Source organism: Nonomuraea longispora (assembly GCF_004348345.1).
Taxonomy (GTDB): domain Bacteria; phylum Actinomycetota; class Actinomycetes; order Streptosporangiales; family Streptosporangiaceae; genus Nonomuraea; species Nonomuraea longispora.
The window spans coordinates 1-48082 of the sequence record NZ_SMJZ01000042.1 but is presented as its reverse complement, the minus strand read 5'-3'; the positions used below and the strand labels follow the sequence as shown (position 1 = coordinate 48082).

Sequence of the window (48082 nt, the reverse complement as noted above, 5' to 3'; positions counted from 1 at the left end):
AGGCCACGTCGTACGGGGGCGGGCCGGGCAGCGGCGGTGTGCCCAGCGCGAACGCCTCGGCGACCGGCACGCCCGCGGGCTGGGACTCGGGGATGTCGCGCTGCTGAAGCGCCTCGATCAGCTCGTTCTGGCCGCGCCCGCGCATGAGCAGCAGCACGAACGGGTCGGCGTCCAGCAGCCACGAGGCTTGGTAGCACAGGGCGGCGGCGTGCTCGCACGGGTGGCCCCAGTCAGGGCAGGAACAGTGGGGCTCCAGGTCGCCGACGGCTGGCAGCAGCGGCACGGCGGCGTCCTGGGCGGCCTCGACGAGGTCGTGCGGCATGTCGCGGTCGAGGAGCGCGGCGATGTGGCCGGCCTTGGCGGCCACCTGGTCGAGGAACCGTTCCCATGCGGCGTCGGTGAGCTGCTCGACGCGTACGACGGTGTCGTAGTCGTTCTCCGCGACGGCGGCGATGCGGCCGGGGCTGACGGTGATGGGGCCGAGCTGCCCGGTCTTGGCGTACGCGCGACCCCTGCGCAGCAGGACCTGGTCGAGGGAGGTGTCCTCCATGGCCTTGACCCAGGCGCGCCCCCACCAGGAGGTGGCGAAGCGGGCGCCGGCGCGCTGGGGGCCGAAGGCGGGGAACCCGCGGGCGGCGGTCACCGCAGCTCCACGAGGGCGGCGAGGTCGGCGTCGGTCAGCTCGGTGAAGGCGGCCTCGCCGGAGGCGAGCACGGCCTCGGCGAGCGAACGTTTGGCGGCGAGCATGCCGGCGATGCGGTCCTCGATCGTGCCCTCGGTGATCAGGCGGTGCACCTGGACGGGTCGGATCTGGCCGATGCGGTAGGCGCGGTCGGTGGCCTGGTCCTCGACGGCGGGGTTCCACCAGCGGTCGTAGTGGATGACGTGGTCGGCGCGGGTGAGGTTGAGCCCGGTGCCGGCCGCCTTGAGCGAGAGCAGGAACACCGGCGCCCGGCCGTCCTGGAAGCGGCGAACCATCTCCTCGCGGCGGGCGACGGGGGTGCCGCCGTGCAGCAGCTGCGTGCTCACGCCGCGCGAGGTCAGGTGGCGTTCCAGCAGGCGGGCCATGGCGACGTACTGGGTGAAGACGAGCGCGGCGCCGTCCTCGGCCGTGATGGTGTCGACGAGCTCGTCCAGCAGTTCCAGCTTGCCGGAGCGGCCGGGCAGGCGGGGGTCGCTCTCGTGCAGGTAGTGGGCGGGGTGATTGCAGATCTGCTTGAGCCCGGTGAGCAGCTTGACGATGAGGCCGCGCCTGGCCATGCCGTGGGCGTCCCTGATCTGGGTCATGATCTCGCGTACGGCGGCTTCGTACAGGCCGGCCTGCTCGGAGGTGAGCGGGACAGGCCGGTCGGTCTCGGTCTTGGGCGGCAGCTCGGGCGCGATGCCGGGGTCGCTCTTGCGGCGGCGCAGCAGGAACGGGCCGACCAGCCGCGCCAGGCGGTCGGCCGCCTCACGGTCGCCGGACTCGACGGGTTTGGCCCATCGCGCCCTGAATCTGCTCAACGGGCCGAGCAGCCCTGGGGTGGTCCAGTCGAGGATGGCCCACAACTCCGACAGGTTGTTCTCCACGGGTGTGCCGGTCAGCGCGACGCGGGCGCCGGCGGGGATCTCGCGCAGGGCCTGGGCGGTGCCGGACGCTGGATTCTTGACGTGCTGGGCCTCGTCGGCCACCAGCAGCCCCCACGGGTGGGCGGCCAGGCGGGCCGCGTCCAGGCGCATGGTGGCGTACGTGGTCAGCACGAACCCCTCGTCGGCCGGAGTGCGGGCGGCGCCGTGGTAGCGGCGCACGGGCACGCCGGGAGCGAACCTGGTGATCTCGCGCTCCCAGTTGCCCAGCAGGGAGGCCGGGCAGACCACGAGGGTCGGGCCGGTGCCGGTTCTGTGCAGGTGCAGGGCGATCAGAGTGATCGTCTTGCCCAGGCCCATGTCGTCGGCCAGGCACCCGCCGAGGCCGAGCGAGGTCATCCTGGCCAGCCAGCGCAGCCCGGCCAACTGGTAGTCGCGCAAGGTGGCGGCCAGCCCGGGCGGCGGGCCGGCGTCGGCGGGTTCGGTGAGGCGTTCGCGCAGCTCGCGCAGCCAGGCGGTGGGCTCGGCCTCGATCTGCTCGCCGTCGACCTCGGCCGTCCCGGTCAGCGCGGCGCTGAGCGCTTCGAGCCCGGTCAGGGCTTTGAGGTCGCGCCGGCGGGCCTTGCGGGCCAGGTCGGGGTCGATGAGCACCCACTGGTCGCGCAGCCGTACGACGGGGCGGTGGGCCTCGGCGAGCCGGTCCATCTCGGCCGCGGTCAGGGGCTCACCGCCGAGGGCGAGCTGCCAGTCGAAGCTGGTCAGCTGCCGGCCGCCAAGGAACGAGGGCAGGTCGGAGGGCGGGCCGTCGCGCTCGCCGATGACGGCGCGGGCGCTCAGGCCGCGTACGAGGGACTTGGGCCAGTGCACCTCGACGCCGGCGGCGGCCAGGCGGTCGGCGGCTCCCGCCAGCAGGTCGTCGACGTCGCCGTCGGAGAGGGTGAGCTGGTCGGGGACGGCGTTGCCGAGCAGGTGCTCCAGGCAGGGCCAGACGCGGGCGGCGCGGCGTACGGCCAGGGTGGTCTCGATTCTGGCGCGGGGACCGAGACCGTGCCCGCCGCTGTGCCCACCGCTGTGCCCACCGCTGTGCCTTCCATTGTGCCCGCCGCCCTGCCACAGGGCTGCGGCGTCGACGACGAGCGAGGGGCCGGCCAGGCTGTGCACCTGCACGACGGCGCGGAACTCCGCGGCGAGGCCCCCCGCCGAGTTCCCGCCCAGGTGGTCGACCTCCAGCCGCAGCGACAGGCGCACGCCGGCGTCGAGTCCCGCCGACACCTCCTCGGCCCATCCGCGCAGGTGCGGCACCTTGACGGGTTTCATGGCGGCGTAGGCGGCGGTGCCGGTGGCCCTGACCGCGCCGGGGGAGCGGGGCATGGTGTCGGCGACGGCGTCCAGGAAGGCGCGCACGAGCGGCTCGGCGTCGGGCAGCCTGATCCCGTCGTCCTGCGAGGCCGGGTTTGCCAGGGGCACGGCGCGGGCAGTGGCGGGCATGGCATCGGCCAGATCGCGTACGCGCTGGACGTCGGCGGTGTCGAGCGGCCCCGCGCGCCAGGAGTCGTGCTCGCCCGCCGTCACCCCGGGCAGCACGCGCCCCCGGGTGACGAGCTGGAGCGCCACGAGGGCCACCGCGCCCCAGAATCGTGTGGCAGGGTGGACGCCGGGGCCGGTGCGGGCCCGGGCCAGCGCGGCTACCGCTTCGTTCACCGGCACGACGGTCGCCGCGACCTGCTGGGTGCGCACCTTGCCGCCGTTCTGCTCGGCCACCGTCATGGTGGACTCACCGTCCGGATCGAGAAAGGCGACCACTCCCGACCTGGGGGGATCGCCGGGTTGGAAGACTGCCGCGTGTCGTACCAGATCCGTCAAGGAGCTCACGGCCGTACAGTGTACGGTACACCGGAGGTGTGGTTTACCACAGTCCGGGACGGCCACCTGCCGCATTACCGTCGTGCCCGATCGTCCCTAGCGTGGCTCCCATGACTGACTGGGTCGTTGGACTGATGGAGAGCCTCGGGGCCCCCGGGGCCGGGCTCGCGATCGCGCTGGAGAACATTTTCCCGCCGCTGCCGAGCGAAGTGATCCTGCCGCTGTCAGGGTTCACCGCCAGCAAGGGCGAGCTGGGGCTGTTCGAGGTGCTGCTGTGCACGACGCTCGGCTCGGTGCTGGGGGCGCTGGCGCTCTACTGGGTGGGCGCGGCGCTGGGCCGCGAACGCACCCTCGCGCTGGCCGCCAGGCTTCCCCTGGTCAAGACCTCCGACATCGAGAAGACCGAAGCCTGGTTCGATCGCCACGGCCGCAAGACCGTCTTCTTCGGCCGGATGATCCCCGTCTTCCGCAGCCTCATCTCCATCCCCGCGGGCGTGGAGCGTATGCCGTTGCCGACGTTCACGCTGCTGACCACGGCCGGCAGCCTCATCTGGAACACGATCTTCGTGATGGCCGGCTATCTCCTGGGCCGGCACTACGCGGTGGTGGAGACGTACGTGGGCGCCGGCAGCTACGTGGTGATCGGCCTGGTCGTGCTGGCGATCGTGGTCTTCGTCGGGGTCCGGCTGGCCGAACGCCGCAAGGGCAGGCATGCGTCTGGCCGTTGAGGGGCTGCGGCTGCTCGGCGCGGTGACGCTCGGTGCGCTGACGGCGCTGTGCGAGCTGGTGTTCCTGCTGGTGACGCTGCCGTTCCAGGCCAACCCCAACGTCGTGGCCTCCGCGCGGCGCCTGGCCCGGCTGGAGGCGCGCCGGCTGCGCCTGGACGCCGCCGGCCTCACCGCGCTCACGGGCGGCGATCTGCGGGCCTCTCTCTACCTCGCCGCGCGCGTCCCCCTCGGGCTGCTGGGCGGGATGGTGATCACCCTGCTGGCGTACGGCGCGGGCGCGGCGGTGCTCATCGTCGTGCTGTGGGGGCAGGGCCTGCCGTTCGACGGCATGCTTCCCTCGCTGCCCCTGGCGGCCTACGCGTTCGTGGCCGGGTGCGTGCTGCTGTTCCTCGACCTGTCGGGCGTGGTGGGGGTGCACGCGCTGGAGCGCATGCTGATCGTGCGGATGCTGGGCCCCGACCGTACCCGGGCGCTGGAGCGCAGGATCGCCGAGCTGGCCGAGAGCCGGGCGGGCATCGTGGCCGCCGTCGACTCCGAGCGGCGCAGGATCGAGCGTGACCTGCACGACGGCCTGCAGCAGCGGCTGGTGGCATTGTCCATGCTGATCGGGCGTTCGAAGCGGAACCGGCCCGAGCTGCTGGAGCAGGCGCACCAGGAGGCGCAGGAGGCGCTGGCGGAGCTGCGCGAGGTGGCCTGGCGCGTCTATCCCAGCGGCCTGGACTCCCTCGGCCTGGACGAGGCGCTGGCGGGCGTGGCCGAACGGTCCGACGTACCGGTCAAGGTGACGTGCCAGCTGCGGCGGCGCCCGCCCATGGCGGTGGAGACGGCGGCCTACTTCGTGGTCAGCGAGGCGGTGACCAACGCCGCCAAGCACGCCGCCGCCTCGCTCATCACGGTCGAGGTGCACGAGGAGGACGATCAGGTGGTCGTGCGGGTGCGCGACGACGGCTGCGGCGGCGCCAGGGCGGCGGGCGGCGGCCTGTCCGGGCTGGCCCGGCGGGTGGCGGCGCTGGACGGCACGTTCGAGCTGACCAGCCCGCCGGGCGGGCCGACGTCGATCACGGCGGTGCTGCCGTGCGGGTGATCCTCGCCGAGGACTCCACGCTGCTGCGCGAGGGCCTGGTCCGGCTGCTGGTGGAGGAGGGCCACGAGGTACCGGCGGCGGTGGCCGACGCCGAGTCGCTGGTGTCGGCGGTGGCGGCGTACGAGCCGGACATCGCCGTGGTGGACGTGCGCATGCCGCCGACCCACACCGACGAGGGGCTGCGGGCCGCGCTGGAGATCAGGGCGCGCTGGCCGGCGGTCAGGGTGCTGGTGTTGTCGCAGTACGTCGAGAAGCGGTACGCCGCCGAGCTGATGAGCGCGGACGTCGAAGGTGTCGGCTATCTGCTGAAGGACCGGGTGGCGCAGGTCGGCGACTTCCTGGACGCACTGGAGCGGGTGGGGGCGGGGGGAGCGGCGTTCGACCCGGAGGTGGTGCGCCAGCTGCTGGCCCGCACGACCCAGGTGGACCCCCTGGCCCGGCTCACCGCGCGCGAGCGTGAGGTGCTGGATCGGATGGCGCAGGGGCTGACCAACGCCTCGATCGCGCAGGCACTGCACGTGTCGCAGAGCGCCGTGGAGAAGCACGTGAACTCGCTGTTCGACAAGCTGGGCCTGTCGCACACCACCGGCTACAGCCGCCGGGTGCTGGCGGTGCTGCACTTCCTGGAGTCGTGACAACACGGCCGGCGTTGCGCAGGAGGCCGCTCTACTGGGGCAGGTGCGTCCTGACCTCGCCGACCAGCTCGATCTGGCCCAGGAAGTCGCGCCCGTCGAGCGCGAACCCGATTTCGTCCACTCCGGCTTCGGCGAAGGCCGACACCCGTTCGGCCGCCTCGGACGGTGAGCCGGAGATGCAGGCCTGGCGTACCTCGTCGGCGGAGAGCTGGAAGAATTCCGCCAGCTGCGCCTCCATGGCCTGCCGCGCCTCGCGGTCCGCGCCAAGAACGGTGTGCACGCCCAGCAGCACGCGCGGCATCGGCCTGCCGTACTCCTCGGCGAGTTCGCGCAACCTCGCCAGGGCCGTCCGGATTCCCGCCGGTGTCAGCGCCGAGGCCAGCCATCCGTCGGCGAGGCGTGCCACCCGCCGCAACGCCGTTCCGCTCGTGCCTGAGCCGACGAACAGGGGTGGCACCGGAGCGGCGGGGGCCAGGGTGAGGCTCACCCCGTTGGCGACGGTGGTGTCTCTGCCCGCGATCAGGCCGGGCAACGCCCGCAGCGCCTCATCGGTCATGCGGCCCCGTCCGGTGCGCGGCGCGCCGAGCGCGGCCCAGAACGGCGAGCCGGGGAATCCGCCGATTCCCACTCCCAGCCGCACCCTGCCCCGCGAAAGGTGCTGCAGCGTCTGCACCTGGGCCGCCATCATGGCCACCGGCCGCGTGGGAACGGACAGCACGCCGAAGTCGAGGCTCACCCGCTCCGTCACGGCGGCGGCAGTGGCCAGGGCGACGACGCTTTCCAGCGCCGTCGTCCCGTCTCCGACGAGCACGTCCGGGGCACTGACCGCATCGGCTCCGACGGTCTCGGCCAGCCGCGCCGCCCGCGCCACGCCCCCCGGCCCCAACGTCTCGATCTCCTGCATGGTCGGTAGCCCGACCCCGAACTTCACCATGACACCACGATTCATCAACCGTGGCCGAGGTCAAGCGCCGCCCTCACGAGTTGATCGTGAAACGGCATAGCACTACGGTTACACCTGTAACGAAGTGTTTACAGGATGGGATGTCATGACGGCGGCCGAGCCGACCGGCGACGAACTGGTGGAGATGCTGGCCGCGCTGGCCAACCCGCTGCGGCTGCGTATCGTCGCCACCCTGGCCGGCGGACGCGACTACGTCAGCCATCTCGCCCGCGAGATCGGCGTGAGCCGCCCGCTGCTGCACATGCACCTGCGCCGGCTGGAGGCGGCCGGCCTGGTCACCGGCACTCTCGAGCTGTCGGACGACGGCAAGGCCATGAAGTACTACGAGGTCACCGGGTTCGACCTGCGCCTGACGGCGCCCGCGCTGGCCGAGGCGGCCAAGACACTCACCAGGCCGGACCCGGAGCAGGGTCCAGGATCCAAGGAGCACTCCTGATGGACATGTCGTGGCCCGTGGCGATCCTGCTCATCGCCGTACTGCTCGTGGCCGGTTTCCTCATCGCCGTGGTCGTCGTGGGCCTGTTCGACGCGCGCAAGATAAGGGCCGCCGCCGACCAGGCCGACGACCTGCGCCGGCTCGTGCGCCGCTTCGAGCAGCTGGCCGAGACCACGCTGGACGCCCAGCAGCGAACGGCCGCCGACCTGGCAGAGCTACGGGCCCGTACGGCGTCGATCGAGCAGATCTTACGGACCGTCGAGTAGGCGGCGTCGAGTAAGCGGGGATCAGCCCGTACGGCGCAGCAGTGCGCCCAGCCGGCGCAGGGAGTGACGGGCGAGCGCGTGGACGAGGGGGCGGGCCAGCGGCCACAGAGCCCGGCCCAGCGGCCCGAACGGCAGGCGCAGTTCCTCGGCCCAGACGACCCGGCTGCCGCAGTCGTGCGGCCGTACCCGGATCGCGCCGCGGCCGCGCACCACGCGCCCGGTGTGGTCCATGACCACCAGTGCGGGCGGGTCCCAGCGGGTGATCGTCATCGTGTCCAGGAAGCCGAACGGCCACATGCCCGTGTAGGCCTCGACGGCGTGCTCGCCTGCCCGGCGGGCGGTGGTCATGAACATCCACTCCCGGTGCCTGGGCCAGTCGGTGATCAGCGCGAACACCCGTTCCGGCGGTGCGGGCACATGGACGGCGACGGCCGCGTACACGGGTTTCATCCGGTTCCTGCCCTCCGGGCGTGTGTTCTTCCCGTTCGGACCCTACCCACCCCTGCCCGCGGCTCGCGGGCCGGAGGGCGTCGTCGCCGGTCACGACCGGCGTTCAGCTCCCCTTGTCAGGCAGGGAGTCCAGCCAGGCGCTGAGCCGCCGGCCTTCGCGGACCATGACGTCGGGCTCGCGCAGCGCGTTGGCCAGCAGTGACATGCCCTGGTAGGCGCCGACCAGCGTCAGGGCGTGATCGTCGGGGGCGGGCAGCCCGAGCTCGCGGAACTGGCGTTCTGCCCAGTCGAGCAGCAGCCGGATGACCTTGCCGGTCTCCTCGCCGAGGCCGCCCTCGCCGCGCTTGCCGAGTTCGGCGGCGAGGGTGCCGGTGGGGCAGCCGCAGCGGGCGGCGAGATCACGCTCGCCCACCCACGCCTCGACCAGGCCCTTGAGCCGCTGCCTGGGGTCGGGGAGGAGGTCGAGCCGGGCGGTGAGGGTCTCCAGCCCGTGGGCGTGCTCGCTCAGGGCGGCCGCGACAAGATCGTCCTTGGTCTTGAAGTAATAGTAGACGTTGCCCACGGGGACGTCGGCGGCGCGGGCGATGTCGGCGATGGTGGTGCGCTCGACGCCCTGCTCGTGCACGATCCGGGCGGCGGCGGCCGTCAGCCGCTGCCGTTTGGCGGTCGCCGTCCTGGCCCGCATGCCCTTCGAGTGAGCCACCTCACTCACTATAGGGGGAACCGAATGCGCAAAAAGAGGCCGCGGTCAGGCGTAATCGCTGGTCGTGGCAGGGTCTGTATCCGTCGTTCTGCCATACCTACGGCCGCAGCAAAGATCAGCATCTGATGATCACGAGCCGGCCGTACTCGACATGGCGAGGAGCGGTGCGGCGGCGGTGCAAAACCGAGACTGGGGCGTGCTGAAAATATGACCGCAGCCAGATCGCCGCTGAAACGACAGTCAGTGAACTGCGAGTCGGCGAACGGTAATCCTTGATCACTACGCCGAGAAATGAGCAGCGCAGGAAGCTTGCCCTACCCGCACCTCCACCTTCGATGGACATACGGTCGAAGGTGCACTCCACGTAGGTCGTCGGCTCCGCCCCGCTGCCGAACGTGGGTGGACCTGCGGGCCGGATCCCACTGAAATCGCAACGCGTTAGTGTACTTCCTACACCGATATCGAGATAGCGAGGACGCACTCCAGAGAATCAGCCCCTTCAAGATTTACGGCATGCAAGATCAGCTCATCGTTCACAAGCATAGTTGATCACTATCAATGTGTCGGGGCGACCGTCAGTCGGGGTTGGCTGAGCGGGCTCGCAGGGCAAGGTCGAGGGTGTCTAGTGCCCAGGCCCAGGAGGCGTCGGTGTCGCGCGGGGTGTGGCTGAAGGAGCCGGCCGCTTCAAGGCTGACGTATCCGTGGATGGCTCCGCCGAGGAAGCGTACGGCGTCGGTCTGGCAGGGTTCGGGCAGGTCGTAGCCGCGCAGCAGGGCGCGCAGCATCTCGGCGTGGCGGGGGCCGGCACTGTCGGCGGCGGTTTCGGGATCGAGTTCGTGGCGGGAGGCGGCGTAGCGGCCGGGGTGGGTTCTGGCGTAGTCGCGGTAGACGCCGGCCAAGGCGGTCAGGGCGTCCTTGCCGGCGCGGCCGGCGATCGCGGCGGCGGTCTGGTCGGCCATCTCCTGCAGGGCCAGCAGCGCCACCCGAACCTTCAGCTCGCGGGCGTTGCGGATGTGGGCGTACAGGCTGGGCTCCTTCACGCCGAGGCGGCGTGCCACCGCGGAGCCGGTCACGTGGTCGAAGCCGAGCTCGTCGGCCACCTCGGCCGCCGCGCGGGCGAGCCGATCGGCGGTGATGCCCGCGCGTGCCATGACGACCTCCGCTAAGAGAATTAATGTTTTGCCTAATTATATTAGGCTGACTAGCGTACGGGACATGAGACCGGTGACAGAAGGCGACATCCGCAGCTCGTTCGTGAACTGTTCAAAGGGCGAGGCCAAGCGGCTGAGCCTGCCGGCGGACCTCGCCGAGCAACCATGGCAGGACCTCGACTTCCTCGGCTGGCGCGATCCCGGGGCGCCCGACCGCGGCTACATGGTGGCCGAGCGCGAGGACGGCCGCCTGGTGGGGATCGCGTTGCGGGCGGTTCGGGGAACGGCGCGGGGCTTCGCCTCGCGCAGCATGTGCTCGTTGTGCCTGACCATCCGCACCGGGGGCGGGGTGGCACTGATGAGCGCGCGGCGCACCGGGGAGGCGGGGCGGCTGGGCAACACCGTGGGCCGGTATCTCTGCTCCGACCTGGACTGTTCCCTCTATGCACGGGGCCAGAAGCAGACGGCGGGGGGCGACTTCGAGGAGACCCTGACGGTGCAGGAGCGGGTGGCTCGCACGCGGGACAACCTGACCGCCTTCATCGCGAAGGTGGTCGCGTAGGCCAGGCGGCCGCCGTCAGCGGTCCCTTCCGGCTTCCGTGCGAGGGCGGCGGTCCACACGCGCTGGAACTTCTGCGGTGGTTGAACGGTCACTACACGTCAGTTCGTGAGTGCGGGCGTCCAGGGGGTCCGGCGCGGAGACCAGCCTGCAGATGCCGGATCGATCAGCACGACTCGATATCGATTTTGGGGAGCGGTCGTCCCCACCATGCACGGCCGCGGGATGACGATCTGGTGGTGCCGGCCGCCCAGAGAGTCCGCGCGGCGGCCGGGGCCCCCGCTGGCGGCTGGCGGCCACGACGACGGGCCTGGGACGCGACCAAGAAGGAGCCCGGCCGAAAAAGGCCTGGCAGTGGACGTGTTCGGCCCGGTCATCGCGGTGATTACGCTGGCCCGCCTCGGCACGACAACGCGGCGGGGATGGCCCTGCTGGACCGGGTCGCCGCGCAGACCTCCGGAACGGTGGCCAAAGCCCTGGTCGACCAGGGCTTCAAGAACAGCGTCGCCGACCATGGCGCCACCCTCGGGATCGACGTCGAGATCGTCCAGCGCAACCTTGCCGACCAGGAATTGGTTCCCCAGCCGAAACGATGGATCGTCGAGCGGACCAACGGCACCCTGATGACCTTAGCCCTCATTGAGCAGGCGAGTGGGCGTCGTCCTGCCGAGGTGCAGGATCGCGTCGAAGCCGCCGCCCATCGAGTCGATCCGCATCATGTAGTCGGCGTCCTTCTTCGCGTCGTAGGCCGAGCCGATGATACGCATCGTGGCGGGGGCGGCCAGCCATTTACGCACCTGTGCGGGCGCTTTCGCCCGCAGGTCGAGCAGGTAGTTGGGATGCTTGGCCGTCCCAAGGATGTGGTCGATCATCGCGCGGCCGGGCGGCGGGACGGTGAAGACCGAGGGCGGTCCCAGCTCCCAGCCGCCGAGAATCTTCCCGCGGTGGGAGACAGTCCCGATCGAGATGTACGAGCGGCCGTACCGCTTGCGGAGATGACCGCCGGCCATGACCTTGTTCCGCAGAGCGCTGGGGTCGGGCGGGAACTGCCAGGTGACCCGGGGAGCTGCGGTGGTGTGGACGTTGGCCGCGTTGTAGACGATCCGGTGACCGGTGCGACGCTGCCACCCCTCGATGAGGTCGGCGATGTACTGGTCGCGTACCGGTTCTGGGACCTCGGCGATCTGTTCGGCGTAGGACTCGTAGAATCCCAGGATCGTGGTGGCGTGCTGGACGGCGTCGTCAAGGTCGATCCGCGACATGCCCGCCGGTAGACCGTCCACGAGTTTCTTGACCGCGCGGGCGTGCCGCACCAGCTCCCGCTGCTGTTTGGGGGACTGCTTGAAATACCAGCCGAAGTGAGCCTCCAGCGTGCCGCGGTAGCGGATCGGGCGCAGGTCGCGGTCCAGCTCCTTCAGGCGGCCGGGCGCGACGTCCTTGACGTATCGCCGTACCTCTTCGAAGGGGATGGCCCGCACTTCCATGACGTCGGCGCCGAGGAAACGGACCTTGTCGTCGTCGGCGCGGTCCCGGTTGAACTCGCGCATCCAGCGCACCAGGCCGAGCATGGCCTCGCTTCGCCACTGGAACCCCATCTGGGAGACGACCTCGCGCGCGTCGCCCTTGCCGGTGACGACGTAGCGGTCGATGGCCACGCCACTGCCCCAACTCTCCTCCCAGGCCACTGTCCGGAATCCCAGCTCCTCCACCAGGTACCGGATGGCCCTGTGCCGGACGGTGAGCTGCTCATGCGTGCCGTGCGACGGCTCGCCCAGGGCGACGACCTTCGCGTCCTTGACGATCGGTCGCAGCGAGGCCAGATCGGCGACCGATCCGCTGGCGTCGGTTCGCTTCAAGCGTTTGGCGTTGTCGCCGATCCAGGTCGTCATGGGATTGGCCTGGGCGGACTGGCTGGCCTGGGCGCCGGCACAGCCACTCGCCAGGGTCACGGCCAGGACGGCGGCGGACAGAGCGGCGGAATGACGGGGCACGCGAGGTGCGAGCATGGCAGAACTCCTAGTGACAGGTGAGTGGTGCTGCCCTCTGAGGTCGGCCGACCTCGAGCTGTTGACCCCGATCCTGCCCCCGCCGGCTCATCGCCGAATCCACCCGGTAGCGTCCCTCGCCGTACTCCTCCTGTCGTATACCGCCCGCTATCCGAGGGCCGAGGTCGCCGCACGCGTGGCCGACCGGCACTGGCACCGCTATCGCTTCGGCCCGGTTGCCAAGGGCATTGGGTGTGGATCCGCTCCAGGGAGCCTCTGAGCTGGTGGTCTGAGGTCTGGTGGGGATGTCTCGTGTCCGGCTCACCTTGGTGATCGTCAAGCGCAGCGACGATGTCAGCGGCTTCGTGGTCCTGCCCCGCAGGTGGGTGGTGGAGCGCGTGCGCCGTGACGCGCTGATTGATCGAGTGGAGGTGAGAGACCGCCACCTTCGCCCTGTCGCAGCAGGGTGATGAAGCTGGGGGCAGCCTGACCCGGGAAGTGCCGGGAAGGGTGGCAAGCGGCCCCGACAACGCCGGGACGTGTGACCAGTACTGCCAGATGGCGCGGTCCGGCAAGCGAGACGGAAAGGTATACGCGAGGAACCGGTGCATGAAGCCTCCTAACAATCCCTACCAGCTCCAACCTGGCGGATACGGGCTGGGTGCGGTGCGCACCTGCTCCCTCATCACGGGGCGGGGAACTTCCGGGCCGCTCACGTTCGGCGGCAGGGAGGCCACGGTGAAGTGCTGCGGGGTAGCCGTGGCGACGCCGCGGGGGTATAGCCGGGTGCCTATTTCGTCGAGCGATCAGTCAGTGAACACGGGAACCTTCCCGGCTCTGCCTTCTGCAGCCGCACTGCCGGTGCGGCGCGGCGGGCTGGGTCCACCGTCGGCCGATCGGGCCGGGAGGGGACGGAGCCGCCGTAGTACTCCGAGGCGGGGAGAGCCCGTCACATGGGGAAGGGCGGCAGCGAGATCGCAAGGGAGGTGCTGCAATGCCCGAAGACACAGCGGTGGATGCCGCTGTCGCGTGGCCGTCGGCCGATGAGGCATGGCTGCGGGTACGGGGGATGCAGACCAAGCTGCACCGTTGGGCGGTAGCCGATCACGGCTTCCGGTTTGACGATGTGTTCAACTTCGTCTGCGACCCGGCCACGCTGGTGATGACGCTGGAACGGGTCGCGGGCAATGCCGGAGCCCGGACCGCCGGAGTGGATGGCGTCACCATCATCCACGTCCGGATGGCCGGGGCGCAGGCGCTGCTGAACCATGTTCGCTCCCTGCTCAAGGCCAGTTCCGGCCGTTACCGGTGCGGGAGAAGATGATCCCCAAGACCGGCGGCAAGCTTCGCCGGCTGGGAATCCCGACCCTCACGGATCGGGTGGTGCAGGCGGCGCTGAAACTGGTCCTGGAACCGATTTTCGAGGCGGATTTCCGTCCGTGCTCCTACGGTTTCCGGCCGAACCGGCGTGCGCACGACGCGATCGCCGAAATCCATCATCTGGCCACCGCCGGTTACCGGTGGGTGTTGGATGCGGATATCGAGGCGTGCTTCGATCGGATCGACCACACGGCCCTGATGGACCGGGTGCGCCGACGGGTCAAGGACAAGCGCATCGTCTGCCGGTCCTCGCTGCTCGACGGGCTGTACGGCCGAGGAGACCTCACGCGCCGACGCGGCGATCTCCACGGGAACCGGGGGGATCGTTGTCCGCTTCCTCTGCCCAGAAGCGGGCGAAACATGGTCGGCCGTGCGGCGGAGGACCGGGCGGCGGCCCGGGAGACCGTCCGGGCGGGGTGGTCACCCGGGCCGGTAGGGGGTCAGGCGTGCCAGGCGCTCACGCCGCCCGGCACGGGCGCTTTCGGGTCGTAGGGGTCGCGGGTGAAGATGAAGGTGTTGAGGTCGAGATGGTCGGGCGCGACCCGCAGGGTCTCCCCGGCGTAGTAGCCGTCCAGGCCCAGCCAGGTCCCGTCGTCCTGCGGCACGAACCTGGAGGCGCGCCCGCCGCCGCCGACCGGTTCGAGCGACAGGCCGCGCTCGGGCAGCAGCCGCAGCGCGTACGGTTTCGGCCCCCAGTGCCACAGCCCGGTCAGTGCCAGCAGGTGCGGGTCGGCGGCGACCGGGCGCCATTCGTCGGGCAGGCGCGGTTCGTACTCCTCCAAGATGTCCAGCAGGTCGGTCGCCAGCCTGCCGCTGAGCCCGGAGGTGGTGTTGGCCATGAACAGCACCCCCGCGCCTTCGGCGGGGTCGGCCCACACGGTGGCCAGGAAGCCGGGCATCGACCCGGTGTGGCCGGCCAGACGGCGGCCGCCTGGCCTGGCCAGTTGCAGGCCGAGCCCGAACCCGGCGGTCCATGTGTCGCCGTCGTCGACGCCGGCCGGCTCGCGCATCTCGGTGAGGGTGTCCTGGCACAGGACGCCGCCGGTCTCGCCGGTGAGAAAGGCCGCCCAGCGGGCCAGGTCGTGCGGGGTCGACCACAGTTGCCCGGCGGGGCCCATGGCGTCGGCGTCGTGCTCGGGTTCGGCCAGCACCACGTCGGCCCACGGGTGCACGGCGTAGCCGGTGGCGTGGGGGAGGCGGGGCCGGGCGGTGGTGTCGTGCATGCCGAGCGGGTCGAGCACCTCGGCGCGTACCGCCTTGAGCCACGTGGTGCCGCGCAGGCGCGCGACGAGCTCGCCGAGCAGTGCGAAGCCGACGTTGGAGTAGTGGAAGCGCCGGCCTGGCCGGTGCTTGAGCTCTGCGGGACCGAGCCGGGCCAGCAGTTCGGCGGCGGGAACGCCGGGGGTGCGCTCCCACCAGTCGGTGGGCGGTTCGGCGGTCAGCCCGGCGGTGTGGGACAGCAGCTGGGCGATGGTCAGGTGCCCGAGCGGCGCGCCGGGCAGATGCTCCCGCAGCGGGTCGGTCAGAGCGAGCACGCCCTCGTCGCGCAGGCGCATGACGACGACGGCGACCATGCTCTTGGTGATCGATCCGAGCCGGTACTGGGTGGCGGGGGTCGGCGCCGCGCCGTCGACGCGGCCGCGCCCGCCGAACCACGCCGTCGCGCCGTCGCGCACGATCGCGGCCGTCAGCGACGGCACCCTGCATTCGGCCTGTTCGACGGCGAGCCTGCGCAGCAGCGCACGTGCCGTCCTGTGTCCCACCTGCGTCATGGGCGACAAGATTAGCCGCCGCGCGGGCCGGGTCGGGCCCTTTCCGCCGGTCGCTGGTCAGCCCCCAGGCGGCGGCCGCGGTTGCTGCGCGTGGACGCGAGCGGCCTCGGGTTGGGCCCGGAGGTCGGGGTGGACGCGACGGGGCCAGGTCGCTGGCGCGGCGTCTGCTGGACCCGCTGGACCCGCCGCGAGACGGCGACGTGCGCGCCGGCTCGATCGAGAGGTTGTCGGACGGCCTGCTGCCCGGCTGGTACGACGAGTGGGTGCTGCGCTTCGGACGAGTGGCACCAGTTGCGTGGCCGCCGTGTACGGCAGGCCGGTCCAGCCGCCCTTCGACGCGGACATCGAAGCGAAGAAGGCGAGCTGGCCGGGAAGGATGCGTGGCGCGAGCGGATGGGTGTCCCGCACCTGGAGTGCCTGGGCAACGCGCGGATCGCATCACCGTGGATCGGCGGTCCTCATGGCTGATGTGTCTGGGACCCCGGATCGGCTGCTCGTCAAGGTCACTGAGGGGGCGATGTGGTGGAGCCTCGACGACCGCGCCCGCGAACTCATCGGCGATGACGACATGGTGGCCTGGACTCAGGAAGGCGGCTACCGCAAGGTCCGATCGGGCTGCGTGCGGCGGCTGCTTTCGGAATTCGAGCCGCTCGACCGGCCGGAGTTCCGGCGCTTGCCGGACCGGTCAGCGTGGAAGGGTGTGGGCCGTGCCGGCATGGATCAGTCGCTCAGCGCATATGTGGGCTCCGTAATGGTAGGGCGGTAGCGGAGATGGCGAGGATGGGCCGGGGAACTCTCATGTGGCTTCCTTCCTGATGCGAACATCTTGCACCTAGAGTAGTCGAACAATTGCACTCGGCGAGGGTGGGGTTTCAGCAGGTGTTTCCGTTGCTGGCACGCAAAGGCCGCCACCCTCGCGCGGTGGCGCGTACGCGATCCGCAGCGACAAGGGCCTCACCCTCGTGGACGCCGGGATCGGTCCGGCGGACAGCCCTTCCGCCTCGTGGGCGCCCGTGCTGTATCCCTCTGCCAACGGGCGGCCGAGCATGCCGTCACTCACCGTTCTGCCGTGGCCCGTGCCGTATGCCTTGCAGAATGCCGGCGAGACGCACGCCCGAGCCTAACCGGCTGGGGCCCCTCTCAGCCTCGCGCTCGAGGACCTGGCCGAACTTTCGTGCCGCGAGCTGCTCCAATCCCGTCGCGGCCTGGTCAATCTTCATGAAAATGCAGCTCATACCGGGAGTCATCAGAAGCTCACGGGGCACTGTCGCGGGGCACCCACATCATGTCCGAGGAGCACCATGTCGCTGTCACGCTTCATCGCCTCATCGGGACTGGCGCTCGTGCTGGTGACGGGCTGCGCCGGCACCACGACGATGCAGGCCGCACCTGCCGGCACCGCCTCCCCGACGGCGGCGGCTCAGCCGGCCTTCGGCCAACCGCCGGAGCTGAGAAGCAGTAACGGCCTACTGCGCGTGCGGCTGGTGGTGGAGCAACGCACCGTACGACTGGCCGGCCAGGACGTACGGGTGATGACCTACAACGGCCACTACATGCCGCCGACCATCCGCCTGCTTCCCGGCGACCGGCTCGACCTGACCCTCGTCAACCGTCTGGGGGACCACACCAACCTGCACACCCACGGCTGGCACGTCTCGCCGAGCGGCAACTCCGACAACGTCTACCTGCACATCATGCCGGGGCAGAGTTATCACTACAGCTATCGGCTGTCGAAGGATTTCGCCCCCGGCACCTACTGGTACCACTCGCACGCACATCCGCACGCGGAGGCGCAGGTCTTCGCCGGGCTGTCCGGTGCAATCGTGGTCGACGGCCTGAAGCGCTACCTTCCACCCGGCCTGCGCAACATCACCGAACGCCTGATCGCACTCAAGGATTTCCAGGTCAAGAATGGCGCCATCCCCACCTCCAACATCGACAGCGGCGCCCCGACCACGCGGACCGTAAACGGGCTCGTCAACCCCGTCATCAGTATCCGCCCCGGTGAAACCCAGCTGTGGCGCCTGGCCAACATCGGCGCCGACATCGCTTACAACGTGCAACTCCAGGGTTCCCGTTTCACCGTTCTGGCGCAGGACGCCAACCCCGTTGATCGCACCTGGAGCGAGGAAGCTCTGCTCATGCCACCGGGCAGCCGGTTCGACGTACTCGTGCAGGGTCCTCCCGAGGGCCGGACCCAGATGATCACCACGGCGTACAGCACCGGCCCGGACGGCGACTCCTACCCGGAGACGACGCTCGCCACTCTGGTCTCCTCCGGCAGCCCTATCCGGCAGGCAGCCATCCCCGCCGACTTCGCCGAGATCGACGATCTGAGCCACGATCCCGTCGCCCGGCGACGCACCATCACCTTCTCCGAGAACGACCAGACCAACCAGTTCTTCATCAACGGCAAACAGTGGGCTGCCGACCGCATCGACGTACGGGCCAAGCTCAACACCACCGAAGAATGGGTCATCCGCAACGTCTCCGACGAACAACACACCTTCCACGTGCACGTCAACGACTTCCAGCTGATGAGCGTCAACGGCAAGCCGTACCACTTCCGCGGCTGGCAGGACACCGTCCAGCTACCCGTCCGCGGCGAAGTCGTCATACGTATGAGGTTCCGCAACTTCACCGGCAAGTATCCCTATCATTGCCACATCCTCAACCACGAAGACAACGGCATGATGGCCAATGTCGAGGTCGTCCCCTGACCGATGACACGCCGCGTGACCGTACAGTCTTAGGTGTAACTCCTAGTAAAGGAGTTGCACCACTTGGTTAGTGTGATCCAGGGCATCGACGGAGATGGACCTGGAGGACGCCGAGGGCATCGAGTTGGTCGGCGAGAACGGGCTGCTCGGGCGGCTGGCCTAGCTGGTGCTGGAGTCCGCGCTGGAAGGCGAGATTACCGACCATCTCGGCTATGCGCTCAAGGACCTCGGTGTGACCAGGTCAGGCGCGGCTCAGTCGCAGGGTGACGATCTGAAAGGGACGTAGAGACAGCCGCAGAACGCGCCGGTCGGCGCACTCGATCGTTGTCCGGGGTCGTTCCAGCAGGTCGGTCACGTGGGCGGAGGAGAGGCCGATGGCGCTGGTCAGCGTCGCTCGGGCGACGCCGCCTCTCGACTCGTAGAGCCGCACCACCACGTCCCCCGAGCGGTCGTCGGCGAGCTTGACCGTTTCCACGATCACCGCCGGGTCGTCGACCGTGATCAGGGGAGTGGCGGCGATCTTGCCCGGGCGGGCGCGTAGTGGCAGGTTGAGCGCGTAGCCGCCGGCGATGGCCGCGCCCACGTCCGCGTCGGCCTCCAAAGCGTATGTGAACGTGTGCCGGCCCCGGTCGGCCTGCGGGGCGGGGCTGTGCGGCGCCCGAAGCAGGGTCAGGCGCAGCGTCGTGGTGGTGCCCGCGTCCTGCCTGGTGTGTCGGCGCACGTCGTGGCCGTAGGTGGAGTCGTTCAGCACGGCGGCGCCGAACCCGTACTCGCCGACGTGCACCCAGCGGTGGTGCCACAGTTCGAAGCGGGCCGCCTCCCAGCTCGTGTTCTCGTGCGTGGGCCGCCGCACGTGCCCGAACTGGATCTCCGCGCTCTCGTGCTCGGCGTGCACGTCGAGCGGCCAGGCCGCCTTGAGCACTGCGTCGCGCTCCTGCCAGTCGATGTCGTTGCGCACCACGAGCCGGCGGCTTCCGGCCGCGAGCTCAAGCTCCTGCACGATGAGTGAGCTGCCGAACGCCCGCGTGACGCGCACCGACGACAGCAGCGGGCCCTGCTCGGCCACCTCCACCGAGACGGCCTCGGTCAGGTCGCGCACGGTGTTGCGGTAGTGGTGGTCGAGGTTCCAGGCGCTCCACAGGCTGGGGTCGTCGTGGTGGAGCTGCAGCAAATTCCCCGGATGGTCGGGGGCCAGGACCTCGCGGTCGGCCGTACGGTCGAACACCGACCGCACGAGGCCCGCGCCGTCAATGCGGACCCGAAGCAGTCCGTTGTCCAGGGCAAATCCGTCGCCAGAGGCCGTGGCCGTGACGCTCGCGGGCGCCTCGGGATCGAGGGCGCCGACGCCGAGCGCGGGGGCGGAGACGGCCACCGCGTGCCGCCCGTCCGCCAGCTTCTGGGTGCCGGGCGGCACGGAGGCGTCCGCGGGCAGCGCCATGATCTCGCGCCGTGCGATAGGGGCCGCGTTGAACACAGCCCAGTGATCGCTCTCGCCAGTGACGGTCAGAGCCGACTGGGCGCGCTCGATGATCCGTTTGAGGTTGCGGTGGATGCGCAGGTAGGTCTCTTCGGCCTGCTGGTGCACCCAGGCGATGGAGGTACCGGGCAGGATGTCATGGAACTGGTGCAATAGCACCTTCTGCCAGAGCGTCTCCAACTCCTCGTACGGATAGGCGGCCCCGGCGTGCACGGCAGCCGTCGCGGACCACAGTTCGGCCTCGTGCAGCAGGTGCTCGGCCCGGCGATTGCCCCGCTTCGTGCGCGCCTGACTGGTGAACGCGCCGCGGTGCGTCTCCAGGTAGAGTTCGCCCCGCCACACCGGGCGCTGCGGGTATTCGGCACGGGCGGCATCGAAGAACGCCGATGGGTGCGTGATCCGCACCTTTGGCGAGCCTTCGAGATCGCGCAGGCGACGCGCCTTCTCCAGCATCTCCCGCGTGGGACCGCCTCCTCCGTCGCCATGGCCGAACGGGGCCAGCGAGAGCCCTGCCACCCCCTTCTCGGCGAACGTCCGCTCAGCGTGGGCCAGCTCGCGCCCGGTCAGCTCCGCGTTGTAGCTGTCGATCGGCGGGAAGTGGGTCAGGACGCGGGTGCCGTCGATGCCCTCCCAGTCGAAGGTGTTGTGCGGCATCCGGTTGGTCTGGTTCCACGAGAGCTTCTGGGTCAGGAACCAGCGCGCCCCAGCCAGCACGGCGAGCTGAGGATAGGCCGCGGTGTAGCCGAAGGAATCGGGCAACCACACTCCATCCTGCTCGATGCCGAACTCGGCCGAGAAGAACCGCCGCCCGTAGATCAGCTGGCGGGCCAGCGCCTCCCCGCCGGGCAGGTTGCCGTCAGCCTCCACCCACATCCCGCCGACGGGCACGAACGTGCCCCGGTCCACGGCCTTCCTGATACGCTCGAAGATCTCCGGGCGGCGCTGCTTCATCCACGCGTACTGCTGCGCCGACGAGCACGCGAAGACCAGCTCCGGATACTCCTCGGCCAGAGTGACGACGTTCGTGAACGTACGGGCGCACTTGCGGACCGTCTCGCGCAGCGGCCACAACCACGCGGTGTCGATGTGGGCGTGGCCGACGGCCGCGATGGTGTGCGCAGAGGAGTGGGCGGGCCTGGTCAGCGCGTCCGCGAGCCGCTCGCGCCCGGCGGCGGCGGTCGCCGGGATGTCCCACGGGTCCACGGCGTCGACAGCGCGCTCGAGGGCGCGCAGGATCTCGTGGCGGCGCGGCGAGTCGGCAGGCAGCTCCCGCATCAGCTCGTCCAGCACCTCCATGTCGAGCAGGAGATGCCAGACGTCCTCCTCGCGCACCGCGAGGTCGGCGACCTTGAGCCGGTAGAGATCGTCCGTGCCGGCGGTCTCCTTCGTGCCGTAGTGGGTGCCGTCTCCGTTGCTACCGCGGATGAGCGGGTTCGCCGCCAGCTCGATCAGCAGGTCAACCTTCTCTCCGCCGGACGCCCGCTCCGTGACCAGGACCGAGCGGTTGTACGGGTGCAGGCCCTGGATCGGCGTGCCGGCCGCGTCGTGCACGAACCCCTCCGCCTGGCCCCCGGGCCCGATCGTCAGGTCGAAGTCCAGGTCGAAGACCGCTTCGACGCGGCACCCCGCCCATCCGGCCGGGATGGCTGCGCGGGCGCGCAGCCAGGTGGTCGCCCATGGCGCGCCCCACCCCTCCCCAACGGAGAAGGGCTCGTAGGAGGCCGCCAGGGCGTCGGAGACCGGGACCGGTTCGCCGGGAACACGCCACGCGGACAATTCGAGCGGCAGCGGTGCGCCGTACAGTGCAGGTCGCAGGCGCGCGGCAATGAACCTGGCGATGCGTTGCTCGGTGAGCCGGCGATCGTCATGCATCAGGTGGCTCGTCCCTCTCGTTCGGGTGCGGGCAGGAGGACGACGTCGTGTTCGCCGTCCGGCCACAGGACCTCGGCTTCGATGGCCGCGACGTCCAGGTCACGGAATCGCACGCGCGGCAGGTCATCGGCGTACAGGGGTGCGCCTGCGAGATACACGGCCGCGGCGTACGGCCGCGCGAAGCTCACCCTGCCGACGGAGGCAAGCACGGGGGTGGCGGACGCCACGGCCAGCGCGTTACTGTTGGCGCCGTGATGGAGGGCGGCGCGGCCGAACCCGTGTAACCCCACGACCGTGCTGCACAGCCCGCCACCGCGCACGGTGGCCGTCGGGGAATCGAAAAAGCCGGGTGGATCGCCGTCTCGTTCGGTAAGGCCCGGTGCGTCGCCGTCGTACGGCACCGCCCAGCCGCCCAGCCGCAGCCGCCACGGCCCCGGGTGCACGTCGGCGCCGGAGTCGGCCTCGTCCACGCGGGCCAGCCGGATCTCCAGCGCCCCGCGCAGTATGGACGCCACGGTTATCCACGGGCCCAGTTCGTACCGGGTGTCCGGCCCGCCGAAGCAGTCCCAGCGCTCGTCCTGCGGCCAGTGCGCGCGGCTGCGCGAGACGCCGATGCGACCCGCTACGCTCAGCCGCTCCAAGGGGCGCCGGTGGCAGGCCCGGCCCTCGCCGTCCACCAGGACAACCGCAGAGTCCACGGGCCCGCCGCGCGGATCCGCCGGGGTCTCCGGCGCCGCGTGTGTCGAGTACGCCAGGTGCGCGTACAGCGGATCGTCGGAGTGTGACCTGGCCGGGTCGGTGTGGTCGCTGCCGTGGTTGGCGACACGCACCACGCCGTCGGCCCGCGTACCCGACACCAGCCACCCCGGCGCCCGAAGCGTCAGGGCGAAGTCACCTTCCTCGACGGGCAGCGGGCCCTCCTCCTCGCTCCACACCGGGTGGTCCGCGGGGAGGAGCAGTCCCGCGAAGCCCTTGCTCGCCCAATACGGCGACGCCGGCCCCGAGTACGCCTGCAGCACCTGCCGGAATGGCCGGTGCCAGCCGAGCGTCAGCAGTCCCCGCTCGTCGATTGCACCGTGGCCGATGAAGTGCCCGAGCATGAGATTCGCCAACCGCCGGGTCTCACCGGGCGGCAGCGGAGTGGCATCGAATAGGACGCCCGTCCACACGGGCGCGAGAGCGGCGAAGCGGTAGGTCAGTGAACGGCCCTGAATCAGCGGGGAGCCGTTGCCGCCGACGAGATGGCGGAAGTCGTCCAGGAAGCGCCGTAGCCGTTCCCGGTAGCGTTCCCGCAGCCCGTCGGGCGCCTGGTCACCGAGGATGCGGCAGAACCACAGCGGGTAGAAGTGCATGGCCCACCCGTTGTAGTGGTCGTAGTTGCGGTGCATGCCGCCGGCCAGCCCGTCGGAATACCAGCCGTCGCCCGCGTACCACGTGTCGGTGAGCTGGATGGTCCTGGCCAGGTCGGCCTCGCTCCAGGAGCCGCCGGCCGTGCGGGCGAACGCCTCGGTGACGGCCTGGAACCAGATCCAGTTGTTGCCTGGCATCGCGTCGCCGACCATGTCGCCGAGCCAGGCCAGGACGTGGCCGCGGGTGCGGTCGGGCAGCCGGTCCCAGATCCAGGGCCTGGTCTGGTGCAGGGCCAGGGCGATCGAGGCTGCTTCCACCTTCGCCTGTTTGCACTCGGCGAAGGTGGGCCAGCGTTCCTCGCTCGACGGGTCTGCGCCGGCGGCCAGCCCGGCGGAGTACCAGTCGGCCAGGCCGTGCGGGTCCTCGCCGCGCGCTCCCGCCAGCCTGAACGCGGCGAGCAGGAATGTGCGGGCGAAACCCTCCAGGCCGTCGCTCCATCGGCCGCTGATGCTCAGCGGGCCGGGCAGGTCGATCAGGGCGTGACGCGGGGAGGCGTACGGCCGGCAGGCGAGCAGGAGCCGGTCGGCGAGGTCTTCCCAGTCTTTTCGGGTGGTCACCGGTTGATGCTCTCCCAATACCGTTCGTATTCGGACCGGATGCGGTCACCGGACTCCCGCCGCCACGACCGCATGGTGTGCGTCCACGACGACACGGATTTGCGTCCTTGCATGATGGCTTTCAGTTCGTTGCGCATCGTCTCCATGAGAGGTCCGCCCACGGTGACATCGGTTTCGGAGTACAACCCCTCGGAGGGATCGCGGACCAGGACCTCGGCCGCGCGTTTCTGGAAGGCGTGCTGCGCGGGCACCACGTCCGGATTCTCTGGGAAATAGAGCGACATGGGGGAGTCGGTGATGAAGATCGTCGGCACCGTCGTCTCTACACCGCCGGTGGGTGTCAGGATCGGGTCGGCGCCGTTGAGCTCGTGGTCGACGCCTTCCACCCCATACTTTCGCAGCTTGTACGCATCCGTGCCGAAGGGGGCGGCCAGGGCGTTGCAGGCACGCAACAACTGGCGGATCCGCTCCCGCGGCGCCTTCTTGAATGCCAGCATCGCGAAGCTCGACGCCCCCGTCCAGTGGGTGCCGGGCCCTCCGTCGAACCCGGGAGCGAGCATGCCGTCAATGGCGAAACCCGGGGTGTCCTGCGCGTACCGGCGGTAGAAGTCGTTCCAGGCGGCGTTGCCGTCGTAGTGGATGGCGATCTGGCCGCTGCCGAACCAGTCCTTGAACTTGCCCGCGACCGAGAAGGCGTCCGGGTGCAGCAGCCCCGCCTGTGCCAGTTGCCGCACCGCGTCCAGCCCTTGCGGCAGCCGCTCGTCCTCCAGCCAGGACGTGAAGCGGCCCTGCGTCTCCCGCCATTGGTTGGGCACGCCGAGCATCTCCAGCACGAAATAGAGCGTGGTGAGCGGGTCGCCGAGCGCGTAGCGGCTTCTGCGGGGATCGTTCAGTTCCGTGCACAGTTGCCGGAATTCGCGGAAGTCTCGCACGTTCGGATCGAGTGATTTCTCCCGCATCCGGTCGGCTCGGTAGAACATCACCGACCCCACGCTCGCCCTGGGCATCGGCAGCCCGTAGATGCCGCCGTTGTAGACGGTGGTCCGCCAGGACGCGGTAGGGAGGTTCGCCAGGTACGGGTACTCGTGGATCGCCGAGCCCGACAGGTGTTCCGACAGGTCCTGGAAGAGGGCGTTGAGCATGGCGGGGCGCTGGGGGATTTCCTGCCGCACCGCCATGGCGTCGGGCAGGTCGCCGCCCGCGATGATGACAGGGAACTTGCTGGGGTAGTCGGCGATCGGGGCGATCTCCAGCCGCAACTTTGTGCCGAGGCTGCGGTTGAGCGCCTGCCAGTACGTGTTGCGTTCGATCGGGGGCGGCACCGGGCTGAAGGTCATTGTCATGATCGAGATGGCCGGGCCCTTGGCGGGCGGTCCGCCGGGGAACGCGGTGACCGGTTCCGCCGGGTAGTGCAGGTGTCCGTCGAGCACCTCGAGGGTTCCAGGAAGGTCCGGCGTGATCCCCTGGTAGGGGATGTACTCCGGCAGCCGGACCTTCGCGTTGTCGGCGAGCGGGATGGCCGGGCCGCCGTCGCCGCAGGCCGTCAGGGCCAGACCTGCGGCGGCGCCGAGCGAAGTTCGCAACAGGTCTCTCCGCGTAACATGCGCGCCCATCTGGGGCATCTCCTTCGTCGAGCGTGCTGGGGGTGGTCATCCCTTGACGGCGCCGATCATCACGCCTTTCCGCAGGTGGCGTTGCAGGAAGGGGTAGACGATCAGGATGGGGACGATGGACAGCACGAGGATCGCGGCCTGGAGCGCCTGCGAGGGCGGCAGCGTCGCTCCCGCCACGGCGGCCTCCCCGGGACCGATCGCCGAGTTGTTGACCACGTAGGTCCGCAGTACCAGTTGCATGGGCCATTTCGCGGACTCGTTCATGTAGAGCATGGCGTTGAAGAACGCGTTCCAGTACGACACCGCGTAGAACAGCCCCACGACCGCGATGGCCGCCCTGGACAGGGGGACGACCACGCTGCGCAGGATCTGGCCGGCGCTCGCGCCGTCGATCCTGGCGGCGTCGATGAGGTCGCGGGGGATGCTCAGGAAGAATGAGCGCAGCACGATGACGTTGAACGCGTTGACCATGGTGGGCAGGATCAGTGACCAGTAGCTGTTGATCAGGCCCAGTTGCTTGATCAGCAGGTAGCTGGGGATCACGCCCGGGGTGAAGAGCAACGAGAACAGCAGGATCATCAGCGTCGGCCGGTGCCCGAACGTGCCGGGCCGGCTCAGCCCGTAGGCGAGCGTGACGCTGGACAGCAGAGCCAGTGCCGTGCCGACCGCGGTGACGCCGACGCTCACGGTCAGGGCCTGCGAGACCAGCCCGCCCGCGAGGATGGCCTGGTAGGCGTCGAGGGTCGGGCGGTCCGGCCACAACACGAAACCGCCCGCCTCGGTGACCTGTCGGGTGTCCGCCAGGGAGGTCGCGATGATCGAGAAGAACGGGACAGCCACCAGCAGGCAGCAGATCAGCAGAATGACCGACTTGGCGGCCCGCCACGGTGCGGAGGAGGGGGTCTGCCCCGGGATGTCGATGTGGGTCGCGGTGCTCATCTGCGGTAGATCCCTTCCTCGCCGAAGACGTGCGCGACACGGTTCGCGCCCAGCACGAGGACCACCCCGACGATCCCCTTGACCAGGCCGACCGCGGCGGACACGCCCCACTGGCCGGCCAGCAAGCCGTGGTTGTAGACGTAGGTGTCCAGCACCTCGCTCACCTCCAGGCCGACGCTGGTCTGTTGCAGAATGATCTGCTCGAAGCCGACGCTGAGCGCGTCGCCCAGGCGGAGGATGAGCAGCAGCACGATCAGGCCACGCAGGGCCGGCAGGGTGACGTGCCAGGTCTGGCGCCAGCGGCCGGCGCCGTCCACGGCCGCCGCCTCGTACAGGTGGCTATCGACACGAGAGAGCGCGGCCAGGAAGAGGATCGCGGCCCAGCCGGTGTCCTTCCAGATCACCTGGGAGGTGAGCAGGGCCTTGAACAGGTCCGGGTCGCCGATGATGTTCCAGGTGCCAAGCTCCTGGGCACGCAGGAGCACGTTGACCAGGCCGCCGTTGCTGAGCATCTGCTGGAAGATCGCGACGACGACCACCCAGGACAGGAAGTGCGGCAGGTACAGAACGTTCTGCACCAGCCGTTTGACGCGCTCGCTGATGAGGCTGTTCAGCGTCAGGGCGAGCAGGATCGGCGCCGGGAAGACGAACACGACCTGGATCAGCAGCAGTTGCAGCGTGTTGATCAGGGCGTGCAGGAACTTCTGGTCGCCGTTGAAAAGCACGGCGAAGTTGTCCAGCCCGGCCCATGTGCTGTGCCAGATGCCGATGAAGGGCTGGTAGTTCTGAAATGCGATGACGTTACCGAGTAAGGGCACGTAGTGGAACAGCAGGACGGCGAGGATGCCGGGGACCGTGAACCAGAACAGTGCGCGATCCCGGCGCATGCCACGTTTGCCGGTGCTTGGGGCGGGGGCTTCGGGATCGCTCCGTGAATCCTCACGGGTCAGCAGGGACATGGGGATGCCCATCTAAACGGTGACGAGGGCGGTCGGTGTACACCGGTCTAGCGACCAACATGTAAATCCATTGGATTGTCTAAAGTCAAGGCTCTGGTCTGCGGGAAATCCGCGGTCCCGTCCTCGGGATCGCCGTCTCGCGGGGGCGTTCGCGACGGCCGCACGTTGAAGACGGCGAGGTGAAAGGTGTTGGATTAGCTCATGCGAGAGATCATGAGGACGCTCGGCACCAGCACGCGAGGTGGCCCCAGGCAATCAAACCGTTTGGCCGACAGGCCGGACGCCCGCGCCGGACGGGGCGCTGACCGGGAGCGCGCCGCGGCGTGAGCACCACGCGCAGACAGTCCACCGCTCCGAGCACGTCGAGAACGCGCGTGGACGAGGGCGAGGTCATGGCCGTCACGCTGGCAGGACCGCCCGCGCCCGCCCGTACGTGGTCGGCGCGCGCGCTCGCCGGTCACTTCGGCATCCCGCACGCCACCGTCTCCGGAGTGTGGCGCCGCTGGGGGTACGGGCCGGGGGAGAACGGCCCCGCCACCGTGCCGGCCGATCCGCCCTGCCCTGGCGAGCGAGCCGAACTGCTCGGCGTGTGGGCGAAGGGAGGCGAAGCGGTGTTGATCCTGGGCCAGGCCGCCCGCCCGGCGAGAGGATCGCGTGGCCGGGCGGCCGACGCCGATGAACGCCGCTCGATCCACGCGTCCCTCGCCGCCGAGCTGGAGCGTGTCCAGGACACGCTCGCCTCCCATGCGGAGATCCAGCCCGGGAAAGACGGCGGGGACGGCCCGGCAGCCTTCATCGCGGCCATGGCCGACCGTCATCCCGACGCCGAGCTGCACGTGATCACCTGGGGAGAGCCAGCCGAGCCCGCCGACGCCGGACCGCGCCAGGTCGTCTGGCATCGAGCCCTCCCCGCGATGAGCTGGCACGGCACCGCGTGCGCCGTCGCGCTGGCCGAGCTGGCCGAGTTCCCCGGCCGGATGAGGCCGGTCCTGAGCGCTTTCAGCGGGGCCGCGCAGGAGTATGCCGAATCGTCTACGGGGTCGGCCTTCACCTGGCTGCGCTGGGAGCCCGCCGTGCCGCAGGCGCACCCGGCGCCCAGGGCGTTCAACCAGCTCGCGCTCGGCTCCTACAACGAGAAACTGGTGATCGAGAGCATCCGGCAGGCGGTGGCGTTGAGCCGTGTGGAGATCGCCGAGCAGACCGGGCTGACCCCCCAGGCGGTCTCCAGGATCACCAGGAACCTGCTGACCTCCGGCCTGCTGGCCGAGGACGAGCGGCAGCTGGGCGGGGCTGGCAAGCCCAGGGTGCCGCTACGGTTGCGACCGGACGCCGCGTCGGCCGTCGGCGTGCACCTCGATCCCGAAATGATCACAGTGGTGGCGGTCGACCTGAGCGGGGACGTGCTCGACCAGCGGCAGATGCCCCTGGCCGGGCGGCGAGACCCGTGGTGGTGCATCGACCAGATGACACGCCTGACGCTCGAAGCGGCCGAGGCGGCAGGCCCGGCCTCCGAGGCCCCGCTGGGTGTGGGCGTGGCCGTGCCCGGCCCGCTCGACACACGCGCCGAGATCTTCCTCGATCCTCCCCTGTTCAAGGGATGGGAGGGCGTCGCGCTCAGGGCCGAGCTGGCCGACCGGCTCGACACCACGGTGATCATGGAGAAGGACTCCACCGCGGCGGCGATCGGCGAGCGCTGGCTGGGCGCCGCCGATCGCGCGGGCGACTTCGTCTACCTCTACCTTGGAACCGGCGCGGGCAGCGGCGCCTTCCTCAACGGCGACATCTACCGCGGCACCACGGGCAACGCCGGCGAGGTGGGCAGCCTGTGCGCGATCAACACCGGATCGATGACGACGCAGGGCGGCCCTGGCAGCGTCCCCGAATGCGCCCCGATGTCGGCGGTGGTGGACCGTGCCATGACCGCTGGCCTGGTGGTCCCCCAGGGGGACGGCGCGTACGAGTGGGTCTGCGCGGCGGCGGCGCGTGGCGACGTCCGCGCGGTCGGCGTGCTGGAGGAGGTGGCCGGCGTGCTCGGGCTCGGCGCGGTGGGCTTCATCGACCTGCTCGACGTCGACCTCATCATCGTCGGTGGCCCGGCCGTGCTGCCCCCTGTGGCGGAGATCTACCGCCGAGAGATCTCCGCCGCCGTCAACCGCTTTCCCCTCGCTCGGCACGTGCGAGAGGTGCACGTCGCCCAGTCCCGGCTCAACGAGGCGGCGGCCGCGGTGGGCGCGGCGTCGAGCGTGTTCCACGAGGCGTTCACGCCGAGCCTGAACTCGCGGGTACGGTCGGCACCCCGCACCTGACGCGGTCGTTACGAGCATTGACATAGTCAATCCATTGGATTTACATAGCCGTCACAGAAGCCGCCGCCATAAGGCGTCTTCTCGGCGACACCGCGTGGTCCGGCCGTGCCTCGCCTGACCACGCAGACCTCGCGCGCGGTCCATCGTTTGCTGTCCCTCACCCCCCAGCGAAGGCGAATCGTGGATAGACGCCGTAAACCTCACCTGCCACTGATCCTCGTCATCTCCCTCCTGGTCACCGTCCTGTGGTGGCCCACGACCTCCGCCGAGGCCGCTGCCAACCCGACGCTGAAGAACAGGGTCTACGCCGGCTACCAGGGCTGGTTCAACGCCCCCGGTGACGGGTCGGCGCTCAACGCCTGGAGACATTGGGCCGGCTCCCTGCCGGCGCCGGGGAACCAGACCTTCGAGCTCTACCCTGACATGAGCCAGTACCCCACCTCGCCCACGTTCCGGACGGGGTACGCGCCCCTGGGCAACGGCAAGCCCGCGACGCTCTTCTCCTCCTACTCGACGGCCGTCGTGGACCAGCACTTCAAGTGGATGAAGCAGTACGGCATCGACGGAGCGGCGCTGCAGCGCTTCGGCAGCGACATCGTCAACCCCACGGCGGCCAGGGCGCTCGACCGCAACGCGATCACTGTCAAAGCCAAGACCGCGGCCGAGACGCACGGTCGCGGCTTCTACATCGAATACGACGTCAGCGGCCTGACCGATGCCAACGTGGAGCAGGTGCTCAAGGCCGACTGGACGAACGTGATCACCGGCAGCCTGCACCTGACCGACTCCCCGGCCTACGCGAAGGAGAACGGCAAGCCCGTCGTCGAGATCTGGGGCTTCGGCTTCACGAACCGGCCGGGCACGGCCGAGCAGGCCGCGCGCATCGTGCAGTGGTTCAAGAGCCAGGGCGTGTACGTCGTCGGAGGGGTCCCGCGCGGCTGGCGCACCGACGCCAATGCCAAGCCCGGCTTCGCCCCGGTGTACCGGACGTTCGACATGATCTCGCCGTGGATGGTCGGCAGCTCGGGCGACACGGCGGCCCAGATCGCCGACGACGTCGCGGCGCTGAAGGCGACCGGCCAGGACTACCTACCGGTCATCTACCCGGGCTTCGCCTGGTCCAACTGGAAGGACGGCCCGCGCAACGAGATCCCGCGGCGAAACGGGGACTGGCTCTGGCAGCAGGCCGTCAACGTTCGCAGGGCGGGGGTCACGCAGGCCTTCATCGCCATGTTCGACGAGTACGACGAGGCCACCGCAATCGCACCGGCCGCTGAGGACTCCTCGATGATTCCGACCGACCAGTACTTCCAGACCACCGGCACCGACGGCAAGTACGTCTCCTCCGACTTCTACCTGCGCCTGTCGGGCAAGGCCACCCGCATGATCACGGGTCAGGACCCGCTCGTCAGCCAGGTGCCCATCCCCCTAGCCACCGGTCCCGTCTTCTTCCGCACCAGCGTCGAGAAGGACACCGACGCCCAGCCGACCTGGACCAGCACCCCGGTCCCCGGCGGCACGGCGAACGTCGCAGGCCCCGGCGGCACCGGATCACCCACTCTTGCCGTCGTGACAGGCCAGGACAACCAGGTGGGGCAGTCGGCACTGGCGGCCAGGGGCAGCACCGTGACGACCGCGCACTCCTACGCCTACTTCCAGGTGTTTGACGTCAACGTCCCGGTGACCGGCGCGACCACACTGTCCTACGCGTTCCTGCCGAAGGACACGGCCGGGCGGTACGTCGCGGTCGACTTCCTGATGACGGACGGATCCACCCTGCGAGACAGCTCCGCGACCACGACGACGGGTGTGGACATGCACCCCGCGGCGCCCAAGGGCCAGGTCGGTACATGGACGAGGATCCAGAGCAACGTCGGCACGGCGTTGAACGGCAAGGTCATCGACAAGATCCTCGTCGGCTACGACCGGCGCGGGGCGACGGGCGACTTCAACGCCTTCATCGACGACATCACCGTCTCCACCAGCTGATCAGCGCCATCATGACCGCCCGCTCGCCCGTGCTGAGGCGCGGGCGGTCATGCGCCGGCGGACTGTACCGTGAGCAAGGGGCCGCGCGGCGCGCCCTTGCGCCGTTCCAGCCGTACCTCGAACCGGCTCAGATCACCTCGGTGCGAGGCGACGAAGTATTCGACGGGCCGGCCGTCCGGTGCGTACGACGTACTGGACAGCAGGAGGATCGGGCTGTCGCGGCGGATTTCCAGTGCCCGCGCCACCGGCGCGGGCGCGGGCACGGCCTCCACGCGCCGTCGCCCCCAGGAGATCTCGATCCCGTACGTGTCCTCCAGCAGCGCGTACAGCGACTGGTGGGTCAGGTCCTCCTCCAGGAGCCGAGGGCACATCGTGTACGGCAGGTACGTCACCACCACGACCCAGGGGATCTCATCCACGAACCGCAACCGGTCGAGCACAATGACCGGATCGCCCGGGGCGATCGACAACTCGGCGGCGACCTCGGGCGTGGCCGGGACCCGGTCGAGGAGGCGCACGTCGCTGCGCATTGTGCCGCCGCGCGAGGTGACGTCTTCGTGCAGGCCGGTGAGGGTCTGGACGAGACGCTCGGAGGTCTTGGGCGGCGCGACGAACGACCCTTGTCCCTTCCTGCGCACGATGCGCCCGCTGATCTCCAGCTCGCGCAGCGCCTGCCTGACCACGGTCCTGGACACGCCGTACGCGTCGCAGAGCTCGCTCTCGCTGGGCAGCCGGTCGCCCGCGCGGTGCGCTCCCGAGTCCATGTCCTGGATGAGGGCCTGCTGGAGCTGGTAGTACATCGGGACGAAAGACTCCCGGTCCAGCCGCTGTCGTGTCATGACTCCCCTGAGGTGTGTGCGATCGTGTCGAGCCGGGCGAATGTCTCCTCGCCGATCGTGATCCCGAAGACGCCGCCGATGTGGTCGGTCCAGCCGTGCAGGAAGTAGCGCCACCCGTCCGCCACGCGCAGCCCCCGCCGAGCGGCCTGGCGCCTGGCCTGGCGCAGGAAGTCGAGCGGCCCCCGGTAGTTCAGCTCCCAGACGACGGCCCGGCGGGGGAACAGCGCGGCGTCGCCGATCGGCGAGCCCGGCCGGTCCTTGCCCATGCCGGTGGCATTGACCACGAGCGAGCCGTCGGGCAGGCCGGCGAGCAGGTCGTCGCCCGACGGCGCGCATCGCGCGTCCACCGGCGCCCCGAGGATGGCCGCCACGTCGCGTACCCTGCGCAGCCGCTCTGGCACCACGTCCGTCACCACCAGGCGCTCCGGCCGGTCGGCGTGACGTTCCAGCAGCAGGACGGCGATCGCCAGCCCGGCCCCGCCGGCGCCGAGACACAGCGCGTGTCCGCCGGTCCTCGCGAAGTGGCTTGGAGGCAGCAGCTCGCGCAGAGCGCGGGCCGCCGTCACGACGTCCCTGGCCGCGCCCAGCAGTCGCCCCTCCCGCTTAGTGATGAGGGAGATCTCCCCGCACAGCCGGGCGTAGTCGTCGAGCTCGTCGAACAGGTCGGCCGCGGCGGCATGGACGCCGGTCTTGTGGCTGGTGATCAGGGCGCCGCAGGTGTGCGGGTCCGCGACGAGGTCGGCCACCGCGGCGCGGTAGGTCTCCGGCGGGCTGCCGAGCGGCAGGTCCTGCCCGATCAGGCGGGCGGCAGGCAGCCCAAGGGCACGGACCCAGCGGGGGAACAGGGCCTGGATCGACGATCGCGAGGTCGTGACGCCGAGAAACCGCATGATGTCGGGGCCGGTGCGGGCCTCGGCGGCATCCCGGGACAAAATTTCAATGCTCATTGAACCACGGCTCCAGCCGGGCGTAGGCGTCGAGGAAGCGGTGATACTGCGGAATGTATCGCTCGTGGGCGATCTTGTCCGGCATGATTGGCGGCTCGGCGGCCGAGAGCGCCGGCGCGATGCCGAAGCCGTCGAAGACGCCCATCGCGATTCCGCCCACGATCGCCGCGCCCAGGCTGTTGGCCTCGACGATCGTACGGCGGCGCACCGGCAGGCCCCAGACGTCGGCCAGCACGTGCAGCACCTCGCCGGCCACGGCCGCGCCGCCGACGGCATCGATGCGCTCGATCGCGGTGCCGTTGCCGGCGAAGGCCCGCAGCCCGGTCAGGAGGTTCATGGCCACGCCTTCCAGCACGGCCCTGAACAGGTGGGCGCGCTCGTGGTGGCGGGCCAGGCCGATGAAGGCGGCGCGTGCCTTGGGATTCCAGTACGGCGAGCGCTCCCCGAGCAGGTGGGGCAGGAAGAACAGGCCGTCACCGGCGGCCTCGACCTTGATGGCGGCCTGGAGCAGGTCGGCGTGCGGCTCGGCGAGTAGCTCGCTGATCCACTCCAGCGACCCGCCGCCGGCCTGCATGGTGGCGGTGGGCACGAAACGGCCGGGCACGACGTGGTTGAACGTCATCGTGCGCATGCGGGGGTCGAGCAGGGGCTCGTCGGCGGCTAGCGAGATCCAGGAGGAGGAGCCCAGGTAGGTGTAGGCGGAGCCGGGCGCCACCACGCCCGCGCCCGCCGCCGCGCACGGCCCGTCACCGCCGCCGATCACGACGGGGGTGCCCTGGGCGAGCCCGGTGAGCGCAGCCGCCTCGGACGTGACATGCCCGATCACGGTGGTGGACGGGACGACCTCCGGCCACAACGCCATCGGCACGTCGGCGGCGGCCAGGATCTCCTCCGACCAGGCGCCAGCCTTCTGGTCGAAGGCGTTGGTGCTGGATGCGTCGGACGGGTCGGTCGCCAGGTGACCGGTCAGCCGGTACGCGACGAAATCCTTGGCCTGCACGATTACGCGCGTCGCGGCGTAGGCGGCCGGCTCGTGCTCACGCACCCAGAGCACCTTCGTCAGCGAGTACGTGGCGTTGAGTCGGTGGCCGGTCAGCTCGTAGACCCTGGCCATCGGGATCCGGCCGAGGAGAGGCTCGCACTGGCCGGCGGAGCGGGTGTCGGCCCAGATGATCGCCGGGCGCACCGGCTCGCCGGTGCCGTCGAGGAAGACCGCGCCCATCATCTGACCGGAGAATGACACGCAGGTGATTTTCGCCGGGTCCGTGCCTGTCTGCTCCAGCAGCTCCCGGGTCGAGCGGATCACGGCGTCCCACCAGTCGAGCGGAGACTGTTCAGCCCGGCCGCCGGATCCGAACACGGTGGGGTAACGAGCGGTGGTCGCCGCCTTGAGTGCGCCGTCGTCGCCGAACATCGCCGCCTTGTCGCCGGTGGTGCCGAGGTCATGGGTGAGGATCATCTGCCGCTCCGGGTGGGCTGGGATGGCCCCAACTTTAGACATCCGGCGGTAGACCCTTGCCTAACATCCTAGCATCCTGTAATTACAAGTGATGTCCATATTGTCGTTACAGGGACAGGTAAATGATCGAGGTTTGTAACCCTGGCACCGGGGAGTTGCTCGGCGAGGTCGAGTCGTTCACCGAGGAACGCGTGGCGAGTGTGGTGGACACCGCGCAGGCCGGCCAGCAGGAGATGGCCGCATTACCAGCGTACGAGCGCGAATCCCTCCTGCGGCGGGTGGCGGACCTCGTCGAGACGGAGTCGGAGAGCCTTGCGCGACTGCTGGCGGCCGAGAACGGCAAGCCCATTGCGCAGACGCGGGGCGAGGTGGAAGCCGCCGTACGCATCTTCCGCGGCTACGCGGGCGAGGCGACCAGGTTGTTCGGCAGGCAGATCCCGCTGGACGCCGTGCCCGGGCTGGAGCGACATCTCGCGGTGACCATGCGAGAGCCGCTCGGTGTCGTGGCGGCCATCGTGCCGTTCAACTATCCCGTGGAGCTCTACGCCCACAAGGCCGCCGCAGCGCTCGCCGCAGGCAACGCCGTGGTCGCGCAGCCGCCCGCGCGATGCCCGCTCGCCGTGCTGCGCGTGGCCGAGTTGGTCGCGCAGGCCGGCGCGCCGCCGCACGCGCACCAGGTGGTCACCGGCGGCGTACGCGTGTCCCAGCTCCTCGCCGAGTTGCCCGGCATCGTGGCGGTGTCGTTGACCGGTAGCACGGTGGCCGGCAGGGAGCTGGCCAGACGCGGAGCGGACACGCTGAAGAAGGTCTTCCTGGAGCTCGGCGGTAACGACGCCCTGATCGTTTGCGCCGACGCCGACCTGGGCGAGGCCGCCCGCGCCGTCGTACTCGGACGCCTGGCCAGGGGCAATGGGCAGATCTGCTGCGCCGTCAAGCGTGTCTACGCCGAGCAGGCCGTCTACGGGGAGTTCGTGGAGGCGCTGCTGGAGCAGACACGCAAGCTCACCGTCGGCGACCAGATGCTGGAGTCGACCGATGTCGGCCCGCTGATCGCGCAGGAGGCGGCCGAGCGGGTCGAGGCGGCCGTGCACCGGCTCGTTTCCGACGGGGCCACGCTGGTCACCGGCGGCGGCAGGCGAGAGGCGTTCTACGACCCGGCCGTGCTGTCCGACGTGCCGGTCTCCAGCGAGGCGTTCGCCGAGGAGATCTTCGGGCCCGTCGCCCCGGTGGCCTCCTTCACCGACCCCATGGAGGCGGTGCGGCTGGCCAACGACTCGCCGTACGGGCTGCAGGCGGCGGTCTTCACCCGCGATATCTCCCGCGCGTTCACGATCGCGAGCAAGCTCGACGTCGGCAGCGTGGTGATCAACGGGTCCACCGCGCTGCGAGCAGAGAACCTGCCGTTCGGCGGCACGAAGGCCACCGGCGGCCATCGGGAGGGCGTGCACGACACCGCGCTGGAGTTCACCCGCCAGAAGACAGTCATCGTCATGGAGGCGTTCGAATGAGCCTCGTGCTGCGTGGTGTCACCAAGGACTACGCAGGCGTCGGGGTACTCCACGGGATCGACCTGGAGGGGCGCTTCGGCGAGGTGTTGGCCGTGGTGGGCGCCAACGGGGCGGGCAAGTCGACCCTGATCAAGATCCTGTCCGGGGCCGAGCCGATGAGCGTGGGGGAGATGTGGATCGACGGCGGGCACGTACGGCTGCGATCCCCGCACGACGCGCACGAGCGAGGCATCAGGACCGTCTACCAGGAGCTGACGCTGGTGCCCGGGCTGTCGGTCACCGAGAACCTGCTGATGGGCGACTTCCCCCGGCGGCGCGGTCTCATCGACTGGCCCGCCGCGCACGCCAGAACCGCCGAGTTGCTGGAGTCGATCGGGTTCCGCACAATCGACCCGCGCACGCCCGCGAAGCAGCTGACCATAGCCCGCCAGCAGATGGTCGAGATCGCCAAGGCGCTGGTGAAAGAGCCGCGCGTGCTGATCCTTGACGAGCCGTCGGCCGTGCTCTCGGGGCACGACCTCGACTCATTGTTCGCGCTGATCCGGCGGCTGCGGGAGCGCGGCGTTCTGGTGATCTACGTCTCGCACCGGCTGACCGAGGTGCTCGACATGGCCACCTCCATCGTGGTGATCAAGGACGGCCGGGTCATCGAGACGACCGAGCCGGCGCGAACGAGCGAGAACGACCTCATCAGGCTCATGGCAGGCAGGCGGCTGGAGCAGATCTATCCCGGCCGCCGTTCCGAGCCCGGCCAGACCCGGCTCCAGGTTTCCGGGCTCACCAGGACGGGCGAGTTCCAGGACGTGTCGTTCACGCTGCGGGCGGGCGAGATCGTGGGCATGTTCGGACTGGTCGGGTCGGGTCGCAGCGAGCTGGCCCGGTGCGTGTTCGGCGTCGAGCCGGCCACCGCGGGCAGCGGTGCGTACTCCTCTCCTGCCGAGGCCATCGCGGCCGGGCTCGCGCTGGTCACCGAGGACCGCAAGCGCACCGGGCTCGTGCTCGGCATGTCGGTGCGCGACAACATCGCGCTCACCACGCTCAAGGGGCCGTTCATCGACCTGGCCAAGCAGCGCGACGAGATAGGCGGCATGATCGGGCGGCTGGGCATCCAGCCGGTCGGCTGCGCGCCCATGGTGGTGGAGCACCTGAGCGGCGGGAACCAGCAGAAGGCGGTGCTGGCCAAGTGGCTGCTCAAGGGCCCGCGCGTGCTGCTGCTGGACGAGCCCACCCGCGGCGTGGACATGGCCACCCGCGTGGAGATCTACCGCATGATCGACGCGCTCGCCCGAGAAGGCGTGGCGGTGCTGCTCATCTCCTCCGACCTCACTGAGGTGATCGGGGCGAGCGACCGCGTGCTCGTGATGGCGCACGGCCGGATCGTCGGCGAGTTGCGCTCCGATGAGACCAGCGAGGACGAGGTCCTCGCTTATTCGATGGGAACCCCCACATGACCGTCGCCTCCCCCCGCCTCGTACTGCGGGGACGGGACATCACAGCCGAGGCGATCTCCGCGTCCGTCGTCGTCCTGCTGATTGTGGTGGCCGCCACGACGTCCGACACCTTCCTCACCCCGGTCAACCTCACCAACCTGCTCAAGCAGATGGTCACGACGGGCCTGCTGGCCTTCGGCATGCTGGTGGTGATCCTCACCGGCGGCATCGACCTGTCGGTCGGCTCCGTGGTCGCCTTCTCCGGCATCCTCGCCGCCGGTCTGGCCGCAGGGCTGCCCATCCCCGTCGCGATGGCCGTGGGCGTGACGGCCGGCATCGCGTTCGGGCTGATCAACGGCGTGCTGGTGGCACGGTTCGCGCTCGCGCCGTTCGTGGTGACGCTGGCCGCGCTCACCACGATCCGCGGCCTGGCGTTCGTCTACTCCGAGGTACCCGTCACTCCGGAGGACCCGGCGTTCCTCGCACTCGGCTCGACCATGCTCGGCCCGATCCCGCTCATCACGCTCATTATGGCGATCGTCTTCATCGCCGGCGGCGTGTTCCTGACCCGCACCCCCGCCGGCCGGTCCATCATCGCGATCGGCGGCAACGCCGAGACCGTGCGGCTGGCCGGCATCAACGTCCGCAAGCACGTGGTCTTCGCGTACGCGATCAGCGGCGCCTGCGCCGGGCTGGCCGGGGTGGTCCTGGCCAGCCGCGTCGGCATCGCACAGCCCAGCGTCGGCGTGGCCTTCGAACTCGACGCGATCGCCGCCTGCGTCATCGGCGGCGCCAGCCTGTCGGGCGGGCGCGGCTCGGTCCGGGCGACGTTCGGCGGTGTGCTCGTCCTGGTTCTCATCAACAACCTGCTCAACCTGTACGGCGTACAGAGCTTCTGGCAGCAGGTGCTCAAGGGCTTGATCATCATCGTCGTCATCCTCGTCCGGAGAAAATGATGAAGCTACGAATTCTCATCCTCGCCTGCTGCCTCGCCCTCACCTCCTGTTCCTCCGGGAGCGGCCAGGACGACGGCACCCACACCATCGGCGTCGCCAGCTTCCTGCTCAGCGGCCCCTACTTCAGCGGCATGGACAAGGCCATCACCGCCCAGGCCAAGAAGAAGGGGAACGTCGAGATCATCAGCACCGACGCCAACGGCGACGCCGCCAAGCTGACCTCCAACGTCGAGGACCTGCTCAGCAAGAACGTTGACGCGATAATCATCTCCGGAGGCCCGCTGGAGTCGGCGCCCGCCGCACTCAACGCCATCAAGCAAGCAGGCAAGCCCGTCGTGCTGGTCGACCGCAAGTTCGCCACCGGCGAGTACACAAGCTGGATCGGCCCCGACAACAAGGCGATCGGCGTGCAGGACGGCCAGTTCCTGGCCAAGCAGCTGGCCGACGGCGGCAAGGTCGGCATCATCAAGGGCGGGCCGGCCGACAACACGATCGGCCTGGCCCGTACCGAAGGGCTGAAATCGATACTCGGCACCGCCCAGGGCATCACCCTCGTCGAGGCCCCCGACTTCGGCAACTGGAGCTCCGACGGCGGCCTGTCGGTCATGGAAAGCCTGCTGGCCCAGCACGGCGACCTCAAGGCCGTCTTCTGCGAGAACGACGCGATGTGCCTGGGCGCGCAGCGAGCCATCGCCGACGCCGGCAAGACCGAACAGATCGTCCTGGCGGGGGTGGACGGCCAGAACGAAGCACTCAAGGCGATCCAGGACGGCACGAACTATATGGTCACCGGCCTCAACGACGCCGACGTGATCGGCAGCAAGGGACTCGACCGGGCCGTCGAGATCCTCGGCGGCGCGCAGGTGGAAAAGGACACCGTCGTGCCGTCACCCATGGTCACCAAGGAGAACGCGGCCCAGTACTACGACCCCAACGGCACCTTCTAACCCCCGGAGGAAACCTTGCCACGAAAACTCGCGACCCGCGGCGTTCTGGCCCTTGTGCTAGCCATGACGCCGATGGCTATCCACCCGCCCGCCGAGGCCAAGGCCGGCTGGCGGCTGCTGTACCAGGAGAACTTCGCCAAGCCTCTCGGCGACGCCCCTTGGGCCAAGGAGACGTACGCCAAGCCGTTCGACACGATCATGGACGACGCGGGCCAGTGGTACCAGAACGACTACGGACCGGCATGGAACACCGCGTTCGAGTCGTTCGACACCTACCGCAAGGAATTCAAGGTCGGCAAGGACGGCTGGCTGACCGCGTCGCTGTCGGCCCGCGACTGGAACAAGGACGGCGTGATCGAGTCGCCGCCCTCCATCACCAGAAAGGTGATCAAGGGCGGGCCGGTGGCCGAGCTCAAAGTGCCCGACCACACCGGTGGCGCGATCTTCCGCCCGACGAACGCACTGCCCGACGAGTACCGGGTCGAGTACAAACTGAAGACCATCGACTTCGGCGGCAAGCGTAACGGCACGATCGAGTACGACGGCCGCATCAACGGCTACTCAACCGAAGGCTGCAAGACCCAGCACCCCTGGGGCGAGGGATCGCGCAGCCCGGGCTGGAACGGCGACGCAGCCTCTCCCTACTGTGACTGGCAGGACGTCCGCGCGGGCCGCTACGGCTACAACGGCTTTCACTTCATGACGATCGTGGACTTCGCCAACCCCGCGCCGCGCAACAACCACTTCTGGCACTATCGCCGCAAGGTGCTGATGGACTCCTTCTCCCAGCACCCCGACCGAGTCGGCACCGGCACCGGCGGCCGCGTCTGCGACTCCAACACCGGCCACTACTACAACTACAGAGACAGCGGCTTCAACACGGTCAACATGTGGATCAGCGGCATGCCCAACTGGCAGCCCGGCCAGGGCGGCCTGGCAGGCAACTCCCAGTGGTTCATGACCACCTGCTCCGGCGGGGTGGCCGAGCGGCAACTCTCCTCGGCCGCCGAGCTGCAGCCCGAGCTCATGCCCAACGAGTACTACACCTTCGCGATCGAACGTGACGAGACCGGCTACACCCTGGAGGCCAGCGGCAACTTCGCCCGGGTGGGGAAGAAGACCATCCGCTTCCACCGGCCGTTCGTCGTCGACGACGTCCCCATCTGGCACTACAACGTCAAACCGGAGGAATACGACGGCCGCTTCAACGGCGACCTCGTGCAAAACGATAGCAATGGCAGCGCGACCTGGCCCGACCAGTGGCCGGCCGGGTCCGCCTACCCCGACTACTTCGTGATCGGCGACCTCTACACCAACGTGTACGAGGGCAGCGCCAGCCTGACCGACATCCGGCTCTACGTGCCGAAGTAGGCAGTGCGGCCCTCGCCGGGTACGGGAACTGGTCAGCGTCTTGACCTGCAAGTGCCCGGCCGGGACCGTCCGGGCACCGCATGGCACCTGGGGCTACGGGTCTGAGGAGCACAGATCGTGGAGGCACACGTCGCTGAGGCGACCACGTCGAACGTTCTCATACGCGTAGGGGACGAGTGGGCCACGCCGCCGGTCACCGAGGACATCCTTGAGGGGATCACCCGCCGCCAGATCATGGACCTGCTCCGTGAAGACTTCGGCGTTACCGTCACCCAGCGTCGCATTCACCGCTCCGAGCTGTACGCGTGCGACGAGGCCCTTTCACCGCCTCACAGCCCAGCCCAGCGCAGGCCTGCGGCCGCTGCGGGTCCAACCATGCCCGCTGACGATGAGGAGCAGGACTGAGGCCGGCTTCCACCGAGGTGTAACCGAGTTCGAGCAGAGCACCTTCAGCATCACGGAATTGCGAATATGCGTAATTTAGTACATCCTATATCCGTGAGTTTTCTGACGCAGGAGGTCTGGTGAGTCAGTCGTTCGTCGCCGCCGTGCAGGAGCGGGCTGCACGCGCGCGGGCAGCGCTGGAGGCCGTTCGCGATGACGGCGATGCCGACCAGGTCCTCCAGGCCGAAGTGGCGTGGGAGGACGTGCAGCGCTTCGCGCGGCGCCACGGCGTCCCCATCGACTCGCCGGCCGAGGCGCCCGGCGCCGCCAGCCAAGCGGACGGGCGAGCGTGATGAATTCCGTTCCCTTGTATGAGGCCAAGGCCGAGCTGTTTCGGCTGCTGGGTCATCCGGTACGGATCCGGGTGCTGGAACTGCTGCAGGAGGGCCCCCGGCCGGTCCGGGACCTGCTGGCCGCTATCGAGGTGGAGGCGACCGGGTTGTCGCAGCATCTGGCCGTGTTGCGCCGCTCGGGCATGGTCACCGCGCACCGCGACGGCTCCACCGTCGTCTACAGCCTGTCCGGCGGGGATGTGGCCGAACTGCTGCGCGCCGGCCGCCAACTGCTCACCCACAAGCTGGCCGGTCAGCACGAGCTGCTCGATGAGCTGTTGAAGGCGCAGGCCGGTTCGGCAACTGGTCCGGGAGCGGGCGCGGCGTGAGCTCCATGCTGTCCTCGGGCTGGGCCCGGGTGCGTTCGGTGCTGCCCACGCGTGATGAGCTGGCCACCATGGGCCGTCGTCCGCGCCGTGATCTGCTGGCCGGGTTGACGGTGGCGGTCGTGGCGTTGCCGCTGGCGCTGGGGTTCGGTATCTCCTCGGGGATGGGTGCGGCGGCGGGGCTGGCCACCGCGGTGGTCGCGGGCGCGCTGGCCGCCGTCTTCGGCGGCTCCGGGCTGCAGGTGTCCGGCCCGACCGGGGCGATGACCGTGGTGCTGGTGCCGATCGTGCACTCCTACGGCGCCTCGGGCGTGTTGACGGTGGGGATGCTGGCCGGGTTGATGCTGATCGCGTTGGCGCTGGTCCGGGCGGGCCGGTACATGGCGCTGGTGCCCGCGCCGGTGGTGGAGGGCTTCACCCTCGGCATCGCCTGCGTCATCGCGTTGCAGCAGGTCCCCTCCGCGCTCGGCGTGCCGACACCGGAGGGCGACCGGGTGCTGGTGGTGGCCTGGCACGCCGTACAAGCCTTCCTGGCCAGCCCGTCGTGGTGGGCGCCGGTGACCGCGCTGGCCGTGGCCGTCCTCATGCTGGCCGGTGCCCGCTGGCGGCCTACGGTGCCGTTCTCGCTACTGACGGTGGTCGCGGTCACCGTGGTAGCGGAACTGGCGCAGGCGCCGCTGGTGCGGATCGGTGCGCTGCCCGCCGGGCTACCCGCGCCGTCACTGGGCTTCCTCGATCCGGCTGCCCTCAGCTCGCTGCTTGCCCCCGCAGTAGCGGTGGCCGCGCTTGCCGCGCTGGAGTCGCTGCTGTCGGCGGCGGTGGCCGATGGCATGAGCGTCAACCACAAGCACGACCCAGACCGCGAGCTGTTCGGCCAGGGCCTGGCCAACCTGTTCACCCCGCTGTTCGGCGGTGTCCCGGCGACCGGCGCCATCGCTCGCACCGCGGTCAACGTGCGCTCCGGCGCCACATCCCGGCTGGCCGCGCTCGCCCACGCCGCGATCCTCGCTGCGATCGTCTACGCGGCGGCCGACCTGGTCGCCCGGATCCCGCTGGCCGCGCTGGCCGGAGTACTGCTGGCCACCGCGGTGCGGATGGTCGAGGCGGGCTCCGTCAAGGCGATGGCCCGCGCCACCCGGGGCGACGCCGTCGTCCTGGCACTGACCGCGCTGGCCACCCTGGCCCTGGACCTGGTCCAGGCGGTCATCCTCGGACTGATCGTGGCCGGCGCGCTCGCATTGCGCGCCATCGCCCGCAACGTCCGCCTGGATGAGACACCGATCCGCGCCGACCTGCCCGGTGATCACACCGAGCAGGAGCACGCGCTGCTGGCCGAGCACATCATCGCCTATCGGCTGGACGGGCCGCTGTTCTTCGCCGCTGCCCACCGCTTCCTGCTGGAACTGTCCGAGGTCGCGACGGTGTCCGTGGTGATCTTGCGCATGTCGCGCGTCACCACCGTCGACGCCAGCGGCGCGCTCATCCTGGGCGACGCCATCACCCGGCTGGAACGCCGCGGCATCACCGTGTACGTTTCCGGCATCCGCGACGGCCACCACCAGGCGCTGCACGCTCTGGGCGTGATCGCCCGGCTCGATGCGGCTGGGCACGTGTTCGCCTCCACCCCCGAGGCGATCGCAGCCGCCCGCAACCACCTGCACCGTCATGGAGTGCTGGACACCGTCCCCGCCCAGGAGCCAAAAGAGGAACTCAGGACCCCCTGAGGTTCCAGTTCACGCTCAAGGAATGCCCGGAGAGTGTCCGATGATTCGTACGGCCAAGGGAGGCTGAACGTACATTCGGCGGGTGACCGGCACCCACGCGCCGGGTGGTGGGGTCGATGTCGCCGTCCGCCGGCACTCTGGGGCCGGAGGTGGGAGCGCGCCGGCGCGTCGGCGGAGTCGAGCCAGCCGACTGTGTGCGAAGAACGGGTTGCGGTCGGCCGGACGCCCGGCGACCCCCTCCCGGTCCCCGCAACAAGTGACGAGCAGGAGCTGGAGAGGGGAGTAGTGGTCACACGTTCGGCATAGTTCGCGAACTCTGTGGCTCAGAGAAGGTGCCGCAGTGCTGTTGATCTGCCCTAGTCTCGTCGGTGTGGGGAGGCCCGAGGGGAGCCGGGGTGGGAGCTCCGAAAATGTCGTTACTGAGTTGAGCGCGGTACTTGAGCGCATCACCTATGCCGATGAGACCAGCGGCTACACGATCGCGCGGGTGGCGACCGAGCGTTCCGGCGCGGAACTGCTGACGGTCGTCGGCCCGCTGCTCGGCGCGCAGGTCGGGGAGTCCCTGCGGTTGCGGGGCCGCTGGACGTCGCATCCCCGCTACGGCCGCCAGTTCGAGGTGTGGTCCTACACGACGGTGTTGCCGGCCACCGTGCAGGGCATCCGGCGTTATCTCGGCTCCGGGCTGATCAAGGGCATCGGCCCGAAGATGGCCGAGCGGATCGTCGACCATTTCGGGCTCGACACGCTGGAGGTCATCGAGCAGGAGCCGGGGCGCCTGGCCGAGGTGCCGGGGCTGGGTCCCAAGCGGACGAGGATGATTGCCGCCGCCTGGGAGGAACAGAAGATCATCAAAGAGGTGATGATCTTCCTGCAGGGGGTCGGGGTGTCCACCTCGATCGCGGTGCGCATCTTCAAACAGTACGGCGAGTCATCCATCGACATCGTCAGGACGCAGCCGTACAAACTGGCCGACGACGTGTGGGGGATCGGCTTCAAGACGGCCGACACCATCGCGCAGGCGGTCGGCATCCCGCACGACAGCCCGGAGCGGGTCATGGCGGGGCTGCGCTACACGCTGTCGCAGGCCGCCGACGACGGCCACTGCTACCTGCCGGCCCCCAACCTGGTGGGGGACGCGGTGAAGATCCTGGAGGTGCCAGCCGACCTGGTGGCGGTGTGCCTGGAGGAGCTGGTGGCGGCCGAGGGGGTGGTACGCGAGCAGATCCCCGCGGGCGACAACGTGGTGCCGGCCGTCTACCTGCCGCCGTTCCACCGTGCCGAGCTGTCGCTGGCCTTGGGCCTGCTGGGATTGCTGCGCAACGGCCATGACCGGCTCAAGACGTTCGCCGATGTGGACTGGGAGCGGGCCGAGCAGTGGCTGCGCGGTCAGACGGGCGCCGAGCTGGCGCCCGAGCAGCGCCAGGCGGTGCGCCTGGCACTGACGGAGAAGGTCGCGGTGCTGACCGGCGGGCCGGGCTGCGGCAAGAGCTTCACCGTACGCTCGATCGTGCTGCTGGCCAGGGCCAAGCGCGCCCGGGTGATCCTGGCGGCGCCGACGGGCCGGGCGGCCAAGCGGCTGGCGGAGCTGACCGGTCACGAGGCCACCACGGTGCACCGGCTGCTGCAGCTGCGGCCCGGTGGCGATGCGACCTTCGACCGCGACAACCCGCTGGACGCCGACCTCGTCGTGGTCGACGAGGCGTCGATGCTGGACCTGCTGCTGGCCAACAAGCTGGTCAAGGCGGTCGCCCCCGGCGCGCACCTGCTGTTCGTGGGCGACGTCGACCAGCTGCCGTCGGTCGGCGCCGGTGAGGTGCTCAAGGACCTGCTGGCCGCCGAGGAGGTGCCGCGGGTGCGGCTGACGCAGATCTTCCGCCAGGCGCAGGAGTCGGGCGTCGTGGTCAACGCCCACCGGGTCAACACCGGCCACCACCCCGTCCTGGAAGGCATGTCGGACTTCTTCCTGTTCCCGTGCGAGGAGCCGGAGGAGATCGCCGCGCTGACGGTCGACGTGGTCGCCCGCCGCATCCCGCGGCGCTTCCGTCTCGATCCGCGGCGCGACGTCCAGGTGCTGGCGCCGATGCACCGGGGCGCGGCCGGGGCGGGCGCGCTCAACCTCGCCCTGCAGGAGGCTCTGACGCCCGCCCGCGAGGGCATGCCGGAACGCCGTTACGGCGGCCGCGTCTTCCGCGTCGGCGACAAGGTCACTCAGCTGCGCAACAACTACGACAAGGGCGCCGCCGGGGTGTTCAACGGGACGGTGGGCCTCGTCACCGACATCCGTCCCGACGAGCACAAGCTGACCGTCCTGACCGACGAGGACGAGCCGGTCGAGTACGCCTTCGACGAGCTGGACGAGTTGGCCCACGCCTACGCGGTCTCCATCCACCGTTCGCAGGGCAGCGAATATCCCGCCGTCGTCATCCCGCTGGCGACCAGCGCCTGGATGATGTTGCAACGCAATCTGCTCTACACCGCCATCACGCGCGCCAAGAAGCTCGTCGTGATCGTCGGCTCGCGCCGGGCTCTGGCCCAGGCGGTGCGCACCCGGGGGGCGGGACGCCGGCACACCGGTCTGACACACCGCCTTACACCGCGCTGACCTGCGTTGATCAACCGCGCAGAAGTGATTGAAATGTGACCGAACTCTCCTAAATCATTCGTCGTCTTACATGCAGGAGCATTATGGTTTTTGGGGTGCCTTTGGTGCCCTGATGGGAAAGGACTGTCTTGAACGCTGCGCCTGCTTGGAGGAAGCCCGCCACCGCGTTCGCGCTGCTCACCGCCGCGGCGCTGACGGCCTCATGCTCCGGCGGCGGCGCCTCGGGCACACGCGAGGCGCCCGAGGCCACCACGTCGGCCACCCCGCAGGCACCGACCATCAAGATCTCACCCGCCGAGGGCAGCACCAAGGTCAAACCGGAGAAGAAGATCACTGTCGTGGCGGCCGGCGGCGCCCTGGAGGACGTGACCGTCGAAGGCGACGACGAACCGGTCGAGGGCCGCTTCAACACCGACAGGACCCGGTGGGTCTCCAAGACGCCGCTGAAGCCGTCGACCGACTACACCGTCACCGCCAAGGCCGGCGTCACCTCCTCCACCAGCGCCTTCACCACCGCCAAGCCCGCGCGTGCACTGCAGGTCGTCGACGTCACCCCCAACGCCAAGGGCGAGACCCTCGGCGTGGGCGCGCCCATCATCGTGACCTTCAACCAGTCCGTCGCCAACAAGGCCGCCATCGAGCGCGCCCTGGAGGTGGAGGCGGAAAAGCCCGTCGACGGCGCGTGGCGCTGGGTGGCCGACAACAAGGTCATCTACCGCACCGCCAAATACTGGCCGGCCCACCAGAAGGTGAAGTTCCACGCCGACATCACCGGCGTCAAGGCCGGCAAGGGCCTCTACGGCGTCAAGGACTACACCGCCGACCTCAACATCGGCGCCAAGCAGATCAGCAAGGTCGACGTCGCCAAGCACATGATGTACGTCTACAAGGACGGCAAGCGCGTCAAGACCATGCGCATCAGCGCCGGCAAGGCCACCACCCGCGAGTACACCACCAGCTCCGGCGTGCACCTGACCATGGAACGCGCGAACCCGGTCCGCATGATCTCCCCGGGCCGCAAGAAGGGCGACCCCGAGTACTACGACGTCATGATCAACCACGCGGTGCGGATCTCCAACTCCGGCGAGTACGTCCACGCCAAGAACAACGTCTGGGCCCAGGGCAGGCAGAACGTCAGCCACGGCTGCATCAACGCCCGCCCCGACCAGGCGAAATGGTTCTACGACACCGTCCAGCGCGGGGACATCGTCGACGTCAAGGGCACCGACCGCGAGCTCGAATGGAACAACGGCTGGGGCTACTGGCAACTGTCGTTCTCCCAGTGGAAGAAGGGCAGCGCCCTGAAGGAGAAGACCTGACCTCCATGCACATCCGGAAGGGCGGCGACGGCGACGTCCCGGCCGTGCTGGCCATGTTCGACAGCGCAGTGAACTGGCTGGTCTCGCAGGGCCGCACCGGCCAGTGGGGCAGCAGGCCGTTCACCGGCGACGCCAAACGCACCCGGCAGATCACGGGCTGGGCCGAGAACGGCGGCATGCGCATCGCCGAGGTCGGCGGCCGGCCCGCCGGCTGCCTGGTCGTCGGCGACCCCCACGACTACGTCAAGCCCGCGGACGAGAGCGAGCTGTACGTCCAGTGCCTGGTCATCGACCGCGCCTTCGCCGGGCACGGCGTGGGCAGGGCCCTGCTCGACCACGCCTACGAACTGGCCCGTGAGCGCGGCGTGAGCCTGCTGCGCGTCGACTGCTACGCCGGCGACGACGGCCGCCTGGTCGCCTACTACGAAGGCTGCGGCTTCACCCGTACGGCGCCCTTCACCGTGGGGGAGTGGCCGGGCATGCTCCTGCAGCGC

The 48082-nt window shown here is 69.7% G+C and carries 40 protein-coding genes and 1 pseudogene; 25 read left to right on the top strand and 16 right to left on the bottom strand.

Annotated elements, in window-relative coordinates; translation table 11 throughout:
• A partial coding sequence (locus E1267_RS47195; RefSeq protein WP_220449476.1) for an SWIM zinc finger family protein occupies positions 1–643 on the bottom strand: 643 nt, incomplete at its 3' end.
• A complete protein-coding gene (locus tag E1267_RS13915; RefSeq protein ID WP_281283630.1) occupies positions 640–3438 on the bottom strand; it encodes a DEAD/DEAH box helicase in 2799 nt (932 codons plus the stop codon). The genes E1267_RS13915 and E1267_RS47195, both read right to left, overlap by 4 nt.
• Before the next feature lie 101 nt (positions 3439–3539).
• Between E1267_RS13915 and E1267_RS13910 the strand changes: the two genes are divergently transcribed.
• The 3 genes from E1267_RS13910 to E1267_RS13900 are packed head-to-tail and all read left to right on the top strand — an operon-like array spanning position 3540 to position 5876.
• Entirely contained in the window at positions 3540–4157 is a 618-nt protein-coding gene (locus E1267_RS13910; RefSeq protein ID WP_165959600.1) for a DedA family protein, read from the top strand.
• The gene (locus E1267_RS13905; RefSeq protein WP_132332855.1) at positions 4141–5241 is read left to right on the top strand and encodes a sensor histidine kinase; all 1101 of its coding nucleotides are present in this window, start codon (positions 4141–4143) and stop codon (positions 5239–5241) included. Before E1267_RS13910 ends, E1267_RS13905 begins: the two co-directional genes overlap by 17 nt.
• Complete coding sequence (locus E1267_RS13900; RefSeq protein WP_132332854.1) at positions 5232–5876, top strand: response regulator; 645 nt, start codon at positions 5232–5234, stop codon at positions 5874–5876. The genes E1267_RS13905 and E1267_RS13900 overlap by 10 nt, the downstream gene beginning before the upstream one ends.
• 31 nt (positions 5877–5907) lie before the next feature.
• Here the strand turns inward: E1267_RS13900 and E1267_RS13895 are convergent, their stop codons facing one another.
• Complete coding sequence (locus E1267_RS13895) at positions 5908–6810, bottom strand: LLM class flavin-dependent oxidoreductase (protein ID WP_132332853.1); 903 nt, start codon at positions 6808–6810, stop codon at positions 5908–5910.
• A gap of 115 nt (positions 6811–6925) precedes the next feature.
• On the opposite strand from E1267_RS13895, the gene E1267_RS13890 reads away from it, so the two are divergent.
• Both E1267_RS13890 and E1267_RS13885 read left to right on the top strand, forming a co-directional pair.
• Entirely contained in the window at positions 6926–7276 is a 351-nt protein-coding gene (locus E1267_RS13890) for an ArsR/SmtB family transcription factor (protein ID WP_132332852.1), read from the top strand.
• On the top strand, positions 7276–7542 hold the full coding sequence (locus E1267_RS13885) for a hypothetical protein (protein WP_220449475.1): 267 nt from the start codon (positions 7276–7278) through the stop codon (positions 7540–7542). The genes E1267_RS13890 and E1267_RS13885 overlap by 1 nt, the downstream gene beginning before the upstream one ends.
• Positions 7543–7563: 21 nt before the next feature.
• Here the strand turns inward: E1267_RS13885 and E1267_RS13880 are convergent, their stop codons facing one another.
• From E1267_RS13880 to E1267_RS13870, 3 genes are all read right to left on the bottom strand, one after another.
• Positions 7564–7992 (bottom strand): SRPBCC family protein, encoded by a 429-nt coding sequence (locus tag E1267_RS13880; RefSeq protein ID WP_132332851.1) that lies wholly within the window; start codon positions 7990–7992, stop codon positions 7564–7566.
• 103 nt (positions 7993–8095) lie between these two features.
• Positions 8096–8695, bottom strand: coding sequence for a TetR/AcrR family transcriptional regulator (locus tag E1267_RS13875; RefSeq protein ID WP_246063850.1), 600 nt, complete (start codon positions 8693–8695; stop codon positions 8096–8098).
• 575 nt (positions 8696–9270) lie between these two features.
• The gene (locus E1267_RS13870; protein ID WP_132332850.1) at positions 9271–9846 is read right to left on the bottom strand and encodes a TetR/AcrR family transcriptional regulator; all 576 of its coding nucleotides are present in this window, start codon (positions 9844–9846) and stop codon (positions 9271–9273) included.
• 64 nt (positions 9847–9910) lie between these two features.
• Between E1267_RS13870 and E1267_RS13865 the strand changes: the two genes are divergently transcribed.
• Positions 9911–10408 carry an FBP domain-containing protein gene (locus E1267_RS13865; RefSeq protein WP_132332849.1) on the top strand — a complete coding sequence of 166 codons (498 nt, stop codon included), beginning with the start codon at positions 9911–9913 and terminating at the stop codon, positions 10406–10408.
• A gap of 626 nt (positions 10409–11034) precedes the next feature.
• On the opposite strand, the gene E1267_RS13860 is transcribed toward E1267_RS13865, so the two are convergent.
• The gene (locus tag E1267_RS13860) at positions 11035–12411 is read right to left on the bottom strand and encodes an erythromycin esterase family protein (RefSeq protein WP_132332848.1); all 1377 of its coding nucleotides are present in this window, start codon (positions 12409–12411) and stop codon (positions 11035–11037) included.
• A gap of 973 nt (positions 12412–13384) precedes the next feature.
• Between E1267_RS13860 and E1267_RS45650 the strand changes: the two genes are divergently transcribed.
• Both E1267_RS45650 and E1267_RS45645 read left to right on the top strand, forming a co-directional pair.
• Positions 13385–13714, top strand: coding sequence for a hypothetical protein (locus E1267_RS45650; protein ID WP_220449474.1), 330 nt, complete (start codon positions 13385–13387; stop codon positions 13712–13714).
• The gene (locus tag E1267_RS45645; RefSeq protein WP_220449473.1) at positions 13711–14262 is read left to right on the top strand and encodes a reverse transcriptase domain-containing protein; all 552 of its coding nucleotides are present in this window, start codon (positions 13711–13713) and stop codon (positions 14260–14262) included. The genes E1267_RS45650 and E1267_RS45645 overlap by 4 nt, the downstream gene beginning before the upstream one ends.
• On the opposite strand, the gene E1267_RS13845 is transcribed toward E1267_RS45645, so the two are convergent.
• Positions 14211–15542, bottom strand: coding sequence for a serine hydrolase domain-containing protein (locus tag E1267_RS13845; RefSeq protein WP_132332847.1), 1332 nt, complete (start codon positions 15540–15542; stop codon positions 14211–14213). The genes E1267_RS45645 and E1267_RS13845 overlap by 52 nt on opposite strands.
• 295 nt (positions 15543–15837) lie before the next feature.
• On the opposite strand from E1267_RS13845, the gene E1267_RS13840 reads away from it, so the two are divergent.
• Both E1267_RS13840 and E1267_RS13830 read left to right on the top strand, forming a co-directional pair.
• Entirely contained in the window at positions 15838–16308 is a 471-nt protein-coding gene (locus E1267_RS13840) for a hypothetical protein (RefSeq protein WP_132332846.1), read from the top strand.
• Positions 16309–16885: 577 nt separating this feature from the next.
• Positions 16886–18262 carry a multicopper oxidase family protein gene (locus tag E1267_RS13830; RefSeq protein ID WP_220449472.1) on the top strand — a complete coding sequence of 459 codons (1377 nt, stop codon included), beginning with the start codon at positions 16886–16888 and terminating at the stop codon, positions 18260–18262.
• Between the two features lie 241 nt (positions 18263–18503).
• Here the strand turns inward: E1267_RS13830 and E1267_RS13825 are convergent, their stop codons facing one another.
• From E1267_RS13825 to E1267_RS13805, 5 genes are read right to left on the bottom strand one after another with little or no spacing between them, the layout of a single operon-like run.
• Positions 18504–21611, bottom strand: coding sequence for an alpha-mannosidase (locus E1267_RS13825; RefSeq protein ID WP_132332844.1), 3108 nt, complete (start codon positions 21609–21611; stop codon positions 18504–18506).
• Positions 21611–23578, bottom strand: coding sequence for a DUF2264 domain-containing protein (locus E1267_RS13820; RefSeq protein ID WP_132332843.1), 1968 nt, complete (start codon positions 23576–23578; stop codon positions 21611–21613). The genes E1267_RS13825 and E1267_RS13820 overlap by 1 nt, the downstream gene beginning before the upstream one ends.
• Positions 23575–25200, bottom strand: a complete 1626-nt coding sequence (locus E1267_RS13815) for an extracellular solute-binding protein (RefSeq protein ID WP_220449471.1) — start codon at positions 25198–25200, stop codon at positions 23575–23577. Before E1267_RS13815 ends, E1267_RS13820 begins: the two co-directional genes overlap by 4 nt.
• A gap of 27 nt (positions 25201–25227) precedes the next feature.
• Complete coding sequence (locus E1267_RS13810; protein WP_132332842.1) at positions 25228–26130, bottom strand: carbohydrate ABC transporter permease; 903 nt, start codon at positions 26128–26130, stop codon at positions 25228–25230.
• Positions 26127–27017, bottom strand: coding sequence for an ABC transporter permease (locus tag E1267_RS13805; protein ID WP_246063848.1), 891 nt, complete (start codon positions 27015–27017; stop codon positions 26127–26129). Before E1267_RS13805 ends, E1267_RS13810 begins: the two co-directional genes overlap by 4 nt.
• A 395-nt stretch (positions 27018–27412) precedes the next feature.
• Here E1267_RS13805 and E1267_RS13800 point away from each other — a divergent pair, with 395 nt between their 5' ends.
• On the top strand, positions 27413–29395 hold the full coding sequence (locus tag E1267_RS13800; RefSeq protein WP_132332841.1) for an ROK family transcriptional regulator: 1983 nt from the start codon (positions 27413–27415) through the stop codon (positions 29393–29395).
• 180 nt (positions 29396–29575) lie between these two features.
• Positions 29576–31384 (top strand): glycoside hydrolase family 99 protein, encoded by a 1809-nt coding sequence (locus E1267_RS13795; RefSeq protein WP_220449470.1) that lies wholly within the window; start codon positions 29576–29578, stop codon positions 31382–31384.
• A 47-nt stretch (positions 31385–31431) separates the two neighbouring features.
• Here E1267_RS13795 and E1267_RS13790 read toward each other — a convergent pair whose 3' ends face one another.
• The 3 genes from E1267_RS13790 to E1267_RS13780 are packed head-to-tail and all read right to left on the bottom strand — an operon-like array spanning position 31432 to position 34629.
• Positions 31432–32223, bottom strand: coding sequence for a GntR family transcriptional regulator (locus tag E1267_RS13790; protein WP_132332840.1), 792 nt, complete (start codon positions 32221–32223; stop codon positions 31432–31434).
• Positions 32220–33170 carry a hypothetical protein gene (locus E1267_RS13785; RefSeq protein ID WP_220449469.1) on the bottom strand — a complete coding sequence of 317 codons (951 nt, stop codon included), beginning with the start codon at positions 33168–33170 and terminating at the stop codon, positions 32220–32222. The genes E1267_RS13790 and E1267_RS13785 overlap by 4 nt, the downstream gene beginning before the upstream one ends.
• Positions 33160–34629: a xylulokinase gene (locus E1267_RS13780; RefSeq protein ID WP_132332839.1), complete on the bottom strand. Its 1470-nt coding sequence runs from the start codon at positions 34627–34629 to the stop codon at positions 33160–33162. The genes E1267_RS13785 and E1267_RS13780 overlap by 11 nt, the downstream gene beginning before the upstream one ends.
• 122 nt (positions 34630–34751) lie before the next feature.
• Between E1267_RS13780 and E1267_RS13775 the strand changes: the two genes are divergently transcribed.
• The 13 genes and pseudogenes from E1267_RS13775 to E1267_RS13720 all read left to right on the top strand — a co-directional run.
• Positions 34752–36137 carry an aldehyde dehydrogenase family protein gene (locus tag E1267_RS13775; RefSeq protein WP_132332838.1) on the top strand — a complete coding sequence of 462 codons (1386 nt, stop codon included), beginning with the start codon at positions 34752–34754 and terminating at the stop codon, positions 36135–36137.
• Positions 36134–36622, top strand: a pseudogene (locus E1267_RS47875) (ATP-binding cassette domain-containing protein); the annotation flags it as partial. The gene E1267_RS13775 and the pseudogene E1267_RS47875, both read left to right, overlap by 4 nt.
• Before the next feature lie 123 nt (positions 36623–36745).
• Positions 36746–37588 (top strand): ATP-binding cassette domain-containing protein, encoded by an 843-nt coding sequence (locus E1267_RS47870; protein ID WP_425465077.1) that lies wholly within the window; start codon positions 36746–36748, stop codon positions 37586–37588.
• On the top strand, positions 37585–38523 hold the full coding sequence (locus E1267_RS13765) for an ABC transporter permease (RefSeq protein ID WP_132332836.1): 939 nt from the start codon (positions 37585–37587) through the stop codon (positions 38521–38523). Before E1267_RS47870 ends, E1267_RS13765 begins: the two co-directional genes overlap by 4 nt.
• Positions 38520–39470: a substrate-binding domain-containing protein gene (locus E1267_RS13760; protein ID WP_132332835.1), complete on the top strand. Its 951-nt coding sequence runs from the start codon at positions 38520–38522 to the stop codon at positions 39468–39470. The genes E1267_RS13765 and E1267_RS13760 overlap by 4 nt, the downstream gene beginning before the upstream one ends.
• 72 nt (positions 39471–39542) lie before the next feature.
• On the top strand, positions 39543–40841 hold the full coding sequence (locus tag E1267_RS13755) for a hypothetical protein (protein WP_220449468.1): 1299 nt from the start codon (positions 39543–39545) through the stop codon (positions 40839–40841).
• Between the two features lie 117 nt (positions 40842–40958).
• A complete protein-coding gene (locus E1267_RS13750; protein WP_165959599.1) occupies positions 40959–41246 on the top strand; it encodes an aminotransferase class IV in 288 nt (95 codons plus the stop codon).
• Positions 41247–41365: 119 nt separating this feature from the next.
• The gene (locus E1267_RS13745) at positions 41366–41578 is read left to right on the top strand and encodes a hypothetical protein (protein ID WP_132332832.1); all 213 of its coding nucleotides are present in this window, start codon (positions 41366–41368) and stop codon (positions 41576–41578) included.
• Positions 41578–41946, top strand: a complete 369-nt coding sequence (locus E1267_RS13740) for an ArsR/SmtB family transcription factor (RefSeq protein WP_132332831.1) — start codon at positions 41578–41580, stop codon at positions 41944–41946. Before E1267_RS13745 ends, E1267_RS13740 begins: the two co-directional genes overlap by 1 nt.
• 5 nt (positions 41947–41951) lie before the next feature.
• Complete coding sequence (locus E1267_RS13735) at positions 41952–43667, top strand: SulP family inorganic anion transporter (RefSeq protein WP_132332857.1); 1716 nt, start codon at positions 41952–41954, stop codon at positions 43665–43667.
• 424 nt (positions 43668–44091) lie between these two features.
• On the top strand, positions 44092–46269 hold the full coding sequence (recD2, locus tag E1267_RS13730; protein WP_132332830.1) for an SF1B family DNA helicase RecD2: 2178 nt from the start codon (positions 44092–44094) through the stop codon (positions 46267–46269).
• A gap of 128 nt (positions 46270–46397) precedes the next feature.
• Positions 46398–47588 carry a L,D-transpeptidase gene (locus E1267_RS13725; RefSeq protein WP_132332829.1) on the top strand — a complete coding sequence of 397 codons (1191 nt, stop codon included), beginning with the start codon at positions 46398–46400 and terminating at the stop codon, positions 47586–47588.
• 5 nt (positions 47589–47593) lie between these two features.
• Positions 47594–48082, top strand: a 489-nt coding sequence (locus E1267_RS13720; RefSeq protein WP_132332828.1) for a GNAT family N-acetyltransferase, incomplete at its 3' end; no start/stop codon positions are given.

Bases quoted from the DNA above. Each gene is read 5' to 3' on its own strand.
- E1267_RS13910 (WP_165959600.1), top strand. From the start codon at position 3,540: ATGACTGACTGGGTCGTTGGACTGATGGAGAGCCTCGGGGCCCCCGGG.
- E1267_RS13905 (WP_132332855.1), top strand. From the start codon at position 4,141: ATGCGTCTGGCCGTTGAGGGGCTGCGGCTGCTCGGCGCGGTGACGCTC.
- E1267_RS13895 (WP_132332853.1), bottom strand. From the start codon at position 6,810: ATGGTGAAGTTCGGGGTCGGGCTACCGACCATGCAGGAGATCGAGACG.
- E1267_RS13890 (WP_132332852.1), top strand. From the start codon at position 6,926: ATGACGGCGGCCGAGCCGACCGGCGACGAACTGGTGGAGATGCTGGCC.
- E1267_RS13885 (WP_220449475.1), top strand. From the start codon at position 7,276: ATGGACATGTCGTGGCCCGTGGCGATCCTGCTCATCGCCGTACTGCTC.
- E1267_RS13880 (WP_132332851.1), bottom strand. From the start codon at position 7,992: ATGAAACCCGTGTACGCGGCCGTCGCCGTCCATGTGCCCGCACCGCCG.
- E1267_RS13870 (WP_132332850.1), bottom strand. From the start codon at position 9,846: ATGGCACGCGCGGGCATCACCGCCGATCGGCTCGCCCGCGCGGCGGCC.
- E1267_RS13865 (WP_132332849.1), top strand. From the start codon at position 9,911: ATGAGACCGGTGACAGAAGGCGACATCCGCAGCTCGTTCGTGAACTGT.
- E1267_RS13860 (WP_132332848.1), bottom strand. From the start codon at position 12,411: ATGCTCGCACCTCGCGTGCCCCGTCATTCCGCCGCTCTGTCCGCCGCC.
- E1267_RS45650 (WP_220449474.1), top strand. From the start codon at position 13,385: ATGCCCGAAGACACAGCGGTGGATGCCGCTGTCGCGTGGCCGTCGGCC.
- E1267_RS45645 (WP_220449473.1), top strand. From the start codon at position 13,711: ATGATCCCCAAGACCGGCGGCAAGCTTCGCCGGCTGGGAATCCCGACC.
- E1267_RS13845 (WP_132332847.1), bottom strand. From the start codon at position 15,542: ATGACGCAGGTGGGACACAGGACGGCACGTGCGCTGCTGCGCAGGCTC.
- E1267_RS13825 (WP_132332844.1), bottom strand. From the start codon at position 21,611: ATGCATGACGATCGCCGGCTCACCGAGCAACGCATCGCCAGGTTCATT.
- E1267_RS13815 (WP_220449471.1), bottom strand. From the start codon at position 25,200: ATGCCCCAGATGGGCGCGCATGTTACGCGGAGAGACCTGTTGCGAACT.
- E1267_RS13810 (WP_132332842.1), bottom strand. From the start codon at position 26,130: ATGAGCACCGCGACCCACATCGACATCCCGGGGCAGACCCCCTCCTCC.
- E1267_RS13805 (WP_246063848.1), bottom strand. From the start codon at position 27,017: ATGCGCCGGGATCGCGCACTGTTCTGGTTCACGGTCCCCGGCATCCTC.
- E1267_RS13790 (WP_132332840.1), bottom strand. From the start codon at position 32,223: ATGACACGACAGCGGCTGGACCGGGAGTCTTTCGTCCCGATGTACTAC.
- E1267_RS13785 (WP_220449469.1), bottom strand. From the start codon at position 33,170: ATGAGCATTGAAATTTTGTCCCGGGATGCCGCCGAGGCCCGCACCGGC.
- E1267_RS13780 (WP_132332839.1), bottom strand. From the start codon at position 34,629: ATGATCCTCACCCATGACCTCGGCACCACCGGCGACAAGGCGGCGATG.
- E1267_RS13775 (WP_132332838.1), top strand. From the start codon at position 34,752: ATGATCGAGGTTTGTAACCCTGGCACCGGGGAGTTGCTCGGCGAGGTC.
- E1267_RS47870 (WP_425465077.1), top strand. From the start codon at position 36,746: ATGGCCACCTCCATCGTGGTGATCAAGGACGGCCGGGTCATCGAGACG.
- E1267_RS13765 (WP_132332836.1), top strand. From the start codon at position 37,585: ATGACCGTCGCCTCCCCCCGCCTCGTACTGCGGGGACGGGACATCACA.
- E1267_RS13760 (WP_132332835.1), top strand. From the start codon at position 38,520: ATGATGAAGCTACGAATTCTCATCCTCGCCTGCTGCCTCGCCCTCACC.
- E1267_RS13755 (WP_220449468.1), top strand. From the start codon at position 39,543: ATGGCTATCCACCCGCCCGCCGAGGCCAAGGCCGGCTGGCGGCTGCTG.
- E1267_RS13740 (WP_132332831.1), top strand. From the start codon at position 41,578: ATGAATTCCGTTCCCTTGTATGAGGCCAAGGCCGAGCTGTTTCGGCTG.
- E1267_RS13735 (WP_132332857.1), top strand. From the start codon at position 41,952: ATGCTGTCCTCGGGCTGGGCCCGGGTGCGTTCGGTGCTGCCCACGCGT.